The sequence below is a fragment of the Paractinoplanes toevensis genome, from assembly GCF_018332695.1.
In the GTDB taxonomy this organism is placed as follows: Bacteria; Actinomycetota; Actinomycetes; order Mycobacteriales; family Micromonosporaceae; genus Actinoplanes; species Actinoplanes toevensis.
This window is the reverse complement of sequence record NZ_BOQN01000015.1, coordinates 1-57,671: the sequence shown is the minus strand read 5'-3', so window position 1 is coordinate 57,671 and position 57,671 is coordinate 1. Positions and strand designations below refer to the sequence as shown.

Below are 57,671 nucleotides of genomic sequence, written 5' to 3'. Positions count from 1 at the left end.
AGCGGCGGGTAGGTGCGCAGCAGCGACGCCACGCCGGCCGCAGAGAGCGTCATCAGCACGGTGTCGCCGAGGAACACCCCGGCCGCGGCGCGGTAGCCGGCGCGCACCCCACGGCGCGCGCCGACCGACAGCACAAAGATCGAGTTCGGTCCCGGCAGCAGGATGATCGCCGCGGAGCCCAACACGTACGTCCAGAAGTCAGTGATGCCCAGCACGCCGTCGACCCTAAGCGTTCGCGAGGGCGCTGGAACCACCCGCGTCGAGCCGGTCCCGCAGCCGCCGTGCGGCCGCCGGCCACTCGTCGGCCGTCATGGCGAACACCACGGTGTCACGCCACGTGCCGTCGACCCGCAGCCGCTGGTGGCGGATCAGACCGTCGCGAGTGGCGCCGAGCCGGGCGATCGCGTTCTGCGAGCGCTCGTTGTAGATATCGGTGTACCAGAACACCTTCTCCGCGCCGAGCACCTCGAAAGCGTGCTCCAGCAGCAGGAGCTTGGCCTCGGTGTTGACCCCGGTGCGCCACCACCGCTTGCCGACCATGGTGTGGCCGATGCCGAGCGAGCGGTTGACCGGGTCGATGTCGTGATAGCTGGTCACGCCGATCACCGTGCCGGTGGCCGGTTCGACCTGTGCCCACGGCATCTGGAAACCGGTCCACTGTCGGCCGTGCAACTCGGCGACGTGCTGGGCCATCTCCGCCACCGAGCGTGGCTGAGGCGTCGGCAGGTGATGCCAGACCTCTTCGTCGGCGAGTGCGTCGAGCAGGCCGGCGGCATGCCCAGCGGCCACCGGCTCGAGTCGCACGTGCTTGCCCCGGAGCACCACCGGCTTCACCCACGGGGAACCGCCGCCGGGTAGATAGGCCGGAGGTGCGGCCAGCACGCCGGCAGCCGTCTCCGGCGGCCCGTAGGCCCTGGACACCGGTAGAACGCCGGCCCAGTGCGGGAGCGCCAGGTCGTCGGGGTCGTCGTTGACGCCACCGGTGCGGGCGCGGGCCGAGACCTCCTGGAGGGGCAGCGCGAGCACGGTGGTCTGGGCCAGTTCACGTGCGGTCGGGGGGCGGCTGTCGACGGCGCGACCGGCGCCCACCTTGTCGGCCAGCGCGCTCATGGCGGCCAGTTTCTCCGCCGGGTCGGTGACCGGGCGGGCGGTGCCGTGCACGACCACGGAGCGGTAGTTGGCGCTGTGGTGGAACTGCGATCTCGCGTACACAATTCCGTCGAGAAGGGTGACGCTCACGCAGACCCGAACCCCGTCGGTCCGGGCCGACAGGCCGAGCCGGCCGCCGCTGGAACCGTGCAGATAGAGGGTGTCGCCGACGCGGACCTGCAGGGTGGGCAGCACGCGAGGCTCGCCGTCGACCACGAACGCGACGGAACAGTCATACGCCTCGTCGAGGATGGCGTGTGCCTGATCGGCGTCGTAACTCATCCGGTCGCGGTAGCGGGTGGCGGTGGTGCGCTCCGTCGAGGGGTAGAGGTCGGACATTGGGCCTCCTCGGTGCTTGCTTTCAGTGCTGTACTAGTACACACTTTGTCTTGTGTCAGCACAATATCAGGTGAGCGGCGACAGCGCCGCCTCGATTTCGGCCAGCATCGAGTCCGGCATCCTCCGGGGCGACTTCGTCTGGGGTGCCGCGCTGCCGGCCATCCGGGTCCTCGCCGGCGACCTGCACGTCAGCCCGGCCACCGTCGCCAAGGCCTATCAGGAGCTGCGACATCGCGGCGTGGTCGAGTCCGACGGCCGGCGCGGCACCCGGGTCCGCTCCCGGCCGCCGATCGCCGGCGGGCGGGCCGGCCTGCGCCTGCCGATCCCCGAGGGCGTGCTCGACCTCTCCTCCGGCGAGCCCGACCTGCGCCGACTGCCCAGCCTCGGCCCGGCCCTGCACGCGATCGCCGAGACGAGCGGCCCGCCGCAGGGCTATGCGTCGTCCGTCGCCATGCCCGAGCTGATCGACGTCGCCCGCCCACGGCTGGCCGCCGACGGCGTCCCGATGGCCGACGCCGCGATCACCGCGACCCCGGGCACTCTCGACGCGATCGAGCGCCTGCTCAACGCCCATCTGCGCCCGGGTGACGCGGTCGCGATGGAGGACCCGGGCTGGGCCAACCTCATCGACCTGCTGGCCGCGCTCGACCTGCGCCCGATCCCCGTCACGATCGACGAGGAGGGCCCCGAGCCGGATTCGCTCGCCGCCGCCCTCCGATCCGGCGCGCGGGCCGTGGTCATCACCGTGCGCGCGCAAAATCCGACCGGTGCCGCCGTCTCCGCGTCCCGCGCCGCCGAGCTGCGCGAGGTGCTGGCCCGGCACCGCGGTGTCCTGCTGATCGAGGACGATCACGCCGCCGAGCTGGCCGGCGCGCCGCTGCAGTGCCTGGGCCCGGTCACCGAGGCGTGGGCGTTCGTCCGGTCGGCGTCCAAACCGTTCGGCCCCGACCTGCGCATCGCCGTGGTGGCGGGCGACGAGACCACCATCGCCCGGGTGGTGGGCCGCATGCGGCTGGGCACGGGTTGGGTCTCCACCGTCCTTCAGCGACTGCTGCTGCGGCTCTGGCTCGACGACGAGGTGACGGCCAAGGTCTCCGGCGCCGCCGCCGGCTATGCCCGGCGGCGCCGCGCCCTCTGCGACGCACTCTCGGCGCGAGGGCTGATGGCCGCGGGTGCGACCGGCATCAACACATGGGTACGGGTCCCGGACGAGACCCGCACGATCGGCCTGCTCCGTGACGCGGGTTATGCGGTGGCCCCCGGCTCGCTGTTCCGCATCGCCAGCCCGCCGGGCATCCGCATCACCATCAGCCCGCTCGACGACGAGGACATCCGGCCGTTGGCCGCTGCGGTGGCAGCCGCGGCCGCGCCGGTGGGCCTCCCGTCACCCGCACGATGAGTGCCGCCGTGCGTGGACGGCGGGGGTTCGGGTAAAACCGTGGAATGCCAGGGACCGATGCGCCGGTCGGCGCACAGGAGTGGGTGCCACCGCACCCCAAGAGCATCGATGACCTCAAGTCGGCCGCCGCCGGCTGCGAGGGCTGCGAGCTGTATGTGAACGCGACCCAGACCGTCTTCGGCCGGGGCGCCCCGCACGCCAAGATCGTGTTCGTCGGCGAGCAGCCGGGTGACGTCGAGGACCAGCGCGGCCTGCCGTTCGTCGGTCCGGCCGGCCGGCTTCTGCGCGAGGCGGTCGACGACGCCGGCATCGACCCCGGCGAGCTTTACATCACCAACGCGGTCAAGCACTTCCGCTTCGAGCTGCGCGGCAAGCGCCGCATCCACCAGACGCCCGGGCCGGCGCACATCACTGCCTGCCGGCCGTGGGTGGTCGCCGAGTTCGCGCTGCTCAAGCCGCAGATGGTGGTCGTGCTCGGCGCCACCGCGGGCAAGGCGCTGCTCGGTCCGTCCTTCCGGGTCACTCAGCAACGGGGCCGTCTGATGCCCTGGCCGGCGTCGGCCCAGCATCCGGAGGACTTCCCGGTCGCGGAGATCCAGGCACTCGCCACGATCCACCCGTCGGCGGTCCTGCGCGCCGACGACCGCGACGCGGCCTATGGCGGCCTGGTCGACGATCTCAAGGTCGTCGCGGCCACCGTGCGCTGAGTAGGCTTCCGGGGTGCGGTTGACGGACTTTTGGGCACGACTCGATAAAGCATTCGGTGCCACCTATGCGCGGAGCATCGCCGCCGATCACTCTTTCGGGGAGCTCGGCGATCGGACAATCGATCAGGCAATTGCGGACGGTGTCGATACCGCTACTATCTGGCGCGCTGTAGTGACCGCATACCCCGATCGGGTGCCAGCCCGCCTGCGCTGACCACTTTTTCGTACGCTTGTTCTGGCGTGTCGCTTCGATCTAGAACACCTGTTCGGCTATTGTCCACAGCGGCCTTGGTCATCCACAGGTCAGAGCAGGGTGGAAGATTTTTGTCATACCCACCGCCTACCTTGTAGCCCGTGATGAACAGAGGCTCAGCGGCGAAGGCGCCTGGGAAATCGAGTACAGGGGTGGCGGACATGGTGGCAGGACCTGACCGAGATAAGGCCCTCGATCTGGCGTTGGCACAGATCGACAAACAGTTCGGCAAGGGCTCGGTTATGCGACTCGGGGAGCGGCCGGTCGTGCAGACCGCCGTCATCCCGACCGGGTCCATCGCGCTCGATGTGGCGCTCGGCGTCGGCGGCCTGCCGCGCGGCCGGGTCATCGAGGTCTACGGCCCCGAGTCCAGCGGTAAGACGACGGTCGCGCTGCACGCCGTGGCCAACGCTCAGAAAAACGGCGGCATCGCGGCGTTCATCGACGCGGAGCACGCCCTCGACCCGGAGTACGCGAAGGCACTCGGTGTCGACACCGACGCCCTGCTCGTCTCCCAGCCCGACACGGGTGAGCAGGCGCTCGAGATCGCCGACATGCTGATCCGCTCGGGTGCCCTCGACGTCATCGTCATCGACTCGGTGGCCGCGCTCGTGCCGCGTGCCGAGATCGAGGGCGAGATGGGCGACAGCCACGTCGGCCTGCAGGCCCGGCTCATGAGCCAGGCCCTTCGGAAGATCACCGGCATCCTGAACAACTCGGGCACGACCGCGATCTTCATCAACCAGCTCCGCGAGAAGATCGGCGTCATGTTCGGCTCGCCCGAGACGACGACCGGTGGTCGCGCCCTGAAGTTCTACGCGTCCGTGCGTCTCGACGTGCGCCGCATCGAGAGCCTTAAGGACGGCACCGACGTGGTCGGCAACCGCACCCGCGTCAAGGTCGTGAAGAACAAGGTGGCCGCGCCGTTCAAGCAGGCCGAGTTCGACATCATGTACGGCAAGGGCATCTCGCGGGAGGGCTCGCTCATCGACGTCGGTGTCGAGCAGAGCATCATCCGCAAGTCCGGTGCGTGGTACACGTACGACGGCGACCAGCTCGGCCAGGGCAAGGAGAAGGCGCGGGAATTCCTCAAGGAAAACCCCGACGTCGCCGCCGAGATCGAGAAGAAGATCCTCGAGAAGCTGGGTGTCGGCCAGACCACCGGCGACGCCGCCGGCGGCCCCGAGCTGCCGCCGGTCGACTTCTGATCGGGTAACGCCTGATGACCGGACGGCGCGGTGCACGGTCCGGCCGCGGGTGGGATGCCCTCCCGCCCCGGACCTCACGCCGGTCAGCCGATGAACAACCGCCCGGCGAGCTCGACGGCGACGAAGCGGAACGCGGCAACGTTCCCGCCAGTCGCCGGCGAGCCTCGCCGGGCGGATACTCCGCCGCGCCCGGCTCAGGCCGCGGCGCGGCATCTGGCTTCGGTTCCGGCGAGCAGGGCGGTTCCCACGAGCAGGGCGGTTCTCGCCAGCAGGGCGGTTCGTGGGGGCAGGGCGGTTCGTGGGGGCAGGGCGGTTCGTGGGGGCAGGGCGGCTCGCGGGGACGAGGCGGTTCGCGCGAGCGTGAGCAAACGCGGGGGCAGGGGCAAGGGCAGGGTGGCTCGTCGGAGCAGAGCGAGTCGGAGCGTGCCCGGGAGATCTGCCTGCGGCAGCTCGCGGTGCGCCCGCGGACGCGAGCCGAGCTGACGAAGGTGCTCGTCCGGAAGGAGATCTCGGCCGAGGTGATCGCCGAGGTTCTCGATCGCTACGACGAGGTCGGCATCATCGACGACGCGGCGTTCGCCCGGGCCTGGGTGTCCAGCCGGCATCAAGGGCGGGGCCTCGCCAAGCGGGCGCTCGCCAACGAGTTGCGCCAGCGCGGGGTCGACGCCGAGGTGGCGAGCGAGGCGCTGGAGACCCTCGACGACGATGACGAGGCCGCGACGGCGCGCGCCCTGGTGGACCGCAAGCTGCGCACCGCGACGGGCCCGCCCGATGCGGTCTTCCGCCGCCTGGTGGGCATGCTGGCGCGCAAGGGCTACTCGGCGGGGGTGGCCATCCGTGCGGTCAAGGACGCTCTGGCGGCCCGAGACGCCGAGGCGGCCGAGTTCGCCGACCAGATAGATGCCGACGCCCTGGCCGACGAGACGTCCGAGCTCGGTTAGGCCGGTCCCGTCACTCGCGCGGAAAATGCCGGGCGAGAACGCTGGGCGAGAAGTGTGGAGCGGGAACGCCGAGCGGGAAACCCTGGGCGAGAACGCTGGGCGAGAAGTGTGGGGCGGGAACCGCCGGGCGACAACGCCGGGCGAGAAGTGTGGAGCGGGAAACGCTGGGCGAGAAGTGTGGGGCGAGCCTCGCCGGGCGGAGAAAGTCGGGTGCGGAGCGTCGGACGGGGCGTGTCGGGCGCGGAGCGTCGTTGACGATCTTCGCGGGACATCGGCGTTGGCGACTGGCTGGTAATCTCCTGGGTCGTGACCGAGGACTCGCAGAGCAACGCGCGGGGCTACGGTCCCCTTCAAGAGGGTGCCGAGCCGACCGCTCCGATCGTCGGGCAGAGCGCGGGTTACCCGCCGGCCGACACAGTCAATTCCGCGCCTCCCGCGCACCCGCAAATACCGGTGCAGTCTCCTGCGCCGCCCGCCCCTGGTGCATATCCCGGGGGCGACGCGAACTATCCGCAGTCGGCACCGCACACCGGTGGCTACTCGACCGGCCCCGACCCGATGGGCGGCCTTCACTACCCGGCCGGCGGGGCTTACCCGACGACCTATCAGACACCTGGCAGCCCGGTGAGCGGCATCCCGACGAGCGCCGACCCGGCGAGTGGCGCTCCCGCACCCGGTAACCAGGGCTTCGCGCCCTCCCACGGCTACTCCGCGGTCGACCCGAGGAGCGGCAACCCCTACGCCACCAACCCGACCAGCGGCAATCCGTACGGTTACGGCCCGTTCCAAGGCGAGAGCGGAGCCTGGCCCGCGGTCACCCCGAGCTCGGTGGCCGACCCGCTGAGTTCGCCGCCGTCCTCCTTCGGCGGCCGTCGCATCGCGCCGTCGCCGGCGCCGAGCCGTGGCCGCCTGTTCGTCGGGGTCGCCGTGGGTCTGGTCGCCGGGCTTCTGCTGTTCGGCACGGGTGGCTGGTTCGCCGGGCGGGCCACCGCGCCAGAGCCGGCCGAGCCCACGGCGGCGGTCGAGCTGGGTAAGTTCGAGCAGAACCAGGCAAAGATCAACAAGCCGGTCTTCGCCGGCACCGATCTGGACGCGATCGTCGAGGGCTGGCTGCCCTACGTGTCGGACTGCAAGCGCAGCGGTCAGCCGGGCGGGCCCACCGCCAGCGCGGGGGAGACGACCCGGGTCGCCTGCAACCTCGACGGCCTGGCGCTGTATTTCATCGAGTACAACTCGGTGGAGGATCAGAACGCGGCGTGGGAGGTCGCGCAGAGCCAGAACCTGGGGGCCCACACCCTCACTCCCGGTGTTCTCGAGCCGTTCCGGCGTCCGGCGCCGTCGAACCGCGTTCAGGGCCACTACGCTGAGAACGCGTCCCGGGTGACCGAGGGCGGCGAGACGCGAACGGTCGCGGGATTGTGGTGGGACGACGAGAATTCGCCCATATCCGCCAATCTCGTCGCGTATTGGGAAGATCAGCTCGGGGGAAGCTGGCTGCCGATGCGTGATCTATGGGACAGGTACGCCTGAATTGCCCACGAGGATCGTGAGCTGCGGGTAAGCAAGTCTGTGCCGTACGTCCCATACCCGGGCGAATCATGGATCCTTGACCGAAGTGGTACTTGCGACCTAGCCTCGCGTTACACAAGGTGTGTCCGACCATCGCATGCAACAAGCACAACATAGATCGCATTACATTGCGGCATCACTTGTGACCCCCAGGGGTCACTAAAAGCGAACATTTTCGGCCAGGACGGCGGCAGACCGCGCCGCCCCTGGCGAGACATACTTGGCGGTCGCGTCCGGCGTGCCACAACAGTGCGCGCCGTGGCTCGGCGCAGCCTCGCAGCGGTTGCAACGAGCCTTGGTCGGGCATCCCGCAGACAGCCTGCGCGCGCACAACGTGCCGGGCGGTGAAGGGAGACGCGGCGAGATGACCGCCCCGTACTGGGTGCTCGTGGTGGCGATCGTCGTCCTTGGCGCCCTGGTGGTGGCCGGGCTCCTGTTCGGGGCGCGGGCGCTGCGTCAGATGCAGAGTGACCGTGCCAACGCCCAGGAGCGCGAGGAGCAGGCGGTCGGCGCCGCCCAGGCGAAGGTCGCGGACGCGAACGCCAAAGCCGCCTCCGTACGCGCCGAGGTCGCCGCGGCCAAGGCCGAGGCCACCTCGGCCCGGGCCGAGGCCCGCCGGGTCCTGGAGGACGCGCACAGCGAGGCCGACACCATCCTGGAACGCGCCCACCGCCAGGCCGAGGCCGATGCCGAGCAGGTCCGTGCGGCGGCCCGCCGGTCCGGTGAGCGGGAGGTGGCCCTGCTGAACGCGACCGCGAAGGAGCAGGCCGCCGAGGTCGAGCGCCGCGCGGCCCGGATCGACGAGCGGGAGCGGTTGCACGGCGACGAGGTGGAGCGGCTGGTCGAGCGGGAACGCCGGCTGGCAACGCAGGACGCGGATCTCGCGGGTCGGGAAAGCGCTCTCACAGCGCGCGAGGCGGAGATCACCAAGCAGGAGGAGCAGAAGCGCCGTGAGCTGGAGCGGATCGCGAGCCTGACCGCCGAGGCAGCCCGCGCCGAGCTGGTGGCGGACATCGAGGCGCAGGCCAAGCGGGAAGCCGCGATCATGGTGCGGGACATCGAGAGTGACGCCAAGAACACGGCCGACACCCGGGCCCGCCGCATCGTCGTCGACGCCATCCAGCGGATCGCCAGCGAACAGACCTCGGAGAGCGTGGTCAGCGTGCTGCACCTGCCGAGTGACGAGATGAAGGGCCGGATCATCGGCCGCGAGGGCCGCAACATCCGGGCGTTCGAGTCGGTCACCGGGGTCAACCTGATCATCGACGACACCCCGGAGGCGGTGCTGCTGTCCTGCTTCGATCCGGTTCGCCGGGAGGTCGGCCGGCTGACCCTGGAGAAGCTGGTCCTGGACGGCCGCATCCACCCGCACCGCATCGAGGAGGTCTTCGACAGCGCCAAGAACGAGGTGGACCGGCTCTGCGACCGGGCCGCCGAGGAGGCGCTGGTCGACGTCGGCATCACCGACATCCACCCGGAGCTGGCGAAGCTGCTCGGCCGGCTGCGCTACCGCACCAGCTATGGCCAGAACGTTCTGAAGCACCTCGTCGAGACCGCGCACATCGCCGGCATCATGGCGGCCGAGCTGGGCCTGGACATCCCGTCGATGAAGCGGGCCGCCTTCCTGCACGACATCGGCAAGGCGCTGACCCACGAGGTGGAGGGCAGCCACGCGCTGATCGGCGCGGACCTGGCCCGGAAGTACGGCGAGTCGGAGGACGTGGTCCACGCGATCGAGGCGCACCACAACGAGGTGCAGCCGCAGACCATCGAGGCGGTCCTCACCCAGGCGGCGGACGCCTGCTCGGGCGGTCGCCCGGGCGCCCGGCGGGAGAGCCTGGAGGCGTACGTCAAGCGCCTCGAGCGGATCGAGGAGATCGCGGCCGGCAAGGTCGGGGTGGAGAAGGTCTTCGCGATGCAGGCGGGCCGCGAGATCCGGGTGATGGTCCGCCCCGAGGACATCGACGACATCGGCGCGGCCGTCCTGGCCCGCGACGTGGCGAAGCAGATCGAGGAAGAGCTGACCTACCCGGGCCAGATCCGTGTCACGGTGGTTCGCGAATCCCGCGTCACCGAACTGGCCCGGTAGATCGGTCCTAGGGCTCGGCGGTGCCGACCAGGGCGCCGGCCGGCCGGGGCGCGCGCGGAGCCTTGCCGCTGCGGCGGGTGCGCTTGCTGAGCCAGCCGGCCACGGCGGTCAGCGTCGAGTTCACCGCGATGTAGATGACGGCGGCCACCATCGCGGCCTGGATGACGTTGCCGAAGTTGGCGGCGACGTTGTTGACGCCCAGCTGGAGCAGCTCGCTGTAGCTGATGATGTAGCCGAGCGCGGTGTCCTTGACCAGCACCACCAGCTGGCTGACGATCACCGGCAGCATGGCCCGGGCCGCCTGCGGGATGAGGATCTGGCCCATCACCTGGCCCTTGCGCATGCCGATCGCGTAGGCCGCCTCGCTCTGCCCGCGCGGCACCGATCGCACGCCGGCCCGGAAGGCCTCGGCCAGCACCGACCCGTTGTACAGCGTCAGCGCGATGACCACGGCCCAGAGCGGGGACATGGGTTTCTCGGTGACGAACGGGATGCCGAAGAAGATGAAGAACATCATCAACAGCAGGGGTACGGCCCGGAAGAACTCGACCACGATGCCGGCCGGGATGCGTAGCCACCAGTGGTCGGAGAGGCGGCCGACGGCGAAGAGGATGCCGAAGGCGAGCGACAGCACCATGGCGATGGCGGCGGCCTGAAGGGTGCCCTGCAGGCCGGGCAGGATGTAGTCGGTCCAGGTGCTGCTCTGGGTGAACGGCTTCCACAGGCTGCCGGCCCACTGGCCCTTCTCGTCGAACCGGCGGTAGATCCAGTAGAGCAGCCCGAGCAGCACCACCCCGAAGACGACCGTGAGGATCCGGTTGCGGGCGCGGGCGCGAGGCCCCGGGTGATCGTAGAGAACAGCGTCGGTGCTCATCGCTTCACCGCCAGTCGGTTGGCCAGCCAGCCGAAGCCGTAGCCGGTGGGGATGAGGACGATCGCGAACGTGCCGGCGAAGATGAAGAAGATCGTGAAGACCTTGTCGCCGTTCGAGTTGATCAGATCCTTCATGGCGTTCGACGACTCCATGAGGCCGATCGTGCCGACGATGGTCGCGTTCTTGCAGAGCGCGATGAGGATGCTGCCCAGCGGCGCGACCACGGCGCGGCCGGCCTGGGGGAGCACGATCATCGTGAGGGTCTGCCGGAACGTCATGCCGATCGCCCGGGCCGCTTCGGCCTGCCCGGCCGGCACGGTGTTGATGCCGGAGCGGATCGCCTCGCAGACGAACGCGGCGGTGTAGACCGACAGGCCGACGACACCGAGCCAGTAGTTGTTGAGCTCGAGGTCGTCGGAGAGCGTGACGCCGAGCGTCGAGTACAGGCCGAAGTAACAGAAGAAGATGATCAGGGTGAGCGGCGTGTTCCGGAAGATGTTCACCCAGGCGGTCCCGAAGGCGCGCAGCACCGGCACGGGGGAGACCCGCATCGCCGCCAGCAGTGTGCCGATGACCAGAGCGCCGACCGTGCCGGCGGCCGTGAGCTTCAGGATCCAGAGGAACCCAGTCACATAAACGTCGAGATTGTACGAATCGGAAAAGACGTCCATGGCCGCCCTTCAAAAAACCGAAGGCGGGGCCGGATGACCGGCCCCGCCGATTACCGGGAGATCAGGAACAGTTGGTGAGCTTGGAGGTGTCCAGCTCGGGCGCGGCCTTGCCGCTCTTGCCGAGGGTGTCGTCCCAGGCCTTCTTGTACGACCCGTCGGCGGCAGCCGCCTTCAGGATGTCATTGATCTTGGTGCAGCCCGCGGAGTCGTCCTTCTTCACGCCGATGCCGTACGGCTCGGTGCTGAACGGCTTGCCGACGACCTTGAACTTGCCCGCGTACTGATCCTGCGCCGCGTAACCGGCCAGGATGATGTCGTCGGTGGTGACCGCGTCGACCTGGCCGCCGGCGAGCGCCGTCACGCACTTCGAGTACGAGTCGAACTGCTGCAGCTGGGCGTCCTTGTAGTCGGTCTGGATGCGCTTGGCCGGGGTCGAGCCGCTCACCGAGCAGACCTTCTTGCCGGCCAGCTGGTCGGGGCCGGTGATCGTCGACGCGGTCGGCACCAGCAGGTCCTGTCCGGCGATGAAGTACGGACCGCCGAAGTTGACCTTCTGCTTGCGCTCGTCGTTGATCGTGTAGGTGGCCACCACGATGTCGACCTGGCCCTGCTGGATGTACGGCTCGCGGTTGGCGGAGACCGTCGTCTTCCAGGTGATGCCGCTCTCGTCGACGCCGAGGCCCTTGGCGATGATCTTGCCGATCTCGATGTCGAAACCGGTGTACGTGCTGCCGGTCTGCAGACCCAGACCGGGCTGGTCGGCCTTGACGCCGATGGTCAGCTTCTTGTCCTTCTCGGCCTTGCCGACGATGCCCGACGCGGTGCTGCCGCTGCCGCTGCCGCTGTCGGTGCCCGAGTCGTCCCCACCGCAGGCAGCCACGGCGAGCGCCATGGTCATTGCGCCGAACGTCGCTGCCAATCGGGTGATGCGCATGATTACGCTCCTCGAAATCGTTTCTTCCGCTGCGGACAAAAAGTCAATGGGTAAGAATTTTGGAGAGAAAGTCCTTGGCGCGATCGCTTTTCGGATTGGCGAAGAACTCTGCGGGCGGCGCCTGCTCGACGAGTTGGCCATCGGCCATGAACACCACTCGGTTGGCGGCATGCCGCGCGAAGCCCATCTCGTGGGTGACCACCACCATGGTCATCCCCTCCCGGGCGAGGGAGGTCATCACGTCGAGGACCTCGCCCACCATCTCGGGGTCGAGCGCGCTGGTCGGCTCGTCGAAGAGCAGCGCCTTGGGCTGCATCGCGAGGGCCCGGGCGATCGCCACCCGCTGCTGCTGACCGCCGGACAGCTGGGCGGGATATTTCTCCGCCTGGTTGCCGATGCCGACCCGGTCGAGCAGCGCCATGGCCCGCTCGCGGACTTCGACGGATTTCTCCTTACGCACCTTGATCGGCCCGAGCATCACGTTCTGCAGGATCGTCTTGTGCGCGAAGAGATTGAAGGACTGGAACACCATGCCGACCTCGCTGCGCAGGCGGGCGAGGGCCCGGCCCTCGGCGGGCAGCGGCCGGCCGTCGAACGTGATGGTGCCCGAATTGATCGGTTCCAGCCGATTGATCGCGCGGCAGAGCGTGGACTTGCCGGACCCGGACGGTCCGATCACGACGACCACCTCGCCGCGGGCGACCGAGAGGTTCACGTCGTCGAGCACGTGCAGCGGACCGAAGTATTTGTTGACGTTCTCGAGGACGATGAGAGCCTCGTCGGACACTGTTGAACCACCGTCCGTTCGTCGTGGATCACCCGGATGGGCACACTCTAATTGGACCGTTGTATCGGTTCGCACCGAGAATGGTCACGGAGCGGTAACTTAACTGATGGAAGGCCCAGGCATTGTCCACCATGTTCGGTATGGCTGACGGGGATCCGACACCCGGCCTGTGGAACTGGGCGATCGGAAAACGAATTGACGCGGATCGCGTGTGCGGCGCCATCGCCGGCACGCTGGAACGCACCGTGACGCCGCTGGGCGCGGGCGATGCGGTGATGTGCGACGTCTACCTGGTCGGCGGCGACTTCCCGACACTTGCCGACATCTATCTGGCGCCGGCCGAGGTGACCGAGGCGACGGCCGCGAGCGCCGTCGCGGTCCGGCTCGATGCCGCGGTCCTGCTGCCGGACGACTCCCTCAACCCCTCGCGGTACGTTCTGGCCGAGCCGGACGGCACGCTGCGCCTGGTGCACGTCGACGAGATCGAGACCGACGACGGGCCGGAACGGCGGGGTTTGCGCCCGTGCAACGGAGATTGTGACCGTACGCCGGAGCGGCCCGCGGCCGCGTAAGCAGTACCCTGGTCAATTGCCATGACTACCGAGACTCAGAGCAGCGCGCGCACCTACGACGTGCGCACCTACGGCTGCCAGATGAACGTGCACGATAGCGAGCGCATCTCCGGCCTGATGGAGGATGCGGGCTATGTGCGGGCCGCCAACCCGGACGCGGCCGACGTCGTGGTCTTCAACACGTGCGCGGTCCGGGAGAACGCCGACAACCGCCTCTACGGCAACCTGGGCCACCTGCGCCCCACGAAGCTCAAGCACCCGGGCATGCAGATCGCCGTGGGTGGCTGCCTGGCGCAGAAGGACCGCGGCGACATCGTCAAGAAGGCACCCTGGGTCGACGTCGTCTTCGGCACCCACAACATCGGCTCGTTGCCGGCGCTGCTCGAACGCGCCCGGCACAACGAGGAGGCCGAGGTCGAGATCCTCGAGTCGCTCGAGGTGTTCCCGTCGACCCTGCCGACCAAGCGCGAGTCGACCTACGCCGGCTGGGTGTCGATCTCGGTGGGCTGCAACAACACCTGCACCTTCTGCATCGTGCCGTCGCTGCGGGGCAAGGAGAAAGATCGTCGCCCGGGCGAGATCCTGGCCGAGGTCGAGGCCCTGACGAAGGAGGGCGTCCTCGAGGTCACGCTGCTCGGGCAGAACGTCAACTCCTACGGCGTCGAGTTCGGCGACCGGCTCGCCTTCGGCAAGCTGCTGCGCGCCACCGGCGAGATCGAGGGGCTCGAGCGGGTGCGGTTCACCAGCCCGCACCCGAAGGACTTCACCGACGACGTGATCGCCGCGATGGCCGAGACGCCGAACGTCTGCCACTCGCTGCACATGCCGCTGCAGTCCGGCTCCGACCGGCTGCTCAAGGTCATGCGCCGCAGTTACCGCCAGGAGAAATACCTGGGCATCATCGACAAGGTCCGGGCCGCGATGCCGGACGCCGCGATCACCACCGACATCATCGTCGGCTTCCCGGGCGAGACCGAGGAAGACTTCGAGCAGACCCTCGAGGTGGTTCGCCGGGCCCGGTTCTCCAGCGCCTTCACCTTCCAGTATTCGAAGCGTCCCGGCACCCCGGCCGCGACGATGGAGGAGCAGGTCCCCAAGGCCGTCGTGCAGGACCGCTACAACCGGCTGATCGCCCTCCTCGAGGAGATCACCTGGGAAGAGAACAAGAAGCTGGTCGGCACCAAGGTCGAGGTGCTGGTCGCGGTGGGTGAGGGCCGCAAGGACGAGCGGACCGGCCGGATGAGCGGCCGCGCCCGGGACGGCCGGCTGGTGCACTTCGCGACCGGGGACACCGTGCCGCGCCCCGGCGACATCGTCGAGACCGTGGTCACCTACGCGGCCCCGCACCACCTCAACGCCGACGGGGAACCGCTGTCGCACCGCCGCACCCGGGCCGGCGACGCGTCCGAGGCGGGCCGCACCCCGAAGCTCAAGGGCGTCTCGCTGGGCCTGCCCACGATCGGTGTTCCGGCGCCGCTGCCGGCTACCACCGGTGGCTGCGCAGTCTGACCGAGCCTCATTCGGGGCGAAAGTGCGTAGCCGCGGCCCGTCGCAGGTGCTCCAGCAGCGCGGCGGTGGCCGGCGGGTCGGGCGGCTCGCCGTGCACGGCGGCCAGCACCCGGCGGCCCGGACCGGCCAGCGGGACCACCCGGACCCGCTCGTCGCGGTGCGCGGCCAGGGCCAGCGCGGGCAGCGTGGTCACGCCCAGCCCGGCGGCGACCAGGCGCTGCACCGCCACGTAGTCGTCGGTGGTGAACCGGACGTCGGGGGTGAAACCCTCGGCGGCGCAGGCCCGCAGCAGTTCGGCGCGGCAGCGTTCGCAACCGCCGATCCAGGGCCGGTCGCGGTGGTCGGCGAGTCGGTCGCCGGGCCAGCCGGCCGGCGTCACCAGGTGCATCGGCTCGTCGCGGAGCACCTCGTGCCGCACCCCGGCGAGGTCGGGCTGCGGGCCGGCCGGGTGGGCGAACAGCAGCGCCACCTCCACCTCGCCGCTGCGCAGCAGCCGCATCGCCAGCGGCGGCTCGGCCTCGGAAAATCGAAGATCAATTGATGGGTACGCGGCCGCGAAGGTCGCCGCCGCGGCCGGGACGAACGTGCCCAGTGCCGACGGGAACGCGGCCAGCCGGACGCGGCCGGCCCGCAGCCCGGTGTACTCGGCCAGTTCGTCCTCGGCGGCGGCGAGCCGGCCCAGGATCTCCTCGGCCCGGTCGGCCAGCATCCGGCCGGCCTCGGTGAGCCGGATGCCCCGGCCGGCCCGCTGCACGAGCCGGCTGCCGGTTTCGGCCTCGAGCCGGGCCAGGTGGTGGCTGACCGACGGCTGGGCGTAGTGCAGTGCCTGGGCGGCGGCGGTGACCGAGCCGTGCCGGGCGACCGCGACCAGCACCCGCAGTCGGGTGACGTCAAGCATCAACCAAATCTATCGGTTCCCACGCGAATGGGCATTGGACCTATGGGTGGCGATCCGCCCACGATGCAGAGCATGGAGTTCAGCTACGCCGACGTGTGTGCGGCCCGCGAGATCGTCCGCCGTTACCTGCCACCGACCCCGATGTGGTCGTACCCCGTGCTGGATCGGCTGGCCGGGGCGACGGTCCTGGTCAAGCACGAGAACACCCAGCCGGTCGGTGCGTTCAAGGTGCGCGGCGGGCTCACCCTGCTGGCGTCGCTGCCCGATCCGGAGCGTGGCACGGTCACCTATTCGACCGGCAACCACGCCCAGTCGATGGCCTACGCGAGCCGGATCTTCGGCGCACCCTGCACGGTGGTGATGCCGGCGGCCGCCAACCCGGCCAAGGCCGCCGCGGTCGAGGCGTGGGGCGCGGAGGTGGTGCTGACCGGCGACGATCTGGCCGCCGCCGAGGAGTACGCCGGGAAGCTGGCCGAGGAAACCGGCGCTCGCCTGGTCAGCCCGGGTGACACCGCGGAGCTGCTGGCCGGGGTGGGCACGCTCTACCAGGAGATCCTCGAGGCCCGCCCGGACCTGGACGCGATCGTCGTCCCGATCGGCAGCGGCTCCGGCGCGGCGGCCGCCACGGTGGTGGCCCGGGAGCTGGCTCCCGGTTGCCGGATCATCGGCGTCCAGTCGGCGGCGTCCCCGGCCGCCCACGACTCCTGGCGGGACGGAACGCTCGTCAGCCGTCCCAACCGCACCCGTGTCGACGGCCTGGCAACCGGCCGCGCGTTCGCCGGGCCGCAGCGCCATTTGCGAGATCTGGCGGACTTCGTGCTGGTCACCGACGATCAGATAGCCGAGGCGCAGCGCGTGCTGGCCCGCGACGCGCACACCCTCGCCGAGGGCGCGGGCGCGGCGCCCCTGGCCGCCGTCCTCGCCGACCGGGAGCGCTTCGCGGGCCGGGCGATCGCGATCGTCTGTACCGGCGGCAACGCCTCCTCGGGGGAGATCGCCGCCTTGGCGGCGTAACCACCCACCCCGCCCGAAAGAGGCGCAACGGCCAGGTCCGACCTCGGACCTGGCCGCGTGCTCGGGGAACCTTCCGGCGCCCGTACTATTCGGATCTTGGGGGTCAGCTGGCCTGTTCGGCCAGCGCGAGGAACTGCTTCTTGGAGGACAACGCCCGCTCGGCCTCCTTGATGCGGCGGCTGTCGCCGGCCGCCTGGGCGCGGGCCAGTTTCTCCTCGGCCTCGGCCACCTGCTCACGCATCTGCTTCAGCAGCGGGTTGTCCTGCGGGGTGGTCTTGCGCCAGGCCGAGTCCATCGCGACCCGGATGCGCTCCTCGGCGGCCCGCCAGCGGCGGTCGAGCGACGCGGACGACTCGCGCGGCACCCGGCCGGCGTCGTGCCAGGCGGCCTGGGCGTCCCGCAGCTTGTTCTGCGCGGCGCGCGGGTCGGCGTCGACGTCGATCGCCTCGAGCTCGGTGAGGATGGCCTGCTTCTTCTCGAGGTTGCCCTTGTACTCCGCGTCGCGGGCGGAGAAGACCTCGCTGCGGCGGGTGAAGAAGGTGTCCTGCGCGGCCCGGAATCGCTCCCAGAGCTTCTGCTCGGCCTCCTTGGCGGCGCGCGGCGCGGCCTTCCACTCGTTCATCAGCTCTTTGAGGCGGTTGGCCGTGCTGGACCACTCGGTCGACTCGGCGAGGCTCTCGGCCTCGGTGACCAGCTCCTCCTTCGCGCCCTGGGCCTGCTTGCGCTGGCCGTCGAGGGTGGCGAAGTGGGCGCCGCGGCGGCGGGTGAAGCCGTCCCGGGCGGCGGCGAAGCGCTTCCACAGCTCGCCGTCGGTCTTCTTGTCGACGCCGCGGATGGTCTTCCACTCGTCGAGGATCTCCTTGAGCCGGTCGCCGGCCGTCTTCCAGCCGGTGGCGTCGGCGGCGATCTTCTCGGCTTCCTCGACCAGGGTGGTCTTGCGGGCCAGGGCCTCGACACGGGCCGCATCGCGGGCTGCGCGGGCCTCGCCGGCCTTCTCCTCGGCGACGCCGGCGAGCCGCTCGAGCCGGGCCGCGAGCCCGTCGATGTCACCCACCACGTGCGCCTCGGCCAGCTCGGTGCGAAGACGCTTCACACTGGCGAGCGAGTGCGACGCGTCGGCCACGCCGGTCTTGAGCCGGGCCTCGACCAGTTCGACCTCGGTGACCAGGTCGGCGAAGCGCCGGGCGAAATGCGCCAGGCCCTCCTCGGGAGTGCCCGCCTGCCAGGAGCCGACCACCCGGTCGCCCTCCGCGGTCTTCACGTACACGGTGCCGTCGGCATCCACGCGCCCGAAGGCCGTCCAGTCGTTCATAACCCGTCCTCAGTCTCCCGGCGATCTTCCCAGAGGGGCAAACCGCCGCCATAGCGCAGTGGAACACCAAAGCTTCTCATTGGCATTCTTTCTCGCGCATTGTCACAGGTCCAACCCGGTTATGGGGAAGCGCCCGCCGATGACCGTGGCCAAACCTTGTCCTACCGTTGCTCCGTGCCGTCAAGTGTGGTTCCGCGTGTGATCACCGTCGTGGGACCGACCGCCGCGGGGAAGTCCGCCCTGAGCATCGCTCTCGCCCACGAACTGGGCGGCGAGGTGGTGAACGCCGACTCGATGCAGCTCTATCGGGGGATGGACGTGGGCACCGCGAAGCTGCCCGTCGCCGAGCGGGAGGGCGTCCCGCACCATCTGCTGGACATCTGGGAGGTGACCGTTCCGGCGGCGGTGGCCGAATATCAGACGCTGGCCCGGCGCGCGATCGACGACATCCTGGCCCGCGGCCGCGTCCCGCTGCTGGTGGGCGGCTCCGGGCTGTACGTGCGGGCGGTCCTGGAGGAGTTCGAGTTCCCGGGGACCGACCCGGCGATCCGCGCCCGGCTGGAGGAGGAGCTGGCCTCGTCCGGCCCGGCGCCGCTGTACGAGCGGCTCCGGCAGTGGGATCCGGCCGCCGCCGAGAACATTCTTCCCTCGAACGGGCGGCGGATCGTGCGCGCGCTCGAGGTGATCGAGCTGACCGGTCGGCCGTTCACCGCGACCCTGCCGAAGCCGACCCCGCACTACCCGTCGGTGCAGATCGGGGTGGACCGGGCGGTGCCCGAGCTGGACGAGCGGATCGCCCGGCGGGTCGACCTGATGTGGGCCGGCGGCCTGGTGGAGGAGGTGCGCGGGTTGCTTCCGCTGGGCCTGCGCGAGGGCCGCACGTCCGCCCGGGCCCTCGGTTACCAGCAGGCCCTCGCCCAGCTCGACGGCTCGCTCGGCGAAGACGCGGCGAAAGCCGACACCGTCCAGGGCACCCGCCGGTTCGTGCGCCGGCAGCGATCCTGGTTCCGGCGGGATCCGGCGATCCACTGGCTCGACGGGGCGTCGGACACACTCGTGGCGGACGCCCTGGCCATTGCGCGATGATGGGCGGCGTGTTGTTCACCAAAGGCCACGGCACCGGCAACGACTTCGTGATCATCGCCGACCCGGACGGCGCCCGCACGCTGACGCCGGCCGAGGTCGCCGCGCTCTGCGACCGGCGCTTCGGCATCGGCGCCGACGGCGTGCTGCGCGTGGTGCGCACCGCGAAGGACCCGGACGGCGTGGCGTTCGCCGCCGACGCCGAGTGGTTCATGGACTATCGCAACGCCGACGGCTCGATCGCCGAGATGTGCGGCAACGGCGTCCGCGTCTTCACCCGCTACCTGATCTCGTCCGGGCTGGCCACGCCCGGCCCTGCGGGCCTGCCGATCGCGACGCGAGCCGGCGTCGTGGTCGCGGTTGTCGAGGGCGACCTCATCCGGGTGAACATGACAACCCCGAGGGTGTACGCGGCGAGCACCGCGACGACCGGCCCCCTGACCTTCACCGGGATGGCCGTCGACTGCGGCAATCCGCACCTGGTCTGCGCCCTGCACGACGGTGTCGAGCTGTCCTCGCTGGATCTGGGCGTTTCCCCGGGTTTCGACACCACCCTGTTCAGCAGTGGCGTCAACGTCGAGTTCACCGTCCCCGCTCCGCCGATCGAGGGCTTCGACCTGCACGTCGCGATGCGGGTGCACGAGCGCGGCTCGGGCGAGACGCTGTCCTGCGGCTCGGGCGCCCTCGCGGTCGGCGCGGTGGCCCTGCGCGACGCGGGACTGACGACCGGCACGGTTGCCGTCGAGCTGCCCGGCGGCCGGCTCGTCGTGACCCACGACGCCGAGGACCGCTGGTGGCTGGCCGGCCCGGCGGTGCTGGTGGCCAACGGCGAGACCCTCGACTGATGCGGCACCGGGTCGCGCACCGCGGCTACTCGGCCGTGGCGCCGGAGAACACGCTGCCCGCCTTCGCCGCCGCCGTCCGGGCCGGTGCGACGCACGTCGAGTTCGACGTCCGCACCACCCTCGACGGCGTGCCGGTGGTCATCCACGACCGCACCCTGGACCGCACCACCTCCGGCAGCGGTCACGTCTGGGACGCGGTCTCCGCCGACGTCCTGAGCCTCGACGCCGGCTCCTGGTTCTCGCCGGCCTACGCGGGCGTGCGAGTGCCGACCCTGGCCGCCACGCTCGACCTGCTGACCCCGCCCGGCCCGTCGCTCCTGCTGGAGATCAAGCCGCCGGCCACCCTCGACCAGGTCAAGGCGATCGTCGAGCTGGTCGCCGAGCGTGACCTGCTGGCCCGCACGATCGTGCAGAGCTTCGACCCGGAGGTGGTCGCGCTGGTGCGCACCGGCGCCCCCGACGTGCGCCGTGGCCTGCTCCGGCTGTCGTTCGAGGCCGACTCCGTCGAGCTGGCCCGCGAGCTCGGCGTGGTCTGCTGCAACCCGCCGGTCGACGACGTGCTGGCCGCCCCGGAACGGGTGGCCGAGCTGGCCGGCCACGGCATCGAGGTGATGCCGTGGACCGCCAACGACCTGACCCGGTGGCCGGCCCTGGCCGTCGCCGGCGTCGCCGGCCTGATCACCGATCGCCTCGGCGAGCTGACCGGCTGGTCCGCGTCCTAGAAGGTCTCCTCCGGGGCCTCGTCGAGTTCGACCTCCGGGACCGCGGCCGCGTTGTGCGGGGCGTGGCCGCCGCGGACGACCGCGCGGATGGCCGCGGCGACCGCCGGGGTCACCTTGGGGTCGAAGACGCTCGGCACGATGACCGTGGGGTTGAGCTTGTCCGCGCCGACCACGTCGGCGATCGCGTTCGCCGCCGCCAGGGCCATCTCCTCGGTGAACTCCTCGGCGGCGGCGTCGAGCATGCCGCGGAAGACGCCGGGGAAGGCGAGCACGTTGTTGATCTGGTTGGGCTGGTCGGAACGGCCGGTGGCCACCACGGCGGCGTGCTTGCGGGCCTCCCGCGGGTCGACCTCGGGGTCGGGGTTGGCCAGCGCGAACACGATCGACTTCGCGGCCATCTTCGCGATGTCGTCGCCGGTCAGCAGGTTGGGTGCGCTGACCCCGATGAAGACGTCGGCGCCCTCGATCGCGCCGGGCAGGTCGCCGGAGAAGTTGGCCTTGTTGGTGTTCTCGGCCAGCCACTGCCAGGTGGGCGTGAGGTCGGGCATGCCGCGGTGCAGGGCGCCCTTCCGGTCGTACGCGATGATGTCGCCGACGCCCTGGCGCAGCAGCAGCTTCATGATCGCGGTGCCGGCCGCGCCGGCGCCGGAGACCACCACCCGCACGTTCGCCATGTCCTTGCCGACCACCCGCAGCGCGTTGGTCAGCGCGGCGAGCACGCAGATCGCGGTGCCGTGCTGGTCGTCGTGGAAGACCGGGATGTCCAGCTGCTCGCGCAGCCGCGCCTCGATCTCGAAGCAGCGCGGCGCGGCGATGTCCTCGAGGTTGATGCCGCCGTAGGCCGGCGCGATCGCCTTGACGATCCGCACGATCTCGTCGGTGTCCTGGGTGTCGAGCACCACCGGCCAGGCGTCCACCCCGCCGAAGCGCTTGAACAGCGCCGCTTTGCCCTCCATCACCGGCATGGCCGCGGCCGGGCCGATGTTGCCGAGGCCGAGCACCGCCGAGCCGTCGCTGACCACGGCCACGGTGTTGCGCTTGATCGTCAGTCGGCGGGCATCGGCCGGGTTTTCCGCGATCGCCATGCAGACCCGCGCCACGCCCGGCGTGTAGGCCCGGGACAGCTCGTCACGGTTGCGGAGCGCAACCTTCGAGCTGACCTCGATCTTGCCGCCCAGATGCAGCAGGAAGGTGCGGTCCGACACTTTCCGGACATCGACCCCATCTTGCTCCTCGAGCTGTTTCACGACCTGGTCGGCGTGGTTCGAGTCGGCGGTGTCGCAGGTGAGGTCGACCAGGACCCGGGTGGGGTCCGAGTCGACCACGTCCAGGGCCGTCACGATCGCGCCGGCCTCGCCGACACACGTGGTGAGGCGTCCGATGGACGAGGCGTCCGCGGTAACTGCGATGCGGATCGTGATCGAGAAACCTGCGCTGGGCAGGCGGGTGGTCACCACGGTGTGTCCTCCGACGTCGGCAAGTGCTTCACCGCATTCTTGCGCGTCCGGAATAGTGGTTTCCAATCCGGTGGTTATTACTGGCTCAGACACTCACCGTCAACGCTTGGCCCACATATGTAGATGCGCCCGACCTCAGGACGTGCCACGATCGGGCCGAGGAGGTCACTTTTGCGAGACATCTACCAGACACCCGTCCTTGACGAGGTCGACCCGACGACCGGGGATCTCGAGCTCGAGGAGCGCCACTCACTGCGCCGGGTCGCCGGCCTGTCCACCGAGCTCACCGATGTCACCGAGGTCGAGTACAGGCAGCTCCGCCTCGAGCGGGTGGTGCTGGTCGGCGTCTGGACCGAGGGCAGCGTCGAGGACGCCGACAACTCGCTGACCGAGCTCGCCGCGCTGGCCGAGACGGCCGGCTCGCAGGTGCTCGAGGGCCTGATCCAGCGGCGCAGCCGACCCGACGCGGCCACCTTCATCGGCCGGGGCAAGGTCGACGAGCTGCGCGACGTGGTTCTCTCCACCGGCGCCGACACGGTCATCTGCGACGGTGAGCTGTCGCCCTCCCAGCTGCGCAAGCTGGAGTCGCAGGTCAAGGTCAAGGTCGTCGACCGGACGGCGCTGATCCTCGACATCTTCGCCCAGCACGCGAAGAGCAAAGAGGGCAAGGCGCAGGTCGAGTTGGCCCAGCTGCAATACCTTCTGCCGCGACTGCGCGGCTGGGGTGAGTCGCTGTCCCGGCAGGGCGGTGGCGCCGGCGGTTCCGGCGGTGGCGTCGGCACGCGTGGTCCCGGTGAGACCAAGCTCGAGACCGACCGGCGCCGGATCAACACCCGCATCTCGCGGCTCAAGCGCGAGATCAAGAACATGCGGACGGTACGCCAGACCAAGCGCTCCCGTCGGCAGGCCAGCGGCATCCCGGCCGTGGCGATCGCCGGCTACACCAACGCCGGCAAGTCCAGCCTGCTCAACCAGCTCACCCAGGCCGGTGTGCTGGTGGAGAACGCGCTGTTCGCCACGCTCGACCCGACCACCCGGCGCACCGCCGCGGAGGACGGCCGGGTGTTCACCCTCTCCGACACGGTCGGCTTCGTCCGGCACCTGCCGCACCAGATCGTCGAGGCGTTCCGCTCGACGCTCGAGGAGGTGGCCGAGGCCGACCTGGTCGTGCACGTGGTCGACGGCGCGCACCCCGACCCGGAGGGTCAGGTCAGCGCGGTCCGCGAGGTGCTCGGCGAGGTCGGCGCGGACAAGATTCCGGAGCTGCTGGTCGTCAACAAGGTCGACGCGGCCGACGAGGAGACCCTGCTGCGGCTCAAGCGCACCTGGCCGGACGCGGTCTTCGTGTCGGCCCGCAGCGGCGCGGGCATCGCCGATGTGCACGTGGCGATCGCCCAGCGGCTGCCGCGACCCGCGGTCGACCTGCGGGTCCTCCTTCCGTACGACCGAGGTGACCTGGTCGCCCAGATTCATCGGTCCGGTCAGGTACTCAACACTCGCTACACGGATGATGGAACCGAGCTGCAGGTACGGGTGAACGAGCAGCTCGCTGCCGAGTTGGAGTCGTTCCGGCACTGAGAGTGGACAGCCCTGACCTGGGTTGATCCACGCGTAACACCGGTTCGGGACGCCGCATGCGACACTGATCGGATGCGGCGTCTCGTGTTTCCGGCTGTTGCAGCCATTGGGCTGGTGATGGTCGGTCCGTCCAGTGCGTTTGCGGATGATCCCAACCCCACGGTCAGCGTGAAGGCGACCGCGGGCAAATCCGTCTGCAAGGTGACCGACGAGCGGCTGGACGAACTGTCCGGGATAGTCGCCACCAAGACCGGTTTCGTCGTGATCAACGACAGCACGACCGTCGAGACCCACCGGCAGATCTTCTTCCTCGACAGCAAATGCAAGGTGGTCGATGAGGTGTCGTACAGCGGGAAGGGCCCGCGCGACCCGGAAGACCTGGTCCTCTCGCCGGACGGCAAGACGCTGTGGATCGCCGACATCGGCGACAACGACTACGACAAGGACACCAGCCGGCCCACTCTCACCCTGTGGACCATGCCGGTCGACGGGTCGAAGAAGCCCGCCGTCCACCGGGTGTCCTATCCCGACGGTGACCACCACGACGCCGAGGCGTTGCTGCTGACCGGCGACAACATCCCGCTGATCATCACCAAGGAGATCGGCAAGGCGGCCGCGATCTACCAGCCGTCGACGGCGCTGAAGACCAACAACGAGACCGGTGTCCCGCTGAAAAAGGTGGGCGAGCTCACGGTCAACGCGACCGAGACCGCCGGTAACCCGTACGCGCGGATCGGCAACAAGACCATCGACGGCGCGGCGATCGCCCCCGGCGGCTCCAAGGTCGTGCTGCGCACCTACACCGACGCGCTGGAGTGGGACGTCACCGGTGGCGACGTGCTGGCCGCGCTGAAGGGCAAGCCGCGCACCACCGGCCTGCCGAACGAGACGCTCGGCGAGGCGATCACCTACAGCCAGGACGGCAGTCTCTTCTACACGGTCTCCGACATGAGCGGTGACCACGAGACCCCGAACAGCATCCTGAAATACACCCCCGCGACCACGGTCGCCGCGTTGAAGAAGGACTCCGGCGGTTCCGGCGGCGGTTCCGGCAGTGCGTGGTACGCGGATCTCACCATCGACCAGATCACCTACATGGTCGGCGGCATCGGCATCCTCGGTCTGCTCCTGGTCGGCATCGGTGTGCTCGGCATCACCCAGCACCGCAAGCGGACGCGTTCGTCGCCCGCGTGGGCCGGCGACGATTCCCCGGAGCCCGGCGATCCCGAGACCGAGCTGATCGGCGTCGGCGGTGTCCCGCAGCGCAACGGTGTCTACGGCGGCGCCCGCTCCGGTCCGGCCGGCGGTGGCTACGGCCCCGGTGGCGGCAACCCCAACCGCAGCGGCCCGGTCTACGGCGCTGGTGGCGGTGGCGGCGCGCCGCAGTACGCTCGGCCGCCCCAGCCTCCGCGTGGCCCGCAGCAGCCGCCCCAGCCCCCGCGCGGACCGCAGCAGCCGCAGCCCGGCCGCGGCGGCCCGGTCTACGGTCCTCCCGGTGGCGGTCAGCAGTACGGCCCGCCCCCGCGCGGCCCGCAGCGCCCGGCCGGTCCTCCGCCCGGTCAGGGTGGCGGCGGTCCGGGGCCGGGGCAGCGCCCGGCTCAGCCGGGCCAGCGTTCGCCCGGCGTCTACGGCCAGCAGCCGGGGGGCGGCCAGGGCCGCCCGCCTCAGCGCGACGGTTACGCCGACCGCAACGGCCGGCCGGAGAGCCGCTTCGACAACCCCGGCTACCGCCGCTGAACAGCTGAACGAAAGGCCGGTCCGACGGACCGGCCTTTCTCCTTCAGAACCGTCAGACGCGGCGGAGGACGGCCACCACTCGGCCCATGATGGTGGCGTCGTCGCCGGGGATGGGGTCGAACGCCGGGTTGGCGGGCATCAGCCAGACATGGCCGTCGCGCTGCCGGTAGCTCTTGACCGTGGCCTCGCCGTCGATCATCGCGGCCACGATGTCGCCCGCGTTGGCCGTCGGCTGCTGACGGACCACCACCCAGTCACCGTTGCAGATGGCCGCGTCGATCATCGAGTCGCCCTTGACCTCGAGCATGAAGACGTCACCCTCGCCGACCAACTCGCGCGGCAGCGGGAAGAACTCCTCGACGGCCTGCTCGGCCAGGATCGGGCCGCCGGCGGCGATCCGGCCGACCAGCGGGACATAGGTCGGCTGCGGACGTGCAGTGCGCATCGCCTCGTCGTCGACCATCTCGCTGGGGGCGCGCACGTCGACGGCGCGCGGGCGGTTCGGGTCGCGCCGCAGGAAGCCCTTGGTCTCCAGGGCCTTCAGTTGGTAGGCGACGCTGGACGGGGAGACCAGGCCGACGGCCTCGCCGATCTCCCGGACGCTGGGCGGGTAGCCGTAGCGCTCCACCCACTCCCGGATGAACTCCAGGATGCGCCGCTGACGGGCGGTGAGGTCGGCGGTCACCAGGTCGGGGAAGTGGCTGACCACGGGTGTGACGGCGCGCAGCTGAGGTGTCCCTTCGCCGCGGGACCGCGCCGGGGTGCGACGCTGGGTGATGTGTTGTTGCCGGCTGGTCCGGTCGTCGGTCGACACGTCCGCCCTTCCTGTCGGCCAGTGCCTCGTCGGCACGTGGTGCGCTCGCGGAACCGGTGGGCGCCGTGGGGATGGCGCCGGCCCGGTTGATCCCTCTTGACGGGAAACCGTAATCGCGGGGTGCGACATATTCAAACATCTGTACGACTTTCTCTCGGCGTGTCGCTCGGAAGTGCTCGACTTCCGTACGCGTGTTCTGATAGACCGTCGTACGGGCGTTCTATAGAACGGATGTCCTAGCGATCTTGAGAGGGTCGACGGATGGTGGCGCACGAGATTCGGCGGGTCGAGCCGCCGCTGCGGCTGACGCGGCGTGGGCGGGCCGTGGTGCTGGTCCTTCTGGCGCTGGTGGCTTCCCTGGCCAGTGCGGTGTTGTTCACCACGGCGTCGCGGGCCGACAATCAGCCGGCCACCGCGCCACCTACGCTCACCGTCCGGTCCGGCGACACGCTGTGGGACATCGCGGCCCGCGTCCGGCCCGGGCGGGACGGCCAGGCTGCCGTCGCGGAGATCCGCCGGATCAACCATCTGGACGGCTACGGGTTGACCCCCGGCCAGATTTTGATCTTGCCGCGAACGTGATGAAAGCGGCCCTCCGTAGTCGCCGGTGACACTGCACGTGTTGAGGCGGAAAATACGGCGCGTCGGCACGTTCTTAGCTTGCGCCCGCGTCCGCATGGGCCTAGCGTCTACCCCAACATGTAGTAGTTACAAGGGTGTAAGTCATCCACTGGTTGGGGTTCCCCTCCCCGGTTCATCCACAGGCTGTTGACGACGGCGCACAGTTAGCGACGTCGTTTTTGGCGTGCCCGGAGGACAATGGAGAGGGCTTTGGAAGGAGATCGCGGTGCGCTGCCCGTACTGTCGCCACGCCGACTCTCGCGTGGTCGACTCGCGTGAGGCCGACGACGGTGCTCTGATCCGTCGCCGACGCTCGTGCCCCGAGTGCGGCAAGCGGTTCACCACGGTCGAGGAAGCGGTTCTCGCCGTCGTGAAGCGCAGCGGCGTGACCGAGCCCTTCAGCCGGACGAAGATCATGAGCGGGGTCCGCAAGGCCTGCCAAGGCCGGCCCGTCGACGAGGACTCGATCGCTCTGCTCGCGCAGAAGGTCGAGGAGACGATCCGGGCGAAGGGTGCGGCGGAGATCCCCAGCCATGAGGTGGGTCTCGCGATCCTCGTCCCGCTGAGAGAGCTCGACCAGGTGGCTTACCTGCGATTCGCCAGTGTGTACAAGGCCTTCGACTCGCTCGACGAGTTCGAGAAGGAGATCGTCGCGCTGCGCGAGGCGACGGTCCAGCGCGAGGCGGCGGCGGCCGTCTCGGCGGGCCAGGCGCCCAAGATCAAGTAAAGACGAGCAGTTTCGACGAGGGGGAGCAGTATGGCCGGGGACGGCATCACAGCAGGTCGGCAGCGCAACCGTGCGAACGGTAGCGCGCCCGCCGGGGGGCTGCGGGTCGAGCGGGTCTGGACGACCGAGGGCGTCCACCCGTACGACGAGGTGGAGTGGGAGCGCCGGGACGTCGTCATGACGAACTGGCGGGATGGCTCGATCAACTTCGAGCAGCGTGGCGTGGAATACCCCGCGTTCTGGAGCGTGAACGCGGCGAACATCGTCACCACCAAGTACTTCCGCGGTGCGGTCGGCACCCCGGAGCGCGAGTGGTCGCTCAAGCAGCTCATCGACCGGGTCGTCGAGACCTACCGCGAGGCCGGCGAGAAGTACGGCTACTTCTCCACCAAGGCCGACGCCGAGCTGTTCGACCACGAGCTGACCTGGATGCTGCTGCACCAGGTGTTCAGCTTCAACTCGCCGGTCTGGTTCAACGTCGGCACCAAGTCGCCGCAGCAGGTCAGCGCCTGCTTCATCCTGTCGGTCGACGACTCGATGGACTCCATCCTCGACTGGTACAAGGAGGAGGGGCTGATCTTCAAGGGCGGCTCCGGCTCCGGCGTCAACCTCTCCCGCATCCGCTCGTCCAAGGAACTGCTGTCGTCCGGGGGGACCGCCAGCGGACCGGTGAGCTTCATGCGCGGCGCCGACGCCAGCGCGGGCACCATCAAGTCCGGCGGTGCCACCCGCCGGGCCGCCAAGATGGTCATCCTCGACGTCGACCACCCGGACATCGAGGAGTTCGTCACCACCAAGGCGCGCGAGGAAGACAAGATCCGCGCGCTGCGGGACGCCGGCTTCGACATGGACCTGGGCGGCGCCGACATCGTCAGCGTGCAGTACCAGAACGCCAACAACTCGGTCCGGGTCTCCGACGAGTTCATGCGGGCGTACGAGGAGGGCGGCCAGTTCGGGCTGCGCAGCCGCCTCGACGGTTCGGTCATCGAGCAGGTCGACGCGAAGAAGCTGTTCCGCGACATCGCCCAGGCCGCGTGGGAGTGCGCCGACCCCGGCATGCAGTACGACGACACCATCAACGACTGGCACACCAACCCCGAGACCGGCCGGATCACCGCGTCCAACCCCTGCTCGGAGTACATGTCGCTGGACGACTCGTCCTGCAACCTGGCGTCGCTCAACCTGATGAAGTTCCTCAAGGCCGACGGTGGCTTCGAGGTGGAGAAGTTCGTCAAGAGCGTCGAGTTCATCATCACCGCGATGGAGATCTCGATCGCGTTCGCCGACTTCCCGACCGAGAAGATCGGGGTCACCACCCGCGCCTACCGTCAGCTCGGCATCGGCTACGCCAACATCGGCGCCCTGCTGATGGCGTCCGGCCTGCCCTACGACTCGGAGGGTGGCCGCGGCGTCGCCGCCGCGATCACCTCGCTCATGACGGGTACGGCCTACCGCCGCTCCGCCGAGATCGCCGGGGTCGTCGGCCCGTACGAGGGCTACGCCCGCAACGCCGACGCGCACAAGCGGGTCATGCGCAAGCACGCCGCCGCGAACGACGAGATCAAGACCACCAATCCGGTCGCCGTCGACCTGGTCCGCGAGGCCACCAAGCAGTGGCAGAGCGGCCTGAAGATCGGTGAGAAGAACGGCTGGCGCAACGCCCAGGCGTCGGTGCTCGCCCCCACCGGCACCATCGGCCTGATGATGGACTGCGACACCACCGGCATCGAGCCCGACCTCGCCCTGGTCAAGTTCAAGAAGTTGGTCGGCGGCGGTTCCATGCAGATCGTCAACCAGACGGTGCCGCGCGCGCTGCGCAGCCTCGGCTACCCCGAGGAACAGGTCGAGGCGATCGTCGAGCACATCGCCGACCACGGCAACGTCGTCGACGCGCCCGGCCTCAAGCCGGAGCACTACGCGGTGTTCGACTGCGCCATGGGTGAGCGCGCGATCGCCCCGATGGGTCACGTGCGGATGATGGCGGCCGTGCAGCCGTTCATCTCGGGTGCCATCTCCAAGACGGTCAACATGCCGGAGACGGCGACCGTCGAGGAGATCGAGAACATCCACTACCAGGGCTGGAAGCTCGGCCTGAAGGCGCTCGCGATCTACCGCGACAACTGCAAGGTCGGCCAGCCGCTCTCGGTGGCGAAGAGCAACAAGGCCGTCGAGAAGCCCGCGGCCGAGGTCGAGAAGGTCGTGGAGAAGGTCGTCGAGTACCGCCCGGTCCGCAAGCGGCTGCCGAAGAAGCGCCCGTCGGAGACCGTGTCGTTCTCGGTCGGCGGCGCCGAGGGTTACCTCACCGCGTCGTCGTACCCCGACGACGGCCTCGGCGAGGTCTTCCTGAAGATGTCGAAGCAGGGTTCCACCCTGGCCGGCGTCATGGACGCCTTCTCGGTGGCGATCTCGATAGGCCTGCAGTACGGCGTGCCGCTCGAGACGTTCGTCAGCAAGTTCACCAACATGCGCTTCGAGCCGGCCGGCATGACCGACGACTCGGACGTCCGCATGGCCGCGTCGGTGATGGACTACATCTTCCGGCGCCTGGCGCTCGACTTCCTGCCCTACGACACCCGGGCCGACCTGGGCATCTTCACGGCGAAGGAGCGGGCCGCCCAGGTGCAGGCCGAGGCGGCGGCCGAGGTCGCCGCGGCGACGACCGACCTGGCCGGCATGGCCGCGTCGGCTCCGGTGTCGGCCCCGGTGGGCGCGGCGTCCACCCCGGCCGAGACCGAGAAGGCGGCCCCGACGAGCGTCGGTTCGTCGACCGAGCTGCTCGAGATCGTGATGGGCCAGGCGGCCGACGCGCCGCTGTGCTTCACCTGCGGCACCAAGATGCGCCGCGCCGGCAGCTGCTACGTCTGCGAGGGTTGCGGCTCCACCTCCGGCTGCAGCTGAACCCTGCCTTGAAATAGCTGAACAGAAGGGCGGTCCCATCCGGGGCCGCCCTTCGCCGTCATCGCCAGGTGAGACGACCGGCGTCGACCACCGGGGTCAGGCCCCGCAGGGGCTGCGGGTCGTCGGCTGCCAGCGTGTCGGCGACGTCGTCGAGTGCGGCTTCCAGCGTCGGCCAGCCCTCGAAGAATCTCGGCCCGTTCTCGAGGGAGGCGTGGAAGACCGCGCCGAAGTTCGTGGCCTCGGGGGAGATCTCGGCGACGAGCATGTCGCCGGTGAAGTCGTAGGCCAGTGGCAGCCAGCTCGTCCGCCACCAGAAGCACGCCCCGGTCTCGTCGAGGTCGGCCTCGTAGAGCTTGTTGCGCTGGGCCCAGTGTGATGCGCTGTCGGCCAGGCTCAGGAAGGGCCAGCCGGGCAGCAGCTCGACGCAACGGGCCGGCGTGGCCGGCGAACCGTCGTGCCACTCGTAGAGAGCGCGGAACTCGGCGGGCAGGGCGCGCCCCAAAGTCGCTTCGGCCTGAGCGATGTCTCGGCCACCGGCCGGCGGAAACAGATTTCCCCAGTCGACGGGGGCATTGTCGGCCAACCATATGTCTATATCGCTCAGCGTATCCGTTATGGCCGGCATCTTCCTTCTCCAAAAAGCGTTGCCAGCACCCGGGAAGGGCGCTGGCAACGCTTCGTCAGCTATCCCACAAATTCCGGGGCATTGTCGATCTGGATGTAGAAAGGATCGCCGTCGATAATACCATCGGCGCGGTACCAAGCGGCATAGAGACGGCCGGCCGACTGGTTGTGGACCGAATAGAGTGCCTTGACCGCCCAGGTGGCGGCTGTGCCGATGGTGTCGAAATTGGCGCTCTGGTAGGTCGACGCGAACGGGTACTCATCGCAGTCGCGGGGCTTGCCGTCGGGCGCGTTCGTCGCGTAGTCCGCCCCGAACAGCCGGGCACATTCCGCCCGGACGATGGTGCGGCTCTGGGTGCCGTAATAGTTTCGCGTCAGTGGCTCGTATCGGCCCGTCCAGGGCTGTTCATAGAATCCACCGGGAACGTAGAGACCTTCCGAGTCCGCCTTCACCTGATCCAGGTGGTGCATCGCCGTGTAGATGAATTCAACCGATTGCTTGTAGCAGTCCGTCGAGTCGACGTTCACCTTGCAGATGTCCTGGTCGTAGTCCATATGCAGAACGGCCGTCACTTCCGGGAACAGGCACTGCCGCCCGGTGATGTAGGTCGCGTTGTCGCAGCGGACGAGGACCGACTCGAAATTGACGGTCTGGCTCGGCGCGACGCCGTCCAGATAGGTTTGCGTGGACCGCAGAGCGAAAACGTATTTGTGGACGTTGTCCAGCGGGTGCGTGTTGCTGTCGGACTCGCCCCCGGTCGGGTTGATCGCGTAGCGGTAGAAGCCGTCCTGCTCCCAGCCCTCCAGGGTCTTCGTCACCGACATGTCGGGGATCGGGTTCGACTGGCTGGTGCAGGGGAGTTCCAGGCTCGGTGTGGTGCAGACGAAGTTGAAGCTGACCACCGTCTTGGGATCGACCGTGCTTCCGTCCGAGTGCCAGTCGTCGAGGTAAAGCTCGAACTGGATGTTGCGCCCGTCCTGGGTGCCGAAGCCGAGAATCGTGGCGCGGGCGTGCCGGACGCCGGTCTGCTGGCACTTGTTGTCCTCGCAGTCGTACCGCAGGACCCCGTAGCGGAATCGCTGGCAGGCCGCGAAGTGGTTCTTGAAAGCCCAGTCGTCGGCCGGCTCGGGCAGAGCCTGCTCCCGGCATTCTTCCTTGGTGAGGTAATCGTACGCGGCCAGCGCGTTCAAGGATTTCTTGTCGGGCTCCAGATAGGCGTCGTACGTCGGCCCGGGGTTCGGGTTCGAAACGTCCTTACGCGGGGTGGCCCGGGGTGGTCCGACGCGGCCGTCGGGCGAAACCGTGGGGGCGACCTTCGTGAAGTCTGCCAACGTCGGAATGTGGTCTTCCTGGTATGGAAGGGCCACGATCGCGGTGAACGTCTTCTTGGTGTGCGGAGCAGCCAGCGCCTGCTGCGGAAGCAGCGTTGTCGCGACCAGAACTCCTATTACCGCTGCTACGAATCGTCTTGACACCGTGTCTCATCTCTGTCGTTGAATCCAGAGTTGGGCACACGGGAGTATTGCCCATGCATTGAATTAACACATGAAATCCACTGCCCCCGTGCACGAGCTGTCTGACGTCAGTAGCGCTCAATGTTGCACGCTAACGCATGTCAATGTCTCACACAATGCCGGCGCCGGGCCGCGACGCTCTACAATGTCCGATTGTGCCCGCTATTTCTCGGCCATCGTCATTACTGGTGTCGCTCGCTGCCGCCGCGACCACTGCGGTCGGCGCTGCACTTTTCGGTGCGGACCAGGCGAGCGCCGCATGCGCGGCACTCGCGGTTGTGTTCCTGGCCACATATGCATTCCGCGCGACCGCCGGTCGGTGGCTCGGCGCCGGCCTGGTCCTGCTCGCGGCGGCGGTGGCGAGCCGGCTCTGGCACCCGGTCGACGTCGTCCCCCCACCCCCGGGCGCCGGCCGGGCGGGCACGGTGTGGATGGTCGCCTCGTTGGACGGCGAGCGACTTACCGGCGTGCTGTTGCTGCTCGCGCTGACGGTGCTGGTGGTCGCGGTGCATCGGTTACCCGGCGTCCGGCGGTCCCGGTGGCCGGTCGTCGCGGCCGCCGGCCTCGGCCTGGTACCGCTCGTGGTGGCGGCCGCCGGTCTGGCGAACGAGGCCGCCGATAGCCGATGGCCGCTCCCCACCGACCCGTGGCCGCTCCTGGTCGTGGTGCTGCCCGAGCTGGTGGCGGCGGTGTTGTGCGCGGTCGTGGCGGTGGTCGGTGCGTGCCGTGCCCCGGGACGCTCGGTTCTGATCGCGGGGGCTCTGACGCTCGAGGTCGCGGTCGTCGCTGACCTGTTGCGGGTTGCCGACATGTGGTCGCTGGTGACGCTGGTCTCGACACTGGTCGACGAGGGCGGCGCCTTCCTGCTGAGCACCGGGGTGTCGGTAGGGGAGCCGACGCTCGCCGACCGATTGATGGACCCGGACCCCTGCGCGGCGCTGCTCGTTGCGGCGGCCCTGATCGGGTCGGCGCTGCTGGCGCTGGCAGCGGTCCGGGCCGTGCCGGACCGATGATCGGTTCCGCGAATGGCCGGTGAGACCCGATCGCTTTCGGTCAGCTGCTCAGGGCGGTGAACCAGCGGGTCACCTCGGGTACGCCGAGGACCTCCGACCCCTCGTGGACGAAACCGTTGTAGTCGGTGTCGACGCCGACGTCGACCGTGGGCGCCCCCAGGGTGGCGTGGCAGTGCTCGGTGTTGGCGTTCACCGCCTCCTCGTCGCCCGGGCTGTAGTAGAGCCGCACCGGCATGCGCGGCGTCCAGTCGGTGCAGACGCTGTCGAGCTCGGCGAGCGCGTCGGCGAACCGGCCGGTCGGGTGCAGCAGCATCGCCTTTCCCCGCGGCGTGAGCAGGTCGTCGATCGAGGGCGGCAGGGCCATCAGGATCTCCTCGCCGGGGTGGGTGCCGTCGAAGAGCTCCGGCAGATCGACGTACGGCGACCGGAACACGTATCCGGGGTACGGATAGATGTCGTGCAGCCGGTCGAAGGCGGACAGCAGATATGTGGTGTACGCGCTGGCCAGCACCGGGTGCACGGCCGGCGTGAACAGCGCCGGGATCTCCGCGTGCCGGAAGTCGTAGGCGCCACTGATCGGGGCGACCGCGACCGCCCGGAAATACGGATCGGCCCCCGACTGCAATGCCCGGGCCAGCCCGAGGGCGGCCGACGCCCCCTGGGAGAAGCCGGACGCGTAGACGTCCCGGGCCAGCTGCCGTCCCTGCCGGGCGGTGAAGGTGCGGGCCGCCCGCAGCAGGTCCAGCGAGGCGGTGGTCTCCGACGGCACGTCCATCCACGGGTGCGGTCCCGGCCCGACGCCGAGGCCGAGGTAGTCGGGTGCGACCGCCGCGAATCCGGCCGACGCGAACGTCAGCGCCGGTCCGATCAGGAACACGTCGTCCGACGTGGACGGTGCGTCCAGCTTGTAGATCGAGGTGCCGTGCCCGAACGACACCGTCCGGAGTCGCGGCTCGTCGTTGATAGGCAACGCGACCAGGCCACTGGCCGTGGTCGGCCGGCCGGTCGGGTCGGTGGTCCGGTAGACGAGGCGGTAGGTTCGCACCCCGTACCGGTCGGTTCCCGGGTCGAACTTGTCCGTGGTCAGCGCCGCGTCCACGTCGGCCCGGGTGGCGTAGGTGTGCAGGGCGGTGACCGAGATCAGCCGGCCCGTCGTCGCCGCGGCCGGTGTTCCGGCCACCGCGAGCGAGGATGCGATGAGCGCCCCCGCGATGCTCCAACTCAGCAATTTCCTCATGGTTCGACGCTAGGAATCCGGCCGCGCCGAGTCAGCCCGGCCATCCCCCGGATCGGGGGTAGTGCTGCCCTCACCCGGGCCGGGCCACCGCGGTGGAGTCGCGGACGACCAGGCGGCCGGGCTGACGGATCACGCCGGCGTGCTGGTCGCCGTCGAGCAGGGCGAACAGGTGCTGGGCCGCGGTGGTGCCGAGCTGTTCCAGGTTGAGGTCCACGGTGGTCAGTGGGGGACGGCACTCGGCCGCCAGCACCTCCCAGTTGTCGTAGCCGACGATCGCGACGTCCTCGGGAACGGTGCGGCCCAGGTCGCGCAGGGCCTCGGTCACGCCGGAGGCGATCTGGTCGCTGCCGCAGAAGATGGCGTCCACGCCGGGGTGCGAGGCCAGCAGGCGGGCGGTGGCGTGCCGGCCCCAGCGCTGTGACCACTGGCCGAACAGCGGCTCACCGACCAGGGGCAGGCCGGCCGAGTCGAGGACCTCCCGCAGTGCGGCCGAGCGGTCCCGGGCCGCCCGGTAGCCGGGGTCGCCGGTGATGTGGGCGATCCGCCGGCGGCCCAGCGTCACCAGGTGCTCGGCGGCCAGGCGCGCGCCGCCCGCATCGTCGGCGATGACCGACAGGTCCGAAGGATCGTCCGACTCGCAGTACGCATACACCACCGGAACGGGAATTTCGGCGCTCAGCGACGGGCGGACCTCGTTGGAGTCGCCCAGGATGATGAAGCCGTCGACCTGCCGGGCCAGCAGCGTGCGGATGTAGTGCCGGCGCCGGATGGCATCGCCGCGGGCGTCGCACAGCAGGACGCTCATCTGCTCGTTGCCGAGGGCGTTCTCGGCGCCCAGCAGCACCGGGATCGCGAACCGGGCCGCCGACAGCTCGTCGGTGAGCAGGCCGACCGTCCGCGTGTTGCCGGAGATCAGGCTCCGGGCCAGCACGTTCGGATGGAAGGCGAGCTCCTCGGCCGCCTGCCGCACCCGTTCGCGGGTGGCGGGGGCGACCTCGGCGCGCCCGTTGAGCGCCTTGGACGCGGTGGCCACCGAGACCCCGGCCTGTTTGGCGACGTCGGTGAGGGTCACCTGCGCGCGTCTCCGGTTCACCGCACACCCCCGAAAAGTTTTCGGCAGCATAGCAGCACCGACCACTGTGGAAATCGACCGTTGACAGCACGGAAACACGCTGGCACGATTCCGAAAAGGTTTTCGTAGATTTCGGGGGACCGGGCCATGACAGGACCTGTCGCACCATCGCGAGGCGCCCTGCGCCCGATCGGGCCGCATCAGGTGCGGCTCACCGGTGGCTTCTGGGGGCGGCGCCAGACGGTCAACGGCGCCGCGACGGTGGCGCACAGCCGCACCTGGATGGACCGGCTCGGCTGGACCACGAACTTCCGCGAGCCGAGCCCGAAAACGCGCGGCCGGGAGTTCAGTGACTCCGAGGTCTACAAGCTCACCGAGGCGCTCTGCTGGGAATCGGCCCGCCCCGGCGGCGAGGATCACCGCGACGAGCTGGCCGAGCTCACCGCGCTCATCGGGGGTGCGCAGGCCGCCGACGGCTACCTGCACACCGCGTACGGGCGGGCCGGCCAGCCACCCCGCTACGGCGACCTGAGCTTCGGCCACGACCTGTACTGCGCCGGCCACCTGATCCAGGCCGCGGTGGCGGCGGCCCGCACCGGCACCGCGGCCGGCCTGCTGGAGATCGGGGTCCGGGCCGCCGACCACATCTGTGCCACCTTCGCCGACGAGGGATTCTGCGGCCACCCCGAAGTGGAGACCGCGCTGGTGGAGCTCTACCGGGTGACCGGCGAGCGGCGCTACCTCGAGCAGGCCGCCGCGTTCGTCAACCGCCGCGGGCACCGGACGCTGCCGGAGCACGAGTTCGGCTGGGAGTACTTCCAGGACGCTGTTCCGGTGCGCTCCGGGACGGTGTTCGGCGGGCATGTGGTGCGCGCGCTCTATCTGGCCGCCGGGGCCGTGGACGTGGCCGTGGAGACCGGCGACGACGAACTGCTCGAGGCGGTGGCCCGGCAGTTCGACCGTACGCTGGCCCGCCGTACCCATCTCACCGGCGGCATGGGGTCCCGGCACCTGGATGAAAGCTTCGGCGAGGATTTCGTCCTTCCGCCCGACCGGGCCTACTCGGAGACCTGCGCCGGGGTGGCCACCGTCCAGCTCGCGCACCGGCTGCTGCTGGCCACCGGCGACCTGCGCTACGGCGACATCGTCGACCGGGTGCTGCACAACGTCATCGCCACCTCGATCGGCGACGACGGCCGGTCCTTCTTCTACGCACAGACCCTGCACCAGCGCACGCCGGCCGAGATGCCGTCCGGGCGAGAGCGAAAGCGGTTCAGCGGCGGGGGCCGGGCGCCCTGGTTCGAGGTGTCCTGCTGCCTCAACAACATGGCCCGGCTGATCGCCTCGCTCGGCACCTACTTCGCCTCCGAGGACTCCGGCGGCGTGCAGCTGCACCAGTTCGCGCCGATGCGGGTCGAGGCCGGCGGCATGGTGCTCGACGTCCACACCGATTACCCCGACGGCGGCACCGTCCGGGTGACCGTGGTCGAAGCCCCGCCCGTGCCCCGCACCATCACCCTGCGAGTCCCGGCGTGGGCGTCCGGCGCGGACGGCGTACACCGGAAGGTTTTTGAAGGCGGTGAGCAGATCCGCCTCGATCTGCCCATGCGTCCGCGATGGACGTTTCCCGATCCGCGGGCCGACGCGCTGCGCGGATGCGCAGCCGTCGAGGTAGGCCCGCTTGTCATGTGCGCCGAATCGATCGACCTCGAGGACGACGTCCGCCTCGACGAAATTCAGGTCGACACGTCGGTCGCCCCGGAAATCGGCGCGGTGAAAGGCCGGCGCACCACGCCGTTCGACGAGAGCTGGCCGTACCAGAGTCACCGCACCACCACCGAAGGCACCGATCCGGTCGTGGTTCCGCTCCTGCCGTACCACCGCTGGGCCCGCCGCGGCCCATCCACGATGCGGATCTGGCTGCCCACAACCAACTGAAAGGGAGGTACGCGATGCCGCATCCCCGGCTGGCACTCGCGTTGACCGCAGTCCTGGCGACCGTCGTGCTGACTCCCCCAGCACCCGCCTTCGCAGCTCAGACCATCGGCTACCCGACGTTCTCCGGATCCGCCATCCCGGCTCCCCCCGTGGCGATGACGACCGGTAACACCATGCAGGCCATCTACAACGCGGAGAGTGGCGGCACCGATTTCTGGATGGACCGGCTGCTCGCCCGCTCCGGTAACGATCCAGCCGGCACCTGGCTGATGAGCCGTGGCCGGGCCGTGTTCATGAAGACGCACACACCCTCGGTGCTCGGTTTCGGCGGCACGGTCGCCTACTGGGAGAGCATCAACGACCAGGCGGCGTTCACCGTGACCGCCGGGTCGGGCACCTGGACCGAGCAGGTGGCGTCGCGCTGGCAGGCGCCGAGCCACTGGAAGAGCGTGCACACCAACGGGTCGCTGCGGATAAATCAGACAAAGTTCATCACGCAGAACGACGTAGCCGTGGACAACCTGACGATCACGAACACGGGTACGGCGTCGCAGACCGTGGCGCTTCGGGCGACTTCGCCGTATGCGACGACGGTCAGCGGAAGTGAGTTGACCGGTCAAGTATCCGTCAAAAATGGACTTACCACGATATTTCCTCGACTGTCGGGTGACGGCTTCACGGCGTCGAGCGGAGCTTTGACACGGTCGGTCACGCTGGCGGCCGGTGCCTCGACGAGCGTCAAGATCCAACTGGGCTTCGTGGCCAACGAGATCCCCGATTCACTCGCTGAATACAACGCTTATAAAGCACTAAACCCCGACAATGCTCTCGGTACGCATGTCCGGGCCTACAACCTCTGGTGGGCGCAGAACCTGCCCTACCTGGACGTCCCCGAACCGGCGATCAAGAAGGAGATCTACTACCGCTGGTGGCTGATGAGGTTCAACTACCTCGACGCCAACATCCCCGGCCAGGACTTCCAGTTCCCCACGTCGGTCGAGGGTGCGCTCGGCTACAACAACGCGATCGTCCTCACCCAGCCGATGCACATCGACGACCTCAAGTACCTGCGTAACCCGGCGTACTCGTACGGCCCGTGGCTCTCCGTAGGGCAGGTCTCCAAGGGTGGACGCTTCGTCGACAACCCCGGTGACCCGGAGAACTGGTCGAACAGCTACACCCAGTACATCGCCGAGGCGGCCTGGAAGAGCTTCGAGATCCACGGAGGCCAACCGGCCATCGCCGGCAACCTCGCCAAATACGCCGAGGGGGACGTCAAGGGCCAGCTTGCCTATTACGACCACAACAACAACGGCCTGATCGAGTACGACTGGGGCGCGCTCACCGGCAACGACGCCGACGCCGTCTCGTTCGACTGGCGCTCCGGCAACATGGACCGCGCCGAGTCCGCCTACGTCTACAGCGGAGCCGTCGCCGCCGCCCAGGCCTACGCCGCGATCGGCAACACCAGCAAGGCCGCCGAGCTGCAGACCATCGCCGACCGGATCAAGAACGCGATCACGACGTACCTCTGGGACTCCACCAACAAGCTGATCGAGCACCGGCACGTCGCCACGAACAGCCTGGTCCCCTGGAAAGAGATCAACAACTATTACCCGTACGCCGTCGGCGCGATGCCGAACACCGACGAGTACAAGCAGGCCCTGCGCCTGTTCGCCGATCCCGCCGAGTACCCGATCTTCCCGTTCTACACGGCGAACCAGAAGGACAAGGCGACGGCGGCCGCGGCCGGCTTCCCGGGCAGCAACAACTTCTCCACGATCAACTCCACCGTCCAGTTCCGGCTCTACTCCTCGGTGCTCCGGAACTACCCCAACCAGTGGATGAGCGCCGAGGACTACAAGAAGCTCCTCTACTGGAACACCTGGGCGCAGTACGTCGGCGGCAACACCGCCTGGCCCGACGCCAACGAGTTCTGGGCCGACTGGAACGCCGGCACCAAAAGCATCGACTACCGCTCCTGGATCCACCACAACATCCTCGGCAGCAGCAACTGGACCGTCATCGAGGACGTGATGGGCCTGCGCCCGCGCACCGACAAGCAGGTCGAGCTTTCCCCGATCAACATCGGCTGGCCCAACTTCGCCGCCAACAACCTGCGCTACCGCAACGCCGACCTCAGCATCGTCTGGGACGACCCGGCCGACGGCGTGGTCAAGTACACCGGCATCCCGCAGGGCTACTCGATCTTCATCAACGGCACCCGGGTGGTCACCGTCGACAAACTGGTTCCACTGACGTGGAACCCCGACTCGGGCGCGGTCACTCTGCCGGCCGGCGGCAGCGTGCTTTACAACCAGGCGTACGCCGGACTCCAGTCACCGACCCAGGTGACCCAGAGCAGCGGCCAGATGGTCGACATGCTCAACAAGGCGGGCGTCGACCTGACCGCCGACCTGCCGAACTACGCGGCCGGCGCGGCCACCACGGCCTCCTACACGGCGTCCGGAACCGCGGGCGCCAACGCGGTCGACGGCTTCCCGATCAACGAACCGCTGTGGGGCACCTACGGGTCTCCGAACGCCACCGACTGGCTCGAGCTCAATCTCGGCCAGCAGCGCACAGTCAACGAGGTCCGGCTGTGGTTCCGCAACGACCGGGCCACCAACCGTTACCGGCAACCGGCGTCCTACCAGGTGCAATACCTGAACGGCAGCACCTGGACCCCGGTGGCCACCGCGGCCGGCCAGGCCAACTACAACGTCGTGCAGTTCGCCGCGGTCAACGCCACCCGGCTGCGCGTGCAGGTGACCCACGCGAGCGGCTTCAAGACCGGCATCACCGAGGTCAAGGTCTACAACCGCGGGGGAGTGGTGACCCCACCGGTCTCCACCAACAAGGCGCTCACGGCGACTCCGACGGCCGGCTACACCTCGTCGTGGGAGAGCGTGCTGGCCCTCAACGACGGCATCGACCCGCCGTCCTCCAACGACACCGTCAACCCCCGCTGGGGCACCTGGCCCAACACCGGTGAGCAGTGGGGCCTGCTGACCTGGCCGGCCGCGCAGTCCCTGTCCAGCGCGGACGCCTACTTCTTCGACGACAACGACGGAGTCCGGGTGCCCGCGTCCTGGAAGTTGCAGTACTGGAACGGCACCGCGTACGTCGACGTCCCCGGCGCGTCCGGTTATCCGACCGCCATCAACCAGTACAACCACGTCACCTTCACGTCGGTGAGCACCACCCGGTTGCGGGTGCTGCTGCAGAGCGGCACCGGCTCGGTCGGCCTGCTCGAGGTCAAGGCCTTCTGACCGCCCCCAAGCCCCGCGGCTCGGCGCGTTTCCCACAAACGTGCCGAGCCGCGGCCGAACTCGACTCCCCATCGGGCCGCTGCCCGGCGGCCCGGCGATAACCCCTGCCCCCGTTTCGCCTGGGAGGTCCATGTGACATCGCCGCTGTCCCGCCGCGCGCTCCTGGCCGGCTCCGCCGCCGTCGGCGCCGCCTCGGTGCTCACCGCACCCAGTGCCGTCAGTGCCGGCCCCTATCGGGGCCCCGCCCCCGCCCCCGCTCTTGTTGCCCGGCCCGACACCGGGGTCTCGGCCTTTGCGTTTCCGCTCTCGGCCGTGCGCCTGCTGACCAGCCCGTTCACGGCCAACGCCGGACGCACCCAGTCCTACCTGCAGTTCCTCGACGTCGACCGGCTGCTGCACACGTTCCGGCTCAACGTCGGCCTGTCGTCGGCCGCCACCGCCTGCGGCGGCTGGGAGTCACCCACCACCGAGCTGCGCGGCCACTCCACCGGCCACCTGCTGTCCGCGCTCGCGCAGGCCTACGCGAGCACCGGCGACACCGGTTACCAGACCAAGGGCAACCAGATCGTCACCGTGCTGGCCCAGTGCCAGGCCCGCGCCGTAACGGCCGGCTTCAACACCGGGTACCTCAGCGCCTTCCCGGAGAGCTTCATCGACCGGGTCGAGCAGCGGCAGAGCGTGTGGGCTCCCTACTACACCCTCCACAAGATCATGGCGGGGCTGCTCGACATGCATCTGCTGGCCGGCAACGCACCGGCGCTGACCGTGCTCACCGGCATGGCGGCCTGGGTGAAGTTCCGCAACGACCGGCTCACCCTGGCCCAACGGCAGAACATGCTGGACACCGAGTTCGGCGGCATGAACGAGGTGCTGACCAACCTCTACCAGGTGACCGGCGACGCCACCCATCTGGCCGCGGCCCAGCATTTCGACCATGCCGAGATCTTCGATCCGCTCGCCTCCGATCAGGACGCTCTGAACAACTACCACGCCAATACGCAGATCCCGAAAATCCTCGGGGCGATCCGCGAGTATCACGCCACCGGGACGACCCGGTACCGGGATATCGCGGTCAACTTCTGGGACATCGTGACCCGTCACCATACGTATGCGATCGGTGGCAACTCGAACGGTGAGTACTTCAAAGCGGCCGACCGGATCGCCGGTGAACTTTCCGACACCACCGCCGAGTGCTGCAATTCCTACAACATGCTCAAGCTGACCCGGCAGCTGTTTCTCACCGACCCGGCGCGCATTGAATACATGGACTTCTATGAAAGGGCTCTCTACAACCACATCCTCGCGTCTCAGGACCCGTCGTCCGCGCACGGCTTCCAGTGCTACTACGTGCCGCTGCGGGCGGGCGGCATCAAGACCTACAGCAACGACTACAACAGCTTCGTCTGCTGCCACGGCACCGGCATGGAGAGCAACACCAAGTACGGCGACTCCATCTACTTCCACGACGGCGCGAGCACGCTCTACGTCAACCTGTTCATCCCCTCGGTTCTGACCTGGTCGGCCCGGGGCGTGACGGTCCGGCAGGACACGTCCTTCCCCGAGGCCGGTTCCACGAAGCTGACCGTGACCGGGTCGGGCAGCTTCACGATGCGGATCCGGATCCCGGCGTGGGCGGCGGCCGCCCAGATCCGCGTCAACGGCGCCGTGTTCTCCTCGCCGGCGGCCGGCGCCTACGCGTCGGTCAGCCGGACCTGGGCTTCCGGCGACGTCGTCGACGTCACGCTCCCGATGGCGCTGACCAGGGAGGCGACCAACGACAACGCGTCGGTGCAGGCGGTCAAGGTCGGCCCGATCGTCCTGGGTGGACTCTTCGGCACGTCGAACCTGACCGCGCTGCCGGTGCTGGACCCGGCGTCGCTGTCTCCCACGGCGACGCCGCTGCAGTACACGGCGGGTGGTGTGGTGCTGGCTCCTTTCTACAAGGTGCACGGACAGCGATACAGCGTCTATTGGTCTATCGGGGGTTCGACTTTGGTCGCGCACTACCCGTTCGACGGGTCGGTGGCCGACGCCTCCGGCAACGGGCGCACCGCCACCCTCGCGGGCGGGGCCGTCTACGTCAGCGGGCGCGGAGGTCAGGCGCTGGATCTCAACGGCTCCACGGCGTACGCGTCGATGCCCGGCGGCATCCTCGCCGGCGCGACCAATTTCTCCGTCGCCCTCTGGGTGCGGATCGACATCGTCACCACCTGGAGCCGGCTGTTCGACCTCGGCACCGGGACCGGTGCCTACCTGTTCCTCACCCCGCGCTCGAGCGCCGGCACCGCCCGCTTCGCCATCACCACCTCCGGCTCGGGCGGCGAGCAGCGGATAGATGCCCCGTCGGCGCTGCCGGCCGGGGTCTGGACGCACGTCGCGGTCACCCGCAGTGGCGGCCTGGGCGTGCTCTACGTGAACGGGGCCGAGGTGGGTCGTAACCCGGCGCTCACCGCGACGCTGAGCAGCACCACCCAGAACTGGCTCGGCCGCTCGCGGTACGCCGATCCCTACCTGGACGGTGCCCTGGACAACGTGCGGCTCTACCACCGGGCCCTGAGCGCCGCCGAGGTGGCCGGCCTCCACACGAGCGGAGCGTGAAGAAAGGGGGCGCCGGTCCGAAGACCGGCGCCCCCTGACGCAGAACCCGAACTCAGCCGATCTTGATGATCTTCGCGACGCTCGGTACGCCCTTCGCGTCCAGCGCGAACAGCATCCAGTAGCCGGGAACCGCGATGCCCTTGTCGGCCGGGACCGTCAGGTTGTAGCCGCCGTTGGCCGCCGTCGGGGTCAGCGACAGGCGCCGCTGGTCCGTGTCGACGGTGTGGGTGGCCGTGCCCATCCGGATGATCGAGAACCCGGTGACCGCCGCGCCGGTCTTGACGTTGATCGTCGCGCCGTTGGCCGCGGTGGTCGGGGCAGTGGTGATCGTCGGCCGGGTGGCCGCCGTGCCGTCCTCGTTCAGCAGGTACGGCGGGGTGAAGAACTGCCCGTCGAAGTGGTTGGTGGTGCAGTCGCCGCCGCAGAGGCCGCCACCACCGCTGAACACCCGGCCGTCCGGCATCAGCAGGGACACGCTGTGGTAGTTGCGCGGCACCGTCGCGCTGGCCATCGTGCTGAACTTCTCGGTCGCCGGGTCGTACAACTCGGCCGAGTAGACCGTGGTGTTGTCCGAGAACGGCACCGCGAAGTTCTGCCCGCCGGTGACCAGAACCTTGCCGTCCGGCAGGACGACGCTGTTCTGGAACGCCCGGGTGTTCGCCATCGACCCGACCTTCTTGGTCGTCACCGTGCTGCCGCTGATGGTCAGCACGTACGCGTTGGCGGTCGCGGCCGAGTCGTCGTAGTTGGGTGCGCCGCCGAGGGTCAGGATCTTGCCGGTGTCGTACATGACCGCGTTGCCGTTCATGGCGTCGGTGTCGTCACCACGGGTGCCGGCCGCGGCGACCGTGCCGTTGCCGTCGGCGGTGTACCAGTTCATCGCCTTGCTCGGGCCGGCCTGCAGGACCTTGTTGCCGGACCAGGCGAACAGCCAGGCGTGATTGTCCTTGCGGTAGTCACCGTTGGTGGTGTCGGCAGTCAGCATCGGCACCACGTTGGCGCCCGGCAGCGACTTCCAGCCGGTGCTCGCCGACCAGACCTCACCGGACTTGTGCGCGACATCGACGTTGCCGTTGCCGCCGCTCCACGAGCCGCCGATGGTGAACACCCGGCCGTCGCCGAGAGTCACGCTCGACTGGTAGCCACGCGGCGTCTTCATGTCCGGGCCGCGGGTCCAGGCGTCGGTGGCCGGGTTGTAGATGCTGGTCACCTCGGCGTCGTTACCGCCGGTGATCATGATGCGGCCGTCCGGGAGCACCGAGATACCGGGGCAGAACATGTCGTGCCCGGTCTCGACCACGTCGCGCTGGGTGACGACGCCGGTGGCCGGGTCGTAGGTGGCGGTCAGCGTGCTGCCGGTGCCACCGTTGAAGTCGTCGGCGTATTCCGCCGACCAGGTGAGGATCTTGCCGTTGGGCAGCAGCGCCGCCGCGACCGGCACTAGCGGGAAGCCGACCGGCGCGCTCCACGAGCCTCGGTTGACGGCGACCGCACCGCTCGGGCCGAGCAGGTTGAACTCGGCGGCCGACGCCCACGGCCCGCGGTTGCCGGCCTCGGCCTGCGCGACGAGTCGCACGTACCGGGCGGTCACCGTCGGGAAGACCACGGTCTTCTCGCCGCCGTCGTCGTTGAACGCGCCGGTGGCCACGTCGGTCCACGCCGTGTTGTTGGTCGAGGACTGGATCTTGTAGCCACCGATCCGCCCGTTACCGCCGCTTTCGGCGTCCTGCCGGGGGAGGTAGACGAGGCCGCCGATCTGCCGGCTGGCCTTGGTGTCGATCGTGTACGTGTGCGGGTAGTCCGGCTCGTTGAGGTTCCACTCGGTGTGCCAGATGGTGGCGGTGTTGCCGTCGAGCGCGTTGGCCGCCTTGCCGTCCTCGCCGGTCGTCTCCTGGCTGTCGGCGGTGGCGGTCCAACCGGTGCGGTCCAGCCGCGAGTCGGACCGGCCGAGCACGTTGATCTCGGCGGCCGACGTCCACGGGCCGCGGTTGCCGGCCTCGGTGAGCGCGGTGATCCGCACGTAGCGGGCCATCGCCGAGGCGAACGTCATGGACTGCACGGTGCCGATGTCGCTGAAGGTGCCCGAGGTGACGGCGGGTGTCCAGGCCGCCCCGTCCATGCTGACGTCGATCTTGTACTGGCCGATCCGGCCGTTGGCCTCGCCGTCCTGCCGGGGCAGGTAGGTGAAGCCGGAGACCTGGAAGGCCGCGTGCATGTCGATGGTGAAGGTGTGCGGGAGGCCCGGTTCGGCGTCCTGCCACTGGGTGTGCCAGATGGTCGCGGTGTTGCCGTCGATCGCGTTGGTGGCCGGGGCGTTCTCGCCCACGGTCTCCTGGCTGTCGGCGGCGACGGTCCAGCCGGTGCGCGGCAGGGCCGGGTCGGTGCCACCCAGCAGGTTGATCTCGGCGGCGGCGGCCCACTTGACCCGGTTACCGGCCTCGGTGACCGCGGTCAGCCGCACGTAGCGGGTGATGACGGTGGCGATGGTGACGGTCTTGACCGTCGCGTCGTCGGCGAAGGTGCCGGTGGCAACGTTTGCCGACCAGGTCGTGCCGTTGTCGCTGACCTGCACCTTGTACTGCCCGATCCGGCCGTTGGCGCCGGCCAGCGGGAGGTAGGTGAGGCCGCTGATCGCCATCTTGTTCTTGGTGTCGATCGTGATGTAGTGCGGCATCGCCACGGTGGTGCTGCTCTTCCAGGCCGTGCTGGTGCTGTTGTCCAGCGCGTTGCCGGCGGCGAAGCCGGAGGCGGCCGTGTCGGCGGCGGCCGTCCAACCGGTGCGCGGCAGCGGAGCGGCGGCGGTCACCGCGACCGGCACCGGCTTCACCATCACGTGCTTGGCGTGTTCATCGGTGACGCTCTGCGAGCCGGCCCCGTTTTCTGAGTTGCTGTCCGCCTGGTGCAGCACCATTGCAGTGCCGGTGATCAGGCATAAAACCGCGGTTGCCGCGGCACGGGACCAATACTGGCCTCGCAAGCGCATGTTCCCCCCAAGGACTCTTCTCCTTCGCGAGAACTCAACGTGGCTCAGGCGTTTCACAACATCGCCTCGGCGTTTCAAGAAATCCCACGAATGGCCAGATGACAGTGCAATCTAAGGGGGCTATAGTTCTGCACCAATTCGTACTTAAGCCCCATAACCGACACAAGCCGCGATGTCGGCCAGGCGATTTCTTACCGGCAGCGGTATTGGTGCAGGTAGTGGCCCGGGTGGCCGTACTGCGAATCAACTGTGTGATTAACTTCCTTTTCCCACGTGCGGGTGAATCCGCGTCCCGGGCCGTTCGCTTTAACGAGTAAGTTCGGGCATCGTGACGATCACCGACCGGGCCCGGGTGGCGGTCGCGGTCACCTTCGCGACCAACGGCCTGGCCTTCGCCGGCTGGCTGGCCCGCGCTCCCGCCGTCCGCGACGACCTGCACCTGTCCGCGGCCGGCTTCGGCCTGCTGCTGCTCTGCATCTCGGCCGCCGCGATCATGTCGATCCCGCTCGCCGGTCCGCTCGTGCAGCGGGTCGGCCCGGCCCGGACCATCCTGCTCGGCAGCAGTTCGATGGTGATCGGGCTGATCGGCCTCGGCACCGGCACGCTGACCGGCGAGGTTCCGATCGCCGCAGCCGGCCTGGTGCTGGTCGGGGCGGGCAACAGCGCCTGGGACGTCGCCATGAACGTCGAGGGCGCCGCCGTCGAACGCCGCCTCGGCCGCACGATCATGCCGCGCTTCCACGCCGGTTTCAGCCTGGGCACGGTGCTGGGCGCCGGCACGAGTGCCCTGGCGGCGGCCTGCAGCCTGCCGATCTGGGCGCAGCTCTATCTCACCGCGGCGCTGACGGCTTCGATCACCTTTCCGACCGTACGGCGGTTCCAGCCGCCCGTGGCGCACGCTCAGGGCCGCTCCCGGTCGATGAGCGTGGTCCAGGCGTGGCGCGAACCCCGTACCGTCCTGATCGGCCTGATCATGCTCGGCTTCGGCTTCGCCGAGGGCACCGCCAACGACTGGCTGGCGATCAGCCTGGTCGACGGTTACGGCGCGAGCGAGACGATCGGCGCCATCGCGTACGGGTCGTTCGTCACCGCCATGACCCTGTCCCGGCTGTTCGGCGGCTACGCCATCGAACGGTGGGGCCGGGTGCCCGTGCTGCGCGCGACCGTGGTCGCCGGCATCGCCGGCCTGCTGCTGGTCGTCTCCGGCCTCGCCGTTCCGGTCGCCCTGCTGGGCGGGCTGCTGTGGGGCGTGGGCTCGTCGCTGGGATTCCCGGTGGGGATGAGCGCGGCGGCCGACGACCCGGCCCGGGCCGCCATCCGGGTCTCGGTGGCCGGCTCGATCGGCTACGGCGCCTTCCTGGCCGGCCCACCCCTGATCGGCGTCCTGACCCAGCACTTCGGCGTCCTCGACGCCATCCTGTGCGCCTTGGCCGCCCTCGCGATCGGCCTGGCCGCCTCCGGGGCGGCGAGGCCGTTGCGTTAGTCCCGCCGGGCCGCAGCGGGCGCACGGCCCGGTGTTGCAGCCAGGCGGAACCGCTCGGACGCGACTTCTCGCTCGGCGTACTTATCAGCGGTTTGCCGTCTTATCAGCGGTTTGCCGTCAGGAAATCGGTGATCAGGCCGGCCAGCACCATGGGCTGCTCGATCACCATGGCGTGCGAGGCGTCGGCGAGTTCGAGGTAGCGGGGGTGGCCGGCCTGCGAAGCCTGTTCGACCAGGTAGCGGCGGTGGGCCGCGTAGAGGTCGGCGAACGGTTCCTGCTCGGGGAGGTCGCGGGTCGGCAGCACGAGCAGCTCGGGGCAGGTGGTCGCCGCGTAGACCGGGCCCAGGTCCAGCTCGTTCATGAGTTTGCGCAGCTGGGAGGTGGTGGCGGCGGACGGGCGGGTGGAGGTCTCGCCGTCGGTGTGCACCAGGTTGCGGCGGAAGCCCTCGATCCACACCTTCTCGTTGGCGCCCATGTCGCGGGCCGCCGCCTGCTGGCGTTCCACCAGGTCGGGCAGCTGGTCGGCGGGGATGACCCGGCCGCCGAGGGCCTCCATCCGGTCGAAGATCTCGTGCAACCGGGCCAGCTCGGCGGCGGCCTTCTCCGGGTCGAGACCGGGCAGGTGCTCGGGCCGGGTGGGCGGCGGGTTGCCGTCCAGGCTGACCACGCCGGGCGCCTCGGGATGCCGCTGGCCCCACAGCGCCGCCAGCATGCCGCCCAGCGAATGACCCACCACCGCCGGCCGGTCCAGCTCCATCTGCACGCAGACGGCGGCCAGGTCACCCAGGGCGGCGTCCCACGTCCACACTCCGTCGCCCGAGCGGCCGTGCCCGCGCAGGTCCACGGTGATCACCCGGTGGTGCGGGCGCAGGGCGCGGGCCAGGGTGGTGAGCTGGGCGAGGTTGCCGCCGGCGCCGTGCAGGAGCAGCAGCGGGGGCTGGTCGCCGCCGAAGTCGCGGATCGCGATCGGCAGTTCCCCGGCGTCTATCAGGCGATCGTTGATCATGGGTTCTCCTCGGAGGCGGTCGCGGATGGCGGCGGAGGGCACGCCGCCGTCGGGGTGGCGGGGCAGGCGGCCGCGCCGCACCAGGTCGTGAACGCCCTGGCGGGTGATGCCGAGCATGGCGCCGGCGGTGGCATAGGTGACGGACTCGGACCACGGGTGGCCGGCCCGGACCGCGATGACCTGGCCGAGCGGGGTGGCCCACCAGTCCGGCGGCGGGTCGAAGGCCCGGTCGCTGGGGTAGAGCGTGGCGATCAGCCGGGCCGCGGCCAGCACGGCTTCCTGATCGCTGCCGTGCCGCAGCGTGTCGGCCCAGCGGCGCGCCCGCAGCCGGACCAGGTCGCGCAGGGCATGGACCGCGTCGTCGCCCTCGAGGAGCACCTCGAGCGGGTCGAGCAGCCGAACGTCCAGCAGGCGCACGATCTGCTCGACAAGGTCCACGAGGTCTGATCCTGGCGTGACTTGACACACGGTGTCAAGTCACCGTCGGTGTCCGAATGGTGCCGCACTCGGGCTTTCGTGTTATCGCCGGGCAAAGTACGGTGTGCCCCGAAAGCCCCTCGGGAGGAGCCTCGTGCGTTCGCGTTCGCTGATACTCGGCGCCGTGCTTCTGTTGGGGTTGGCTGGCTGCGACAAAAAGGACAAAGCCGCAGAGGCGGCTCTGCCGCCGGTGGACTTCGTCGAGCAGCCAGCCGCCTCGGCCGGCGGCGCCTGCATCCTCTGGGACTACGACTTCATCGAGTCCAAGGTCGGCGTCAAGTTTGAGGTCGCCGCCTCCGACCAGATCGACGACACCTCCACCTGCGTGGTGCAGATGATCTCCACCGATTACCCCGACCTGGCGCTGAGCGTCGTGGAGAGCACGCAGGCCGACGCGAAGCTGTTCAACTCCGACCTCAAGCCGGAGAAGGCCACCACGATCAAGGGCCTGGGCAAGGCCGGTTACCGGCTCAACACGGCCGCGAGCGGCCAGCACGGGCCGGTCGTCGAGATCGGCTGGCTCAGCGAGGCGAAGCAGCTGCAGACGCTGCGCTTCACCTTCGCCAAGACCGCCAAGGCCGCCGACGTGACGGCCATGAACAACAAACTGCTCACTCTCGCGAAAGCGATGGACACTACCGCCGGTTAGTGCGCCGCCACGAAGACCCGCGACGCCACCTCGCGCGGCAGGCGGATCTTGTCGCCCGAGCGGTCGATGGTCACCGAGTCGCGCTCCTGCGCCACCGTCACCGTCGTGCCCGGGTCGATGCCGGCCGCGTGCAGCTGGCGCAGCACGTCGGCATTGGTCTGCACGCTCTCGCAGATGCGGCTGACCACAACACTGCCGGTCAGGCCGGGGAACGCCAGGTTGCGCTCACCGGTGCTGCTCGCCCCGATCTCCTCGAGCCCGCCCAGGATCTCCAGACCGGGAATCGGATTGCCGTACGGCGAGCGGGTCGGACGGTTGAGCAGCTCGTAGACCTTGCGCTCGACCGAGTCGCTCATGACGTGCTCCCACCGGCAGGCCTCCTCGTGGGCCTCCTCGTAGGGCATGCCGATGACGTTGACCAGCAACAGCTCGGCGAGCCGGTGCTTACGCATGACCGCGACGGCGGCCACCCGGCCCGCCGCGGTCAGCACGAGATGACGGTCGTTCTCGACCGTCAGCAGGCCGTCACGCTCCATGCGTGCGACCGTCTGGCTGACTGTGGGACCGCTCTGGTGCAGGCGCTCGGCGATCCGCGCACGCAGCGGCGGAACGCCCTCCTCCTCGAGTTCGAGGATGGTCCGGAGATACATCTCCGTAGTGTCGACAAGATCATTCAAGATGCGGCCCTCCCAGCAGCGATATTACCTCGTTACAAGGCCTTGACGGCGGTGCGGCCGAGCGTGCCGTGGCAGCATGGCGGGCATGGCAGACCCGACGACCGCCGTGGTGTGGGATCGAGCCCTGCTCGACTACGACATGGGCGACCACCCGCTCAATCCGGTGCGGGTCGAGCTCACCATGGCACTGGCCCGGGAACTCGGCATTTTCAGCCGCCCGGGGGTGCAAATGGTCACACCCCGGCCGGCCGACGACGCCGACCTCACCCGCATCCACCGCCCCGACTACCTCGACGCCGTCCGGCTGGCGCCCAGCGACCCGTTCTTCCGGGGCTGGGGTCTGAACACCGAGGACAACCCCGTCTTCGACGGGATGCACGAGGCATCGGCCCGGATCTGCGGCGCCAGCATCGCGGCGGCCGAGGCCGTCTGGCACGGTACGGCTACCCGCGCCGTCAACGTGTCCGGCGGTCTGCACCATGCGATGGCCTCCCGGGCTGCCGGCTTCTGTGTGTACAACGATCCGGCCGTCGCCATCGCCCGGCTGCTCGACCAGGGCGCTCAACGGGTGGCCTATGTGGATGTCGACGTGCACCACGGCGACGGCGTCCAGACCGCCTTCTACGACGACCCCCGAGTGCTCACGATCAGTCTGCACGAGACACCGCTCGCGCTGTTCCCCGGCACCGGCTTCGCCGACGAGATCGGCGGGCGCAACGCCGAGGGCACCGCGGTCAACCTGCCCCTGCCGCCCGGCACCTCGGACGCCGCCTGGCTGCGTGCCTTCCACGCGGTCGTCCCGTCGGTGCTGCGCGCGTTCGCCCCGGAGATCATCTTCAGTCAGTGCGGCGCCGACGCGCACCGCCTCGACCCGCTCGCCGACCTGAGCCTGTCGGTCGACGGCCAGCGCGCCGCCTACATCGCGATGCGCTCGCTGGCCGACGAGCTCTGCGACGGCCGCTGGGTCGCTATGGGCGGCGGCGGATACGCGCTGGTCGAGGTGGTGCCGCGGGCCTGGACGCACCTGCTCGCGGTGGCCACCGGGGACCCGCTGGACCCGTCCGTCGTCATTCCTCCGGCGTGGCGCGCGTTCGCCGCCGAGCGTTGTCCCCGGGGCGTCGTGCCATCCGTCATGACCGACGGCACCGAGCCGGTCGTCGAGGCCTGGCAGCCCGGCACCACGCCCGACGCCGTGGACAGGGCCATCCTGGCCACCCGGATGGCCGTGTTCCCGCTGCACGGCCTCGACCCGCACGACCCCCGCGACTAGAGGAGCCCGACGTGGAGAAGAGCGCGGACGTTCTGCTCTCCGACGGCACCGCCGTCCACCTGCGGCAGATCCGGCCCGAGGACGCACCGGCCATTGTGGAGCTGCACTCCCGGATGAGCGACCGCACCCGCTACCTGCGCTACTTCTCGCCCTACCCGCGCATCCCGGAACGCGACCTGAAACGGTTCGTCAACGTCGACCACCACGACCGCGAGGCGTTCGTCATCGTCAGCGGCACGCAGATCACCGCGGTCGGGCGCTACGAACGACTGGGCGCCGAGGCGGCCGAGGCCGAGGTCGCGTTCGTGGTGGAGGACGCCCACCAGGGCCGCGGCATCGGTTCGGTGCTGCTGGAACACCTCGCCGACGCGGCCCGGCAGAACGGCATCACCCGGTTCGTCGCCGAGGTGCTGCCGGAGAACGGCGGCATGCTGCGCGTCTTCAGCGACTTCGGCTACCAGGTGCAGCGCAAGTACGCCGACGGGGTGGTGCACCTCGAGTTCCCGATCGCGCCCACCGAGAGGTCCCGCGAGGTGCAGGAGAACCGCGAGCACCGCACCGAGGCGAAATCGATCGCCCGGCTGCTCGCGCCGCGGGCGGTGGCCGTCTACGGCGCCAGCGCCAGCGGTCAGGGCATCGGCGCCGCGATGCTCGGCCACCTGCGCGACGGCGGCTACCCCGGAACGATCATCGTGGTGAACCCGCGCGCGAAACGGGTAGCCGGCCTGCCCGCCCACAAATCGGCCGCCGATGCCGGCGTCGACGTCGACCTCGCGCTGATCGCGGTGCCGCCGCGCAGCGTCCCGGTCGCGGTGGCGGACGCCGCCGCGAGCGGCGCCGGCGGGGTGGTGGTGGTTTCGGCCGGGTTCGCCGAGGCCGGCGCGGCCGGCGCCGCCGCGCAGCGGCGGCTGGTGGAGAGCGCGCACGGCGCGGGGTTGCGCGTGGTGGGCCCCAACAGCATGGGGATTGCCAACACCGACCCGACCGTACGGCTGAACGCCACGCTCGCACCCCGGCTCCCCAACCCGGGGCGGGTCGGGTTCTTCAGCCAGAGCGGCGCGCTCGGGGTGGCGCTGCTGGCCGAGGCCGACCGGCGCGGGCTCGGCCTGTCCAGCTTCGTGTCGGCCGGCAACCGGGCCGACGTGTCCGGCAACGACCTGCTGCAGTACTGGCACGACGACCCCGGCACCGACGTCGTCCTGCTCTACCTGGAGACCTTCGGCAACCCGCGCAAGTTCGCCCGGCTCGCCCGGCGGATGTCCCGGATCAAGCCGGTGGTCGCGGTGGCCTCGGCCACCCGGCCGCCCGGGCTGTCCGGTGATCTGCCCGGGCCGGACGCGCACGCAATCACCGCGCTGTTCGCCCGCTCCGGGGTCATCCGGGTCGACACCGTGCGGGAGTTGTTCGACGTCGGCCTGCTGCTGGCCCACCAGCCGCTGCCGAGCGGCCGCCGGGTGGCGGTGGTCGGCAACTCGTCGGCCCTGTCGGAATTGGCGGTGGCCGCCTGCCGCAACACCGGACTGACCGTCGCCGAGGGATATCCGCACGACATCAGCCCCGAGGCCGGCGCACACGACTTCGCCGACGCCCTCGCCGACGCCGCCGTCGACGACCGGGCCGACGCGCTCGTGGTGGTCTTCGCGCCGCCGCTGCCCGGACAGTTGCCGGACGAGGACGGGGACTTCGCGGCCGCGCTGGCCAGCGTCGCCCTGGCCGGGGAGAAGCCGACCGTGGCGACCTTCCTCCTGGGGAACCTCTCGTCCCGGGTGCCGTCGTACCCCTCGGTCGAGGAGGCCGTGCGGGCGCTGGCCCGGGTCGCCACGTACGCGGACTGGCTGCGCCGGCCGCCGGGGGTGTTGCCATCCCTGCCGGACGTGGATCCGGCCGCTGTCGACCTTTCCGGGCCGCCGTCGGAGTTGCTCGCGGCCTACGGCATCACCGTCGTCCCGTCGACCCGGTGCTCGTCGCTTGCGTCGGCTTTGTCGGCCGCGTCGGCACTCGGCTACCCCGTGGCGTTGAAGGCGGCCGGTGGTGCGCTGCGGCATCGCATCGACCTGGGTGCCGTCCGGCTGGCGCTGGCCGATGAGGGCGACGTGACCGCTGCTTATGAAGATTTGTCGGGGAATTTCGGACCGGACATTCTCGTACAGACCATGGTCCCGCCCGGCGTGGCCTGCACCGTCGAGGTCGTCGAAGACCCCGCCTTCGGGCCGGTCGTCGGCTTCGGCCTCGGCGGCGTGGCCAGCGAACTGCTCGGCGACCTCGCCTGGCGGGCCGCCCCGCTCACCGACCGGGCCGCCGAAGCCCTCGTCGACGAGCCCCGGGCGGCGCCGCTGCTCCACGGCTACCGCGGTTCCGCCCCGGTCGACCGGGCCGCCCTGATCGACCTGCTCCTGCGGGTCGGCCGGCTCGCCGACGACCACCCCCGCCTGCGGTCGCTCATGCTCAACCCGGTCCTGGCCCGGCCCGACGGCATCACCGTGCTGCATGCCGCCGTCGAGATCGGCCCGCCCGCGTTGCGTCCCGACACCGGCCCGCGCCGCCTGCGCAACCCGTGAGAGGGTCCTCGGTGTGCGTGCATTGGTGCAGACCGTCAGCCGGGCCAGCGTAACCGTCGACGACGAGGTCATCGGCAAGATCGAGGACGGCCTGCTCGTCCTGCTCGGCGTCACCCACGACGACACCCCCGCCACGGCCCGTGAGCTGGCCCGCAAGGTGTTCGAGGTGCGCATCCTCGACGACGAGAAGTCGGCCTCCGACGTCGGCGCCCCGCTGCTCGTGGTCAGCCAGTTCACCCTCTACGGCGACGCCCGCAAAGGCCGGCGCCCCACCTGGAGCGCGGCCGCGCCGGCTCCCGTCGCCGAGCCGCTGGTCACGGCCTTCGTCGAAGCACTGCGCGCCCGGGGCGCCACGGTTTCCACCGGGCGCTTCCAGGCGCACATGCTGGTCGAGAGCGTGAACGTCGGCCCCCGGACGCTGCTGCTCGAGCTTTAGGGCGCTCTCAGAAGAACAGCCCGCGGCGCTGGGCCGACTGCCGCAGCCAGTTGTCCAGCTGACCGGCCCAGTCGACCTGGTCGACCGACGCGTAGTCGACGTCGAAGCGGCCGAACGCGTCGTGGCCCTCGCTCAGGAAGCCACCCCGCTTGTCGATCTCCAGCACCACCTGGAGGTGACGCGGCGTCGCGATGAAGGTCAGCTCCAGCTGGTTGATGCCACTCGCGTACGCCGACGGCGGGTAGAACTCGATCTCCTGGTAGAACGGCAGCTGCTGCTCCACCCCGTACACCCGGCCGCGCTCGACATCCGCCCGGCTGAAGCGGAACCCGAGCCGCAGCAGAGCGTCCAGGAGTCGCTCCTGCGCCGGCAGCGGGTGCACCGCCACCGCGTCCAGGTCCGACTTGTCGACCGCCCGGGCCACCTCGAGCTCGGTGGACAGGCCCATCGTCATGCCGTGCAGGTGCTGCCCGTACACCTCGGTGATCGGCGTCTCCCAGGGCACGTCGAACCGGAACGGCACGTCATGCCGGGCACCCGGCTCCAACCGGAACGAACCGGTCAGCCGCTGCCGGTGGAACTCCTGGTCGGTGTTGTACTCACTGTCGCCGCTCTCGATCTCGACCCGGGTGATCAGGCCGACCGCCAGGTATTCCACGTCGACCGCGTGGTCACCGCCCTGGACGTGCACCTGCCCCTCGAGGAAGCCGCCGGGCCGGCAGTTGGGGTTGGCCAGCACCGTCTCGACCGACGGGCCGCCCACACCGAGCGCCTGCATCATTCGCTTGAAGACCATCGAACCGAATCCTCCTCAGGGGCGTTTCAGAAACATTATCGGCGCTCGACAAGATCCCAGAACCGGCATTTCGGCCACCTGTCGGCTTGGCGACGTCAGGGTTCTCCCTGATTCATGCCACCTGGACGCTTGCCTCACCTCCGCTTAACGCGTCCCGGGCCAAGCTATCGATCACCGGCACGAATGCGGCTGGGAACGCACGAGACGGTTATCAGCGGGGAGGGGACTGAAAGGTGGTCCTGCAGATGATGAAGACTTCGGACGACACCAGCATGACGGACGGTGTCGAGCTCCTGACCGACCTGGACGCGACGGACGAGCGTGGTGTCTCCGCCGACCTGGTCCGGGCCTATCTGAACGGCATCGGTCGCACCCGCCTCCTGACCGCCGTCGAGGAGGTCGAACTCTCCAAGCGCATCGAAGCCGGCCTGTACGCCGACGAGAAGCTCCCCGGGGCCACCGGCGACCTGGCGCGGCTCCTCACGATCATCATCGCCGAGGGCAAGGCGGCCAAGAACCACCTGCTCGAGGCCAACCTCCGCCTGGTGGTCAGCATCGCGAAGCGGTACACCGGCCGCGGCATGGCCTTCCTCGACCTCATCCAAGAGGGCAACCTGGGCCTGATCCGCGCGGTCGAGAAATTCGACTACACCAAGGGCTACAAGTTCTCCACGTACGCGACGTGGTGGATCCGCCAGGCCATCACCCGCGCCATGGCCGACCAGGCCCGCACCATCCGCATTCCGGTGCACATGGTCGAGCAGGTCAACCGCATGGTCCGCGCCCGCCGCGACCTGGCCGCGACCCTTGGCCGCGAGCCCAGCATCAGCGAGATCGCCAAGGCCATGGACGTCCCCGAGTTCCAGGTGATCGAGCTGATCTCCTACGACCGCGAGCCGGTCAGCCTCGACCAGGCCGTCGGCGAGGACGGCGAGAGCGCCCTGGGCGACTTCGTCGCGGCCGCCGACATCAGCAACCCCGGCGCCACCATCGGCCAGGGCGAACTGCGCAACGAGGTGGAAATCGTCCTGGCAACGCTGTCGGAGCGCGAGTCGGCGGTCATCCGCCTCCGCTTCGGCCTCGACGACGGCCGCCAGCGCACCCTCGACGAGGTGGGTCGCGAGTTCGGCCTGAGCCGCGAGCGCATCCGCCAGATCGAGAAGGTCACGATGCTCAAGCTCCGCGACCCCGAGCGCGCTTCCCGCCTGGAGGCGTACGCCGGCTGACCCCGAAACCCACGAATCGCCCGGCGGAACCTCCCACTCGCCGGGCGATTCTCATTCCCCCCGATCGCGCGCAGGCTCGGCTTGTCGTTCAGGCCGGGCTTGTTGTTCAGGCCGGGCTTGTTGTTCAGGCCGGG

At 69.6% G+C, this 57,671-nt stretch carries 46 protein-coding genes (1 of these 46 running past the window's edge); 28 read left to right on the top strand and 18 right to left on the bottom strand.

Going from position 1 to position 57,671, the window contains the following annotated elements:
• On the bottom strand, window positions 1-215 hold the 5' portion of the coding sequence (leuE, locus tag Ato02nite_RS06080) for a leucine efflux protein LeuE (protein WP_213005383.1). It extends 529 nt beyond the left edge of the window; only the first 215 of its 744 coding nucleotides appear in the window; its start codon is at window positions 213-215; the stop codon falls past the left edge of the window.
• 10 nt (window positions 216-225) lie between these two features.
• Window positions 226-1,488 carry a bifunctional pyridoxamine 5'-phosphate oxidase family protein/GNAT family N-acetyltransferase gene (locus tag Ato02nite_RS06075; protein WP_213005382.1) on the bottom strand — a complete coding sequence of 421 codons (1,263 nt, stop codon included), beginning with the start codon at window positions 1,486-1,488 and terminating at the stop codon, window positions 226-228.
• A gap of 52 nt (window positions 1,489-1,540) precedes the next feature.
• On the opposite strand from Ato02nite_RS06075, the gene Ato02nite_RS06070 reads away from it, so the two are divergent.
• The 7 genes from Ato02nite_RS06070 (at window position 1,541) to rny (ending at window position 9,654) form a co-directional block, all read left to right on the top strand.
• Window positions 1,541-2,887 (top strand): aminotransferase class I/II-fold pyridoxal phosphate-dependent enzyme, encoded by a 1,347-nt coding sequence (locus tag Ato02nite_RS06070; RefSeq protein WP_213005381.1) that lies wholly within the window; start codon window positions 1,541-1,543, stop codon window positions 2,885-2,887.
• 44 nt (window positions 2,888-2,931) lie between these two features.
• A complete protein-coding gene (locus tag Ato02nite_RS06065; RefSeq protein WP_213005380.1) occupies window positions 2,932-3,594 on the top strand; it encodes a UdgX family uracil-DNA binding protein in 663 nt (220 codons plus the stop codon).
• Window positions 3,595-3,607: 13 nt separating this feature from the next.
• Window positions 3,608-3,808 carry a DUF3046 domain-containing protein gene (locus tag Ato02nite_RS06060; protein WP_213005379.1) on the top strand — a complete coding sequence of 67 codons (201 nt, stop codon included), beginning with the start codon at window positions 3,608-3,610 and terminating at the stop codon, window positions 3,806-3,808.
• A 200-nt stretch (window positions 3,809-4,008) separates the two neighbouring features.
• On the top strand, window positions 4,009-5,055 hold the full coding sequence (gene recA, locus Ato02nite_RS06055; protein ID WP_213005378.1) for a recombinase RecA: 1,047 nt from the start codon (window positions 4,009-4,011) through the stop codon (window positions 5,053-5,055).
• Window positions 5,056-5,489: 434 nt separating this feature from the next.
• Window positions 5,490-5,996, top strand: a complete 507-nt coding sequence (locus tag Ato02nite_RS06050) for a regulatory protein RecX (RefSeq protein ID WP_213005497.1) — start codon at window positions 5,490-5,492, stop codon at window positions 5,994-5,996.
• Between the two features lie 306 nt (window positions 5,997-6,302).
• Window positions 6,303-7,526: a hypothetical protein gene (locus Ato02nite_RS06045; RefSeq protein WP_213005377.1), complete on the top strand. Its 1,224-nt coding sequence runs from the start codon at window positions 6,303-6,305 to the stop codon at window positions 7,524-7,526.
• 403 nt (window positions 7,527-7,929) lie between these two features.
• Window positions 7,930-9,654, top strand: coding sequence for a ribonuclease Y (gene rny, locus Ato02nite_RS06040; RefSeq protein WP_213005376.1), 1,725 nt, complete (start codon window positions 7,930-7,932; stop codon window positions 9,652-9,654).
• Window positions 9,655-9,661: 7 nt separating this feature from the next.
• Here rny and Ato02nite_RS06035 read toward each other — a convergent pair whose 3' ends face one another.
• From Ato02nite_RS06035 to Ato02nite_RS06020, 4 genes are all read right to left on the bottom strand, one after another.
• Entirely contained in the window at window positions 9,662-10,528 is an 867-nt protein-coding gene (locus Ato02nite_RS06035; protein ID WP_213005375.1) for an amino acid ABC transporter permease, read from the bottom strand.
• Window positions 10,525-11,199 carry an amino acid ABC transporter permease gene (locus tag Ato02nite_RS06030; RefSeq protein ID WP_213005374.1) on the bottom strand — a complete coding sequence of 225 codons (675 nt, stop codon included), beginning with the start codon at window positions 11,197-11,199 and terminating at the stop codon, window positions 10,525-10,527. Before Ato02nite_RS06030 ends, Ato02nite_RS06035 begins: the two co-directional genes overlap by 4 nt.
• Before the next feature lie 61 nt (window positions 11,200-11,260).
• Window positions 11,261-12,133, bottom strand: a complete 873-nt coding sequence (locus Ato02nite_RS06025; RefSeq protein ID WP_213005373.1) for a glutamate ABC transporter substrate-binding protein — start codon at window positions 12,131-12,133, stop codon at window positions 11,261-11,263.
• A 43-nt stretch (window positions 12,134-12,176) separates the two neighbouring features.
• Window positions 12,177-12,920: an amino acid ABC transporter ATP-binding protein gene (locus Ato02nite_RS06020; RefSeq protein ID WP_213005372.1), complete on the bottom strand. Its 744-nt coding sequence runs from the start codon at window positions 12,918-12,920 to the stop codon at window positions 12,177-12,179.
• A 140-nt stretch (window positions 12,921-13,060) separates the two neighbouring features.
• Here Ato02nite_RS06020 and Ato02nite_RS06015 point away from each other — a divergent pair, with 140 nt between their 5' ends.
• Together Ato02nite_RS06015 and miaB are read left to right on the top strand one after the other, a co-directional pair.
• The gene (locus Ato02nite_RS06015; protein ID WP_246606186.1) at window positions 13,061-13,492 is read left to right on the top strand and encodes a hypothetical protein; all 432 of its coding nucleotides are present in this window, start codon (window positions 13,061-13,063) and stop codon (window positions 13,490-13,492) included.
• Window positions 13,493-13,513: 21 nt separating this feature from the next.
• Window positions 13,514-15,001: a tRNA (N6-isopentenyl adenosine(37)-C2)-methylthiotransferase MiaB gene (miaB, locus tag Ato02nite_RS06010; protein WP_213005370.1), complete on the top strand. Its 1,488-nt coding sequence runs from the start codon at window positions 13,514-13,516 to the stop codon at window positions 14,999-15,001.
• A gap of 7 nt (window positions 15,002-15,008) precedes the next feature.
• Here miaB and Ato02nite_RS06005 read toward each other — a convergent pair whose 3' ends face one another.
• Window positions 15,009-15,899: a LysR family transcriptional regulator gene (locus Ato02nite_RS06005; RefSeq protein ID WP_213005369.1), complete on the bottom strand. Its 891-nt coding sequence runs from the start codon at window positions 15,897-15,899 to the stop codon at window positions 15,009-15,011.
• Window positions 15,900-15,971: 72 nt separating this feature from the next.
• Between Ato02nite_RS06005 and Ato02nite_RS06000 the strand changes: the two genes are divergently transcribed.
• Window positions 15,972-16,913, top strand: a complete 942-nt coding sequence (locus Ato02nite_RS06000; protein WP_213005368.1) for a threonine ammonia-lyase — start codon at window positions 15,972-15,974, stop codon at window positions 16,911-16,913.
• 103 nt (window positions 16,914-17,016) lie between these two features.
• On the opposite strand, the gene Ato02nite_RS05995 is transcribed toward Ato02nite_RS06000, so the two are convergent.
• Complete coding sequence (locus tag Ato02nite_RS05995) at window positions 17,017-18,225, bottom strand: DUF349 domain-containing protein (protein WP_213005367.1); 1,209 nt, start codon at window positions 18,223-18,225, stop codon at window positions 17,017-17,019.
• Between the two features lie 198 nt (window positions 18,226-18,423).
• On the opposite strand from Ato02nite_RS05995, the gene miaA reads away from it, so the two are divergent.
• The 3 genes from miaA to Ato02nite_RS05980 are packed head-to-tail and all read left to right on the top strand — an operon-like array spanning window position 18,424 to window position 20,875.
• Window positions 18,424-19,311, top strand: coding sequence for a tRNA (adenosine(37)-N6)-dimethylallyltransferase MiaA (gene miaA, locus Ato02nite_RS05990; RefSeq protein ID WP_246606183.1), 888 nt, complete (start codon window positions 18,424-18,426; stop codon window positions 19,309-19,311).
• Window positions 19,312-19,319: 8 nt separating this feature from the next.
• Complete coding sequence (dapF, locus tag Ato02nite_RS05985; RefSeq protein ID WP_213005365.1) at window positions 19,320-20,153, top strand: diaminopimelate epimerase; 834 nt, start codon at window positions 19,320-19,322, stop codon at window positions 20,151-20,153.
• Window positions 20,153-20,875 (top strand): glycerophosphodiester phosphodiesterase, encoded by a 723-nt coding sequence (locus Ato02nite_RS05980; protein ID WP_213005364.1) that lies wholly within the window; start codon window positions 20,153-20,155, stop codon window positions 20,873-20,875. Before dapF ends, Ato02nite_RS05980 begins: the two co-directional genes overlap by 1 nt.
• On the opposite strand, the gene Ato02nite_RS05975 is transcribed toward Ato02nite_RS05980, so the two are convergent.
• On the bottom strand, window positions 20,872-22,332 hold the full coding sequence (locus Ato02nite_RS05975; RefSeq protein WP_213005363.1) for an NAD-dependent malic enzyme: 1,461 nt from the start codon (window positions 22,330-22,332) through the stop codon (window positions 20,872-20,874). The two genes, Ato02nite_RS05980 and Ato02nite_RS05975, sit on opposite strands and share 4 nt — an antisense overlap.
• 123 nt (window positions 22,333-22,455) lie before the next feature.
• On the opposite strand from Ato02nite_RS05975, the gene hflX reads away from it, so the two are divergent.
• Together hflX and Ato02nite_RS05965 are read left to right on the top strand one after the other, a co-directional pair.
• The gene (gene hflX, locus Ato02nite_RS05970; RefSeq protein WP_438873014.1) at window positions 22,456-23,910 is read left to right on the top strand and encodes a GTPase HflX; all 1,455 of its coding nucleotides are present in this window, start codon (window positions 22,456-22,458) and stop codon (window positions 23,908-23,910) included.
• A 168-nt stretch (window positions 23,911-24,078) separates the two neighbouring features.
• Entirely contained in the window at window positions 24,079-25,647 is a 1,569-nt protein-coding gene (locus Ato02nite_RS05965) for a hypothetical protein (protein WP_246606181.1), read from the top strand.
• Window positions 25,648-25,699: 52 nt separating this feature from the next.
• Here Ato02nite_RS05965 and lexA read toward each other — a convergent pair whose 3' ends face one another.
• On the bottom strand, window positions 25,700-26,461 hold the full coding sequence (gene lexA / locus Ato02nite_RS05960) for a transcriptional repressor LexA (RefSeq protein ID WP_213005360.1): 762 nt from the start codon (window positions 26,459-26,461) through the stop codon (window positions 25,700-25,702).
• Window positions 26,462-26,722: 261 nt separating this feature from the next.
• Here lexA and Ato02nite_RS05955 point away from each other — a divergent pair, with 261 nt between their 5' ends.
• From Ato02nite_RS05955 to Ato02nite_RS05945, 3 genes are all read left to right on the top strand, one after another.
• A complete protein-coding gene (locus tag Ato02nite_RS05955; protein WP_246606179.1) occupies window positions 26,723-27,043 on the top strand; it encodes a LysM peptidoglycan-binding domain-containing protein in 321 nt (106 codons plus the stop codon).
• Between the two features lie 265 nt (window positions 27,044-27,308).
• Window positions 27,309-27,809: a transcriptional regulator NrdR gene (nrdR, locus tag Ato02nite_RS05950; protein ID WP_203724194.1), complete on the top strand. Its 501-nt coding sequence runs from the start codon at window positions 27,309-27,311 to the stop codon at window positions 27,807-27,809.
• 30 nt (window positions 27,810-27,839) lie between these two features.
• Window positions 27,840-30,707: a vitamin B12-dependent ribonucleotide reductase gene (locus Ato02nite_RS05945; protein WP_213005359.1), complete on the top strand. Its 2,868-nt coding sequence runs from the start codon at window positions 27,840-27,842 to the stop codon at window positions 30,705-30,707.
• Between the two features lie 58 nt (window positions 30,708-30,765).
• On the opposite strand, the gene Ato02nite_RS05940 is transcribed toward Ato02nite_RS05945, so the two are convergent.
• Both Ato02nite_RS05940 and Ato02nite_RS05935 read right to left on the bottom strand, forming a co-directional pair.
• Entirely contained in the window at window positions 30,766-31,290 is a 525-nt protein-coding gene (locus Ato02nite_RS05940) for an SMI1/KNR4 family protein (protein WP_213005358.1), read from the bottom strand.
• A 101-nt stretch (window positions 31,291-31,391) separates the two neighbouring features.
• Window positions 31,392-32,807 (bottom strand): NucA/NucB deoxyribonuclease domain-containing protein, encoded by a 1,416-nt coding sequence (locus tag Ato02nite_RS05935; protein WP_213005357.1) that lies wholly within the window; start codon window positions 32,805-32,807, stop codon window positions 31,392-31,394.
• A 227-nt stretch (window positions 32,808-33,034) separates the two neighbouring features.
• Between Ato02nite_RS05935 and Ato02nite_RS05930 the strand changes: the two genes are divergently transcribed.
• Window positions 33,035-33,859 (top strand): hypothetical protein, encoded by an 825-nt coding sequence (locus tag Ato02nite_RS05930; RefSeq protein ID WP_213005356.1) that lies wholly within the window; start codon window positions 33,035-33,037, stop codon window positions 33,857-33,859.
• Between the two features lie 40 nt (window positions 33,860-33,899).
• On the opposite strand, the gene Ato02nite_RS05925 is transcribed toward Ato02nite_RS05930, so the two are convergent.
• Together Ato02nite_RS05925 and Ato02nite_RS05920 are read right to left on the bottom strand one after the other, a co-directional pair.
• A complete protein-coding gene (locus Ato02nite_RS05925) occupies window positions 33,900-35,096 on the bottom strand; it encodes an acetylxylan esterase family protein (RefSeq protein WP_213005355.1) in 1,197 nt (398 codons plus the stop codon).
• A gap of 70 nt (window positions 35,097-35,166) precedes the next feature.
• Window positions 35,167-36,189, bottom strand: a complete 1,023-nt coding sequence (locus Ato02nite_RS05920; RefSeq protein WP_246606177.1) for a LacI family DNA-binding transcriptional regulator — start codon at window positions 36,187-36,189, stop codon at window positions 35,167-35,169.
• Window positions 36,190-36,315: 126 nt separating this feature from the next.
• Here Ato02nite_RS05920 and Ato02nite_RS05915 point away from each other — a divergent pair, with 126 nt between their 5' ends.
• From Ato02nite_RS05915 to Ato02nite_RS05905, 3 genes are all read left to right on the top strand, one after another.
• Complete coding sequence (locus Ato02nite_RS05915) at window positions 36,316-38,106, top strand: glycoside hydrolase family 127 protein (RefSeq protein WP_213005353.1); 1,791 nt, start codon at window positions 36,316-36,318, stop codon at window positions 38,104-38,106.
• 14 nt (window positions 38,107-38,120) lie between these two features.
• Window positions 38,121-41,378: a discoidin domain-containing protein gene (locus Ato02nite_RS05910; protein WP_246606176.1), complete on the top strand. Its 3,258-nt coding sequence runs from the start codon at window positions 38,121-38,123 to the stop codon at window positions 41,376-41,378.
• A 132-nt stretch (window positions 41,379-41,510) separates the two neighbouring features.
• Complete coding sequence (locus Ato02nite_RS05905) at window positions 41,511-43,976, top strand: glycoside hydrolase family 127 protein (protein ID WP_213005352.1); 2,466 nt, start codon at window positions 41,511-41,513, stop codon at window positions 43,974-43,976.
• Window positions 43,977-44,028: 52 nt separating this feature from the next.
• Here the strand turns inward: Ato02nite_RS05905 and Ato02nite_RS05900 are convergent, their stop codons facing one another.
• Complete coding sequence (locus Ato02nite_RS05900) at window positions 44,029-46,887, bottom strand: galactose oxidase family protein (RefSeq protein WP_246606174.1); 2,859 nt, start codon at window positions 46,885-46,887, stop codon at window positions 44,029-44,031.
• 400 nt (window positions 46,888-47,287) lie between these two features.
• Here Ato02nite_RS05900 and Ato02nite_RS05895 point away from each other — a divergent pair, with 400 nt between their 5' ends.
• Window positions 47,288-48,442 carry an MFS transporter gene (locus Ato02nite_RS05895; RefSeq protein WP_246606173.1) on the top strand — a complete coding sequence of 385 codons (1,155 nt, stop codon included), beginning with the start codon at window positions 47,288-47,290 and terminating at the stop codon, window positions 48,440-48,442.
• A 103-nt stretch (window positions 48,443-48,545) separates the two neighbouring features.
• On the opposite strand, the gene Ato02nite_RS05890 is transcribed toward Ato02nite_RS05895, so the two are convergent.
• Complete coding sequence (locus Ato02nite_RS05890; protein ID WP_246606172.1) at window positions 48,546-49,886, bottom strand: alpha/beta fold hydrolase; 1,341 nt, start codon at window positions 49,884-49,886, stop codon at window positions 48,546-48,548.
• A 229-nt stretch (window positions 49,887-50,115) separates the two neighbouring features.
• On the opposite strand from Ato02nite_RS05890, the gene Ato02nite_RS05885 reads away from it, so the two are divergent.
• Window positions 50,116-50,574, top strand: a complete 459-nt coding sequence (locus Ato02nite_RS05885) for a hypothetical protein (RefSeq protein WP_246606171.1) — start codon at window positions 50,116-50,118, stop codon at window positions 50,572-50,574.
• Here the strand turns inward: Ato02nite_RS05885 and Ato02nite_RS05880 are convergent.
• Window positions 50,571-51,254, bottom strand: a complete 684-nt coding sequence (locus Ato02nite_RS05880) for an iron-dependent transcriptional repressor DtxR (RefSeq protein ID WP_281419699.1) — start codon at window positions 51,252-51,254, stop codon at window positions 50,571-50,573. The two genes, Ato02nite_RS05885 and Ato02nite_RS05880, sit on opposite strands and share 4 nt — an antisense overlap.
• A gap of 82 nt (window positions 51,255-51,336) precedes the next feature.
• On the opposite strand from Ato02nite_RS05880, the gene Ato02nite_RS05875 reads away from it, so the two are divergent.
• The 3 genes from Ato02nite_RS05875 to dtd are packed head-to-tail and all read left to right on the top strand — an operon-like array spanning window position 51,337 to window position 55,515.
• On the top strand, window positions 51,337-52,521 hold the full coding sequence (locus Ato02nite_RS05875) for an acetoin utilization protein AcuC (protein ID WP_213005349.1): 1,185 nt from the start codon (window positions 51,337-51,339) through the stop codon (window positions 52,519-52,521).
• Window positions 52,522-52,532: 11 nt separating this feature from the next.
• Window positions 52,533-55,079, top strand: a complete 2,547-nt coding sequence (locus Ato02nite_RS05870) for a bifunctional acetate--CoA ligase family protein/GNAT family N-acetyltransferase (protein WP_213005348.1) — start codon at window positions 52,533-52,535, stop codon at window positions 55,077-55,079.
• A 13-nt stretch (window positions 55,080-55,092) separates the two neighbouring features.
• On the top strand, window positions 55,093-55,515 hold the full coding sequence (gene dtd / locus Ato02nite_RS05865; RefSeq protein ID WP_213005347.1) for a D-aminoacyl-tRNA deacylase: 423 nt from the start codon (window positions 55,093-55,095) through the stop codon (window positions 55,513-55,515).
• A 7-nt stretch (window positions 55,516-55,522) separates the two neighbouring features.
• On the opposite strand, the gene Ato02nite_RS05860 is transcribed toward dtd, so the two are convergent.
• On the bottom strand, window positions 55,523-56,311 hold the full coding sequence (locus Ato02nite_RS05860; protein ID WP_213005346.1) for a sporulation protein: 789 nt from the start codon (window positions 56,309-56,311) through the stop codon (window positions 55,523-55,525).
• Between the two features lie 245 nt (window positions 56,312-56,556).
• On the opposite strand from Ato02nite_RS05860, the gene sigB reads away from it, so the two are divergent.
• Window positions 56,557-57,537 carry an RNA polymerase sigma factor SigB gene (sigB, locus tag Ato02nite_RS05855; protein ID WP_281419693.1) on the top strand — a complete coding sequence of 327 codons (981 nt, stop codon included), beginning with the start codon at window positions 56,557-56,559 and terminating at the stop codon, window positions 57,535-57,537.
• The last annotated feature ends 134 nt before the right edge of the window (window positions 57,538-57,671 follow it).

Bases quoted from the DNA above. Each gene is read 5' to 3' on its own strand.
- Ato02nite_RS06075 (WP_213005382.1), bottom strand. From the start codon at position 1,488: ATGTCCGACCTCTACCCCTCGACGGAGCGCACCACCGCCACCCGCTAC.
- Ato02nite_RS06065 (WP_213005380.1), top strand. From the start codon at position 2,932: ATGCCAGGGACCGATGCGCCGGTCGGCGCACAGGAGTGGGTGCCACCG.
- recA (WP_213005378.1), top strand. From the start codon at position 4,009: ATGGTGGCAGGACCTGACCGAGATAAGGCCCTCGATCTGGCGTTGGCA.
- rny (WP_213005376.1), top strand. From the start codon at position 7,930: ATGACCGCCCCGTACTGGGTGCTCGTGGTGGCGATCGTCGTCCTTGGC.
- Ato02nite_RS06035 (WP_213005375.1), bottom strand. From the start codon at position 10,528: ATGAGCACCGACGCTGTTCTCTACGATCACCCGGGGCCTCGCGCCCGC.
- Ato02nite_RS06030 (WP_213005374.1), bottom strand. From the start codon at position 11,199: ATGGACGTCTTTTCCGATTCGTACAATCTCGACGTTTATGTGACTGGG.
- Ato02nite_RS06025 (WP_213005373.1), bottom strand. From the start codon at position 12,133: ATGCGCATCACCCGATTGGCAGCGACGTTCGGCGCAATGACCATGGCG.
- Ato02nite_RS06015 (WP_246606186.1), top strand. From the start codon at position 13,061: ATGGCTGACGGGGATCCGACACCCGGCCTGTGGAACTGGGCGATCGGA.
- miaB (WP_213005370.1), top strand. From the start codon at position 13,514: ATGACTACCGAGACTCAGAGCAGCGCGCGCACCTACGACGTGCGCACC.
- Ato02nite_RS06005 (WP_213005369.1), bottom strand. From the start codon at position 15,899: ATGCTTGACGTCACCCGACTGCGGGTGCTGGTCGCGGTCGCCCGGCAC.
- Ato02nite_RS06000 (WP_213005368.1), top strand. From the start codon at position 15,972: ATGGAGTTCAGCTACGCCGACGTGTGTGCGGCCCGCGAGATCGTCCGC.
- Ato02nite_RS05995 (WP_213005367.1), bottom strand. From the start codon at position 18,225: ATGAACGACTGGACGGCCTTCGGGCGCGTGGATGCCGACGGCACCGTG.
- Ato02nite_RS05980 (WP_213005364.1), top strand. From the start codon at position 20,153: ATGCGGCACCGGGTCGCGCACCGCGGCTACTCGGCCGTGGCGCCGGAG.
- hflX (WP_438873014.1), top strand. From the start codon at position 22,456: ATGCGCCCGACCTCAGGACGTGCCACGATCGGGCCGAGGAGGTCACTT.
- Ato02nite_RS05955 (WP_246606179.1), top strand. From the start codon at position 26,723: ATGGTGGCGCACGAGATTCGGCGGGTCGAGCCGCCGCTGCGGCTGACG.
- Ato02nite_RS05945 (WP_213005359.1), top strand. From the start codon at position 27,840: ATGGCCGGGGACGGCATCACAGCAGGTCGGCAGCGCAACCGTGCGAAC.
- Ato02nite_RS05925 (WP_213005355.1), bottom strand. From the start codon at position 35,096: ATGAGGAAATTGCTGAGTTGGAGCATCGCGGGGGCGCTCATCGCATCC.
- Ato02nite_RS05915 (WP_213005353.1), top strand. From the start codon at position 36,316: ATGACAGGACCTGTCGCACCATCGCGAGGCGCCCTGCGCCCGATCGGG.
- Ato02nite_RS05910 (WP_246606176.1), top strand. From the start codon at position 38,121: ATGCCGCATCCCCGGCTGGCACTCGCGTTGACCGCAGTCCTGGCGACC.
- Ato02nite_RS05900 (WP_246606174.1), bottom strand. From the start codon at position 46,887: ATGGTGCTGCACCAGGCGGACAGCAACTCAGAAAACGGGGCCGGCTCG.
- Ato02nite_RS05875 (WP_213005349.1), top strand. From the start codon at position 51,337: ATGGCAGACCCGACGACCGCCGTGGTGTGGGATCGAGCCCTGCTCGAC.
- Ato02nite_RS05860 (WP_213005346.1), bottom strand. From the start codon at position 56,311: ATGGTCTTCAAGCGAATGATGCAGGCGCTCGGTGTGGGCGGCCCGTCG.
- sigB (WP_281419693.1), top strand. From the start codon at position 56,557: ATGATGAAGACTTCGGACGACACCAGCATGACGGACGGTGTCGAGCTC.